Annotated in this window: 49 protein-coding genes, 2 rRNA genes and 1 pseudogene (2 of these 52 cut by a window edge); 34 read left to right on the top strand and 18 right to left on the bottom strand. The window is 65.2% G+C overall.

Going from position 1 to position 57,671, the window contains the following annotated elements; all coding sequences use genetic code 11:
• The 3 genes in view from L1080_RS12430 to L1080_RS12420 are tightly spaced (at most 4 nt apart) and all read right to left on the bottom strand, a layout consistent with a single transcriptional unit that may run on beyond the window.
• Nucleotides 1–357 carry the 5' portion of an ABC transporter ATP-binding protein gene (locus L1080_RS12430; RefSeq protein ID WP_250774341.1) on the bottom strand. 663 nt of this gene lie to the left of the window's left edge, so 357 of the gene's 1,020 nt are visible here — the first part of the coding sequence; the start codon lies at nt 355–357; its stop codon lies beyond the left edge, outside the window.
• On the bottom strand, nt 350–1,339 hold the full coding sequence (locus L1080_RS12425) for a branched-chain amino acid ABC transporter permease (RefSeq protein ID WP_159921853.1): 990 nt from the start codon (nt 1,337–1,339) through the stop codon (nt 350–352). The genes L1080_RS12430 and L1080_RS12425 overlap by 8 nt, the downstream gene beginning before the upstream one ends.
• A gap of 4 nt (nt 1,340–1,343) precedes the next feature.
• The gene (locus tag L1080_RS12420; RefSeq protein ID WP_250774343.1) at nt 1,344–2,714 is read right to left on the bottom strand and encodes a branched-chain amino acid ABC transporter permease; all 1,371 of its coding nucleotides are present in this window, start codon (nt 2,712–2,714) and stop codon (nt 1,344–1,346) included.
• A gap of 226 nt (nt 2,715–2,940) precedes the next feature.
• Between L1080_RS12420 and polA the strand changes: the two genes are divergently transcribed.
• Nucleotides 2,941–5,685, top strand: coding sequence for a DNA polymerase I (gene polA, locus L1080_RS12415; RefSeq protein ID WP_201453565.1), 2,745 nt, complete (start codon nt 2,941–2,943; stop codon nt 5,683–5,685).
• Between the two features lie 87 nt (nt 5,686–5,772).
• Here polA and trxA read toward each other — a convergent pair whose 3' ends face one another.
• The 3 genes from trxA to L1080_RS12400 all read right to left on the bottom strand — a co-directional run bounded on the left by trxA (nt 5,773) and on the right by L1080_RS12400 (nt 7,946).
• The gene (gene trxA, locus L1080_RS12410; protein ID WP_109329403.1) at nt 5,773–6,141 is read right to left on the bottom strand and encodes a thioredoxin; all 369 of its coding nucleotides are present in this window, start codon (nt 6,139–6,141) and stop codon (nt 5,773–5,775) included.
• A gap of 74 nt (nt 6,142–6,215) precedes the next feature.
• The gene (locus tag L1080_RS12405) at nt 6,216–7,214 is read right to left on the bottom strand and encodes a helix-turn-helix domain-containing protein (RefSeq protein ID WP_308202184.1); all 999 of its coding nucleotides are present in this window, start codon (nt 7,212–7,214) and stop codon (nt 6,216–6,218) included.
• Between the two features lie 210 nt (nt 7,215–7,424).
• Nucleotides 7,425–7,946, bottom strand: a complete 522-nt coding sequence (locus L1080_RS12400) for a 2'-5' RNA ligase family protein (RefSeq protein ID WP_159921855.1) — start codon at nt 7,944–7,946, stop codon at nt 7,425–7,427.
• A gap of 19 nt (nt 7,947–7,965) precedes the next feature.
• On the opposite strand from L1080_RS12400, the gene L1080_RS12395 reads away from it, so the two are divergent.
• From L1080_RS12395 to L1080_RS12370, 6 genes are all read left to right on the top strand, one after another.
• Complete coding sequence (locus L1080_RS12395; RefSeq protein ID WP_250774404.1) at nt 7,966–9,063, top strand: isocitrate/isopropylmalate dehydrogenase family protein; 1,098 nt, start codon at nt 7,966–7,968, stop codon at nt 9,061–9,063.
• A 165-nt stretch (nt 9,064–9,228) separates the two neighbouring features.
• Nucleotides 9,229–10,158 carry an ABC transporter substrate-binding protein gene (locus L1080_RS12390; RefSeq protein ID WP_159921857.1) on the top strand — a complete coding sequence of 310 codons (930 nt, stop codon included), beginning with the start codon at nt 9,229–9,231 and terminating at the stop codon, nt 10,156–10,158.
• A gap of 20 nt (nt 10,159–10,178) precedes the next feature.
• Nucleotides 10,179–11,162, top strand: coding sequence for an amino acid ABC transporter permease (locus L1080_RS12385; RefSeq protein WP_284708525.1), 984 nt, complete (start codon nt 10,179–10,181; stop codon nt 11,160–11,162).
• Complete coding sequence (locus tag L1080_RS12380; RefSeq protein ID WP_109329408.1) at nt 11,159–11,920, top strand: amino acid ABC transporter ATP-binding protein; 762 nt, start codon at nt 11,159–11,161, stop codon at nt 11,918–11,920. Before L1080_RS12385 ends, L1080_RS12380 begins: the two co-directional genes overlap by 4 nt.
• Nucleotides 11,917–12,609 (top strand): ABC transporter ATP-binding protein, encoded by a 693-nt coding sequence (locus L1080_RS12375; protein ID WP_159921859.1) that lies wholly within the window; start codon nt 11,917–11,919, stop codon nt 12,607–12,609. The genes L1080_RS12380 and L1080_RS12375 overlap by 4 nt, the downstream gene beginning before the upstream one ends.
• On the top strand, nt 12,606–13,385 hold the full coding sequence (locus tag L1080_RS12370; protein ID WP_250774346.1) for an ABC transporter permease: 780 nt from the start codon (nt 12,606–12,608) through the stop codon (nt 13,383–13,385). Before L1080_RS12375 ends, L1080_RS12370 begins: the two co-directional genes overlap by 4 nt.
• 28 nt (nt 13,386–13,413) lie before the next feature.
• Here L1080_RS12370 and L1080_RS12365 read toward each other — a convergent pair whose 3' ends face one another.
• Nucleotides 13,414–14,310, bottom strand: coding sequence for a class I SAM-dependent methyltransferase (locus L1080_RS12365; RefSeq protein ID WP_250774348.1), 897 nt, complete (start codon nt 14,308–14,310; stop codon nt 13,414–13,416).
• A gap of 214 nt (nt 14,311–14,524) precedes the next feature.
• Here L1080_RS12365 and rpsA point away from each other — a divergent pair, with 214 nt between their 5' ends.
• Nucleotides 14,525–16,012 (top strand): 30S ribosomal protein S1, encoded by a 1,488-nt coding sequence (gene rpsA, locus L1080_RS12360; protein ID WP_109329412.1) that lies wholly within the window; start codon nt 14,525–14,527, stop codon nt 16,010–16,012.
• 150 nt (nt 16,013–16,162) lie between these two features.
• On the opposite strand, the gene L1080_RS12355 is transcribed toward rpsA, so the two are convergent.
• Nucleotides 16,163–16,384 (bottom strand): hypothetical protein, encoded by a 222-nt coding sequence (locus L1080_RS12355; RefSeq protein WP_109329413.1) that lies wholly within the window; start codon nt 16,382–16,384, stop codon nt 16,163–16,165.
• Nucleotides 16,385–16,553: 169 nt separating this feature from the next.
• Between L1080_RS12355 and coaE the strand changes: the two genes are divergently transcribed.
• The gene (gene coaE, locus L1080_RS12350) at nt 16,554–17,768 is read left to right on the top strand and encodes a dephospho-CoA kinase (protein WP_250774406.1); all 1,215 of its coding nucleotides are present in this window, start codon (nt 16,554–16,556) and stop codon (nt 17,766–17,768) included.
• A 2-nt stretch (nt 17,769–17,770) separates the two neighbouring features.
• Here coaE and L1080_RS12345 read toward each other — a convergent pair whose 3' ends face one another.
• Nucleotides 17,771–18,286, bottom strand: a complete 516-nt coding sequence (locus tag L1080_RS12345) for a ribonuclease FAU-1 family protein (RefSeq protein WP_250774350.1) — start codon at nt 18,284–18,286, stop codon at nt 17,771–17,773.
• A 76-nt stretch (nt 18,287–18,362) separates the two neighbouring features.
• On the opposite strand from L1080_RS12345, the gene uvrB reads away from it, so the two are divergent.
• From uvrB to L1080_RS12330, 3 genes are all read left to right on the top strand, one after another.
• The gene (uvrB, locus tag L1080_RS12340) at nt 18,363–20,525 is read left to right on the top strand and encodes an excinuclease ABC subunit UvrB (RefSeq protein WP_109329415.1); all 2,163 of its coding nucleotides are present in this window, start codon (nt 18,363–18,365) and stop codon (nt 20,523–20,525) included.
• Nucleotides 20,526–20,547: 22 nt separating this feature from the next.
• Nucleotides 20,548–21,420 (top strand): SCO6745 family protein, encoded by an 873-nt coding sequence (locus tag L1080_RS12335; RefSeq protein WP_250774352.1) that lies wholly within the window; start codon nt 20,548–20,550, stop codon nt 21,418–21,420.
• 198 nt (nt 21,421–21,618) lie between these two features.
• Entirely contained in the window at nt 21,619–22,071 is a 453-nt protein-coding gene (locus tag L1080_RS12330; protein ID WP_109329417.1) for a universal stress protein, read from the top strand.
• A gap of 15 nt (nt 22,072–22,086) precedes the next feature.
• Here L1080_RS12330 and L1080_RS12325 read toward each other — a convergent pair whose 3' ends face one another.
• The 4 genes from L1080_RS12325 to L1080_RS12310 all read right to left on the bottom strand — a co-directional run bounded on the left by L1080_RS12325 (nt 22,087) and on the right by L1080_RS12310 (nt 26,665).
• Nucleotides 22,087–22,419 carry a DUF732 domain-containing protein gene (locus tag L1080_RS12325; protein ID WP_236603451.1) on the bottom strand — a complete coding sequence of 111 codons (333 nt, stop codon included), beginning with the start codon at nt 22,417–22,419 and terminating at the stop codon, nt 22,087–22,089.
• Nucleotides 22,420–22,469: 50 nt separating this feature from the next.
• Nucleotides 22,470–24,752, bottom strand: coding sequence for a HelD family protein (locus L1080_RS12320; RefSeq protein WP_159921873.1), 2,283 nt, complete (start codon nt 24,750–24,752; stop codon nt 22,470–22,472).
• Between the two features lie 159 nt (nt 24,753–24,911).
• Complete coding sequence (locus tag L1080_RS12315) at nt 24,912–25,850, bottom strand: DoxX family protein (protein ID WP_159921875.1); 939 nt, start codon at nt 25,848–25,850, stop codon at nt 24,912–24,914.
• A gap of 125 nt (nt 25,851–25,975) precedes the next feature.
• The gene (locus tag L1080_RS12310) at nt 25,976–26,665 is read right to left on the bottom strand and encodes an MBL fold metallo-hydrolase (protein WP_159921877.1); all 690 of its coding nucleotides are present in this window, start codon (nt 26,663–26,665) and stop codon (nt 25,976–25,978) included.
• Between the two features lie 152 nt (nt 26,666–26,817).
• Here L1080_RS12310 and uvrA point away from each other — a divergent pair, with 152 nt between their 5' ends.
• Nucleotides 26,818–29,838 (top strand): excinuclease ABC subunit UvrA, encoded by a 3,021-nt coding sequence (gene uvrA, locus L1080_RS12305; RefSeq protein ID WP_250774360.1) that lies wholly within the window; start codon nt 26,818–26,820, stop codon nt 29,836–29,838.
• Nucleotides 29,839–29,844: 6 nt separating this feature from the next.
• Here uvrA and L1080_RS12300 read toward each other — a convergent pair whose 3' ends face one another.
• Nucleotides 29,845–30,579 (bottom strand): alpha/beta fold hydrolase, encoded by a 735-nt coding sequence (locus L1080_RS12300; protein WP_159921879.1) that lies wholly within the window; start codon nt 30,577–30,579, stop codon nt 29,845–29,847.
• 11 nt (nt 30,580–30,590) lie between these two features.
• Nucleotides 30,591–30,977 (bottom strand): DUF1844 domain-containing protein, encoded by a 387-nt coding sequence (locus L1080_RS12295; RefSeq protein WP_230990166.1) that lies wholly within the window; start codon nt 30,975–30,977, stop codon nt 30,591–30,593.
• 276 nt (nt 30,978–31,253) lie between these two features.
• Here L1080_RS12295 and infC point away from each other — a divergent pair, with 276 nt between their 5' ends.
• The 17 genes from infC to L1080_RS12210 all read left to right on the top strand — a co-directional run bounded on the left by infC (nt 31,254) and on the right by L1080_RS12210 (nt 49,654).
• Nucleotides 31,254–31,994 carry a translation initiation factor IF-3 gene (gene infC, locus L1080_RS12290; RefSeq protein WP_374434866.1) on the top strand — a complete coding sequence of 247 codons (741 nt, stop codon included), beginning with the start codon at nt 31,254–31,256 and terminating at the stop codon, nt 31,992–31,994.
• A gap of 59 nt (nt 31,995–32,053) precedes the next feature.
• Nucleotides 32,054–32,248 carry a 50S ribosomal protein L35 gene (rpmI, locus tag L1080_RS12285; RefSeq protein WP_109329424.1) on the top strand — a complete coding sequence of 65 codons (195 nt, stop codon included), beginning with the start codon at nt 32,054–32,056 and terminating at the stop codon, nt 32,246–32,248.
• A 64-nt stretch (nt 32,249–32,312) separates the two neighbouring features.
• Nucleotides 32,313–32,702: a 50S ribosomal protein L20 gene (rplT, locus tag L1080_RS12280; RefSeq protein WP_005247385.1), complete on the top strand. Its 390-nt coding sequence runs from the start codon at nt 32,313–32,315 to the stop codon at nt 32,700–32,702.
• Between the two features lie 38 nt (nt 32,703–32,740).
• The gene (locus L1080_RS12275; protein ID WP_159921881.1) at nt 32,741–33,550 is read left to right on the top strand and encodes a TrmH family RNA methyltransferase; all 810 of its coding nucleotides are present in this window, start codon (nt 32,741–32,743) and stop codon (nt 33,548–33,550) included.
• Nucleotides 33,551–33,642: 92 nt separating this feature from the next.
• Nucleotides 33,643–34,713 carry a phenylalanine--tRNA ligase subunit alpha gene (pheS, locus tag L1080_RS12270; protein ID WP_250774362.1) on the top strand — a complete coding sequence of 357 codons (1,071 nt, stop codon included), beginning with the start codon at nt 33,643–33,645 and terminating at the stop codon, nt 34,711–34,713.
• Between the two features lie 62 nt (nt 34,714–34,775).
• A complete protein-coding gene (pheT, locus tag L1080_RS12265; protein WP_250774364.1) occupies nt 34,776–37,262 on the top strand; it encodes a phenylalanine--tRNA ligase subunit beta in 2,487 nt (828 codons plus the stop codon).
• Between the two features lie 44 nt (nt 37,263–37,306).
• Nucleotides 37,307–37,705, top strand: coding sequence for a hypothetical protein (locus L1080_RS12260; protein ID WP_213572332.1), 399 nt, complete (start codon nt 37,307–37,309; stop codon nt 37,703–37,705).
• A 63-nt stretch (nt 37,706–37,768) separates the two neighbouring features.
• Nucleotides 37,769–38,824: an N-acetyl-gamma-glutamyl-phosphate reductase gene (argC, locus tag L1080_RS12255; protein ID WP_159921889.1), complete on the top strand. Its 1,056-nt coding sequence runs from the start codon at nt 37,769–37,771 to the stop codon at nt 38,822–38,824.
• On the top strand, nt 38,821–40,062 hold the full coding sequence (gene argJ / locus L1080_RS12250) for a bifunctional glutamate N-acetyltransferase/amino-acid acetyltransferase ArgJ (protein WP_201453568.1): 1,242 nt from the start codon (nt 38,821–38,823) through the stop codon (nt 40,060–40,062). Before argC ends, argJ begins: the two co-directional genes overlap by 4 nt.
• Nucleotides 40,059–40,985: an acetylglutamate kinase gene (gene argB / locus L1080_RS12245; protein WP_250774366.1), complete on the top strand. Its 927-nt coding sequence runs from the start codon at nt 40,059–40,061 to the stop codon at nt 40,983–40,985. Before argJ ends, argB begins: the two co-directional genes overlap by 4 nt.
• Nucleotides 40,982–42,181, top strand: coding sequence for an acetylornithine transaminase (locus tag L1080_RS12240; protein ID WP_159921891.1), 1,200 nt, complete (start codon nt 40,982–40,984; stop codon nt 42,179–42,181). The genes argB and L1080_RS12240 overlap by 4 nt, the downstream gene beginning before the upstream one ends.
• Nucleotides 42,178–43,125, top strand: coding sequence for an ornithine carbamoyltransferase (argF, locus tag L1080_RS12235; RefSeq protein WP_250774368.1), 948 nt, complete (start codon nt 42,178–42,180; stop codon nt 43,123–43,125). The genes L1080_RS12240 and argF overlap by 4 nt, the downstream gene beginning before the upstream one ends.
• A complete protein-coding gene (locus L1080_RS12230; protein WP_230990167.1) occupies nt 43,122–43,640 on the top strand; it encodes an arginine repressor in 519 nt (172 codons plus the stop codon). Before argF ends, L1080_RS12230 begins: the two co-directional genes overlap by 4 nt.
• Before the next feature lie 47 nt (nt 43,641–43,687).
• Nucleotides 43,688–44,887 (top strand): argininosuccinate synthase, encoded by a 1,200-nt coding sequence (locus L1080_RS12225; protein WP_109329432.1) that lies wholly within the window; start codon nt 43,688–43,690, stop codon nt 44,885–44,887.
• 2 nt (nt 44,888–44,889) lie between these two features.
• On the top strand, nt 44,890–46,308 hold the full coding sequence (argH, locus tag L1080_RS12220) for an argininosuccinate lyase (protein ID WP_250774376.1): 1,419 nt from the start codon (nt 44,890–44,892) through the stop codon (nt 46,306–46,308).
• A 110-nt stretch (nt 46,309–46,418) separates the two neighbouring features.
• Nucleotides 46,419–49,403 carry an acyl-CoA synthetase gene (locus L1080_RS12215; protein ID WP_159921897.1) on the top strand — a complete coding sequence of 995 codons (2,985 nt, stop codon included), beginning with the start codon at nt 46,419–46,421 and terminating at the stop codon, nt 49,401–49,403.
• 38 nt (nt 49,404–49,441) lie between these two features.
• The gene (locus L1080_RS12210) at nt 49,442–49,654 is read left to right on the top strand and encodes a Trm112 family protein (protein ID WP_109329435.1); all 213 of its coding nucleotides are present in this window, start codon (nt 49,442–49,444) and stop codon (nt 49,652–49,654) included.
• Between the two features lie 15 nt (nt 49,655–49,669).
• On the opposite strand, the gene L1080_RS12205 is transcribed toward L1080_RS12210, so the two are convergent.
• From L1080_RS12205 to L1080_RS12195, 3 genes and pseudogenes are all read right to left on the bottom strand, one after another.
• The gene (locus L1080_RS12205) at nt 49,670–50,278 is read right to left on the bottom strand and encodes a TetR/AcrR family transcriptional regulator (RefSeq protein ID WP_109329436.1); all 609 of its coding nucleotides are present in this window, start codon (nt 50,276–50,278) and stop codon (nt 49,670–49,672) included.
• Nucleotides 50,275–51,030, bottom strand: coding sequence for an ABC transporter permease (locus tag L1080_RS12200; protein WP_250774378.1), 756 nt, complete (start codon nt 51,028–51,030; stop codon nt 50,275–50,277). The genes L1080_RS12205 and L1080_RS12200 overlap by 4 nt, the downstream gene beginning before the upstream one ends.
• Nucleotides 51,030–51,762: pseudogene (locus L1080_RS12195) on the bottom strand (ABC transporter ATP-binding protein). Before L1080_RS12195 ends, L1080_RS12200 begins: the two are co-directional and overlap by 1 nt.
• A 39-nt stretch (nt 51,763–51,801) precedes the next feature.
• On the opposite strand from L1080_RS12195, the gene L1080_RS12190 reads away from it, so the two are divergent.
• The 4 genes from L1080_RS12190 to L1080_RS12175 all read left to right on the top strand — a co-directional run.
• Complete coding sequence (locus tag L1080_RS12190) at nt 51,802–52,473, top strand: DNA-3-methyladenine glycosylase (RefSeq protein ID WP_213572326.1); 672 nt, start codon at nt 51,802–51,804, stop codon at nt 52,471–52,473.
• Nucleotides 52,474–52,481: 8 nt separating this feature from the next.
• Nucleotides 52,482–53,759 carry a tyrosine--tRNA ligase gene (gene tyrS / locus L1080_RS12185; RefSeq protein ID WP_159921905.1) on the top strand — a complete coding sequence of 426 codons (1,278 nt, stop codon included), beginning with the start codon at nt 52,482–52,484 and terminating at the stop codon, nt 53,757–53,759.
• Nucleotides 53,760–54,358: 599 nt separating this feature from the next.
• A 16S ribosomal RNA gene (locus tag L1080_RS12180) occupies nt 54,359–55,876 on the top strand.
• Nucleotides 55,877–56,213: 337 nt separating this feature from the next.
• A 23S ribosomal RNA gene (locus tag L1080_RS12175) occupies nt 56,214–57,671 on the top strand; it runs 1,677 nt beyond the window's last position.
• The 16S and 23S rRNA genes sit together here, the layout of an rRNA operon.

Here is a 57,671-nt window from a genome sequence, read left to right as displayed (position 1 = left end):
GCGTACCACCCCCCTGCGCGCCACCTGATGCGGATACATCCGGCCCAGGGACTGGCCGTCCATCGACCAGGTGCCACTGTCGGGCCGATCGAAACCGGTGAGGAGGTTGAACAGGGTGGTCTTGCCCGCACCGTTGGGGCCGATCAGCCCGGTGATGCACCCACGCTGGATCTCGAGGTGCGCCACGTCGACGGCCTTGAGTCCACCGAAGGTGCGGGACACGTTGTCCACCATCAGAATCGGGTCGGGTTTGGGCGCGCCGGGGACCTGGGGGACGTCGGCGAAGATCGCCTCCCGCTCCTCGGTCGTGAGGGTGGTGACGGTCTGCTGATCGTCGGGCAGTCTGTGGTCAGGCATTGAGCTGCACCTCCCGCTTGTTGCCCAGTATGCCCTGCGGACGGAACACCATCAGGACCGCGATCATGATTCCCAGCAGGACGAACCGCATCGCGCCGACCTGCTGTTCCGTCAGCGGCAACAGGGGGTCGGGGCCGGAGATGGCCTGCCGCAAGAGCGCGTCGGGGATGGCGAGCAGGAACCAGAACAGCATCGCGCCGATCACGGGTCCGAAGACGGTGGCCGCGCCACCGAGAATGAGGGCGCCGAATGCGAAGAAGGTCTGGGCGGTGGAATAGAAGTCGGGGTTGATCGATTTGGTCTGCAACGCGTTGAACACGCCACCGAGCCCGCCGATCATGCCGCCGAGAACGAGCGCCTGCATCTTGTAGACGAAGACGTTCTTGCCAAGCGAACGGGCGGCGTCCTCGTCCTCGCGAACCGCCTTGAGTACGCGACCCCACGGGCTGTGGGTGAGGAGGTACACGAACCCGCAGAGGACCAGCACGAGGGTCCAGCCGACCACCATGGACCACAGGTCGTCGCCGTAGAACTTCACGCCGAGAAAGTTGTACTGCTTACCGGAATCGAATGGGCTGAGAGAGGTGAACGGGTCGGCGAAGCCGAACAGCCCGTTGGTCGAACCGGTGATGGAATCTGATGCGGTGGAACGGAAGATCAGTCGCAGGATCTCGGACGCCGCGATGGTGACGATGGCGAGATAGTCGGCCCGCAACCGCAGAGTCGGAATACCGAGAACGAGAGCGAGGAGGCCGGCGGCGGCGAGACCGACCAGGATGCCGAGCCAGAGCGGTTGCTCGTAGGTGACGGTCATGATGCCCACGCCGTATCCGCCGAGGAGTGCGAAACCGATCTGGCCGAAGTTGAGCAGGCCGGCGTAGCCGAAGTGGAGGTTGAGACCGATTGCCAGCAGCGCGTAGAAGATCGCGGAGGGGCCGATCAGCTGGGCGAGTGAGACCTGGAGTGCTCCGGGAATGTCCATACGATCACCCGATCCTTTGGCGGCTGCCGAGAATGCCCTGAGGCCGGACGACGAGGATGACGATCAAGATGAGCAGTCCTCCGATGTACTTGAGGTCGGGGTTGATCACCAGGGTCGACAGCTGTACCAGCATGCCGACGATCACGCAGCCGAGCAGTGCGCCGTAGGCGGTGCCGAGTCCGCCGAGGGTGATACCTGCGAACATCAGCAACAGGAGTTTGAAACCCATCTCCCACTGCACGCGGCCACCGAGTTCCGAGATGCCGAACAGGACACCACCGAGCGCGGCGAGTCCGCCGCCGAGCCCCCAGACGAACCGGATGACTCGTTCGACGTCGATGCCGGAGGACGCAGCGAGGTCGCGGTTGTCGGCGACGGCACGCATGGCCTTGCCGATGCGGGTCTTCTGCAGCAGGAGGGCAACGCCGACCAGGACGACGAGGCTGATCCCGATGGACACGAGGTTGGCGTCGGTGATGGCGATCGGACCCCAATGCCTCTCCACCTGGGCTTGGTAGTCGACGAAGGGTTCGGCGCGGTCGGAGAAGAAGATGAGGATCAGGTACCGCAGGGCGATCGCGAGGCCGATCGACACCACGAGCTGGGGGATCAGTCCGGTCTTGCGCTTCCGCAGGGGTCGCCAGATCCCGGCGTCATTGGCGACGCCGATCAGGACACCGACGATGATCGCCAGGATCGTGGCCGGGATCAGCTGCACCCCGAACGACACGTTGATGACCCAGGCGGCGACGGCGCCGAGCGTGACGAGTTCACCGTGCGCGAAGTTGGTCAGGCCGGTGGTGCCGTAGATCAGGCTCAGCCCGACCCCGGCGATGGCGATCACGAGGCCGAACCTCAGGCCGTCGATGAGCTGGCGGATCAGCTTCTCGTAGAACGGAACCGCCGAACCTGTCCGGGCCTCACCGAAGGAGAAGATGACCGTGTTCGCGCGGCCGGCCACCACCTGACGATCTACGGTTCCCTGCACGCTGACGCCCTCGGGGAGCGACTCGGCGACGATCTCGAAGGTGTACCTGCCCGGCGCGACCTGGAGTTCCCAACGCCCGGTTTCCGCGGACTCCGTCGAGGCGACCTCTGTTCCGTCGGCGTCCAGCGCCCGCACCGTCACACCCGCGAGCCGCTCTCCGGCGTTGTTGAGATTGCCGCTGACCGGAACGGCATTCTCCGGGGGCGCAGGTTGGCCGGTGGCAGGCGGCGGCGCCGGTGTCGGGGTGGGTTGCTGTGCTGCCGCGGAACCGCCGAACGCGATCGCCGCGACGAACCCGAGCAGGAGGAGGACGAACGCACGGCGCAGTTGCCGGGTGACCGGCCCCCGTCTCGTGCGTTCCCTCACGGACATCGGTCGCGCACTCACTGCTGGGAGTCGCTTCCTCACGGTTGGGGCCACGCAGGTCCTCCGAGGACGTGTAGTTCGGTCAGGTCGTGCAGCGTCGGGCCCGTCTTTCAGCCCGGGCTGCGATTTCCGGACTCTAACGGGTCGAGTCGCGCGAAATCGGGTTCTACGATTTCCGGCGCGTTTCGGTTGAGTTTCGAACCGTCCGGCTGATCGGTGTCGGATCCGCTCCCTAGACTGGGCAACCGTGAGCCCCGCAACCACACCCCGGTCCACCACGTCCCTCGCGTCCGTCACGGCCGCGCCGGACGAGACTCGCCCTACCCTGATGCTGCTCGACGGCCATTCGCTGGCCTTCCGCGCGTTCTACGCCCTGCCCGCCGAAAACTTCAAGACTCACAGCGGGCAGGTCACCAACGCCGTCTACGGGTTCACGTCGATGCTGATCAATCTGCTGCGGGACGAACAGCCCACGCATGTCGGCGCCGCCTTCGATGTGTCGCGGCAGACGTTCCGGGCCGAGAAGTTCCCCGACTACAAAGCGAACCGCAGCAAGGCTCCCGACGAGTTCAAGGGGCAGGTCGAGATCACCAAGGACGTCCTGGGGGCTCTCGGTATCCCGGTGATGGCCGAGGAGGGGTTCGAGGCGGACGACATCATCGCCACCCTCACCACCCAGGCCGAGGCGCTCGGTTACCGCGTCCTCGTGGTGACCGGTGACCGCGATTCGCTCCAGTTGGTCAGCGACGGGGTCACCGTGCTGTACCCGAAGAAGGGTGTGTCGGATCTGACCCGGTTCACCCCGGCCGCGGTGGAGGAGAAGTACGGGCTCACTCCGGCGCAGTACCCCGACTTCGCTGCCCTCCGCGGCGACCCGAGTGACAATCTGCCGGGTATACCCGGAGTCGGCGAGAAGACCGCCACCAAGTGGATCCGCGAGTACGGGGATCTGGTGGGCCTCGTCGACAACGTCGATCAGGTGCGCGGCAAGGTCGGTGACGCGCTGCGCGCCAACCTCCCCAACGTCCTGCTCAACCGAGAACTCACCGAAATGGTGCGGGACGTGCCCCTGCCGTACACCCCGGACCAGCTGATTCTGGCCCAATGGGATCGCGAGAAGATCCACGCGCTGTTCGACGACCTCGAGTTCAAGGTGCTGCGGGATCGGCTGTTCGCCACGCTGGCGCCGGTGGAAGCAGAAGCAGAGGAGGGCTTCGAGGTCCGCGGCGGTGCGCTCGAACCGGGTGCCGTCGCAGACTGGCTGGCGGCACACGCGTCGAGCGGTGCGCGCTCCGGTGTGTCCGTCGTCGGCACCCGCACCCCGTACGGCGGTGACGTGACAGCCATCGCGATCGCCGCGGCGGACGGGGAAGGTGCCTACATCACCACGGTCGGCGCCACGCCGGAGGACGAAAAGGCACTCGGCTCCTGGCTCGCCGACGCGGAGCAGCCGAAAGCCCTGCACGAGGCGAAATGGGCAATGCATGCTCTGCGCGGACGCGGCTGGGTACTCGGCGGACTCACCAGCGACACCGCCCTGGCGGCCTACCTGGTCCGCCCGGGTCAACGCACCTTCAACCTGGACGACCTGTCTCTGCGGTACCTGCGCCGGGAACTGCGCGTGGAAGAGACCGGGCAGGAGCAGCTCTCACTGCTCGACGACGCCGACCAGGTAGATGCCGAGGCCGCGGAAGCGGAAATTCTCAGTGCCAGGGCCGTACTCGATCTGGCGGCGGCACTCGACACCGAACTCGCAGACATCGAATCGACCGCCCTGCTGTCCGAGATGGAACTGCCGCTGCTCGAAGTACTCGCAAACATCGAAGCCGCGGGCATCGCCGTCGATTGCGAGCACCTCAACGACCTGCAGAGCCGCTTCGCAGCCGAGGTGTCACAGGCGGCGGAGGCGGCCTACGGCGTCATCGGCAAGCAGATCAATCTGGGATCGCCGAAGCAGCTGCAGGTTGTGCTGTTCGACGAACTGGAGATGCCGAAAACGAAAAAGACCAAGACGGGATACACCACCGACGCCGAGGCGCTGCAGAGCCTTTTCGAGAAGACGTCGCATCCCTTCCTCGAACATCTGCTGGCTCACCGCGACGCCACCCGGCTGAAGGTCACGGTCGACGGGCTGCTCAAAACGGTGGCCGAGGACGGGCGCATCCACACCACCTTCAACCAGACCGTCGCGGCCACCGGCCGATTGTCGTCCACCGAGCCGAACCTGCAGAACATCCCTGTACGCAACGACGCCGGCCGACAGATCCGGGATGGGTTCGTGGTCGGTGAAGGGTTCGACACGCTGCTCACTGCCGACTACAGCCAGATCGAGATGCGCATCATGGCCCACGTCTCCGGCGACGAAGGACTGATCGAGGCATTCAACACGGGGGAGGACCTACACAGCTTCGTTGGGGCACGGGCCTTCGGCGTGCCCATCGAGGAGGTCACTCCCGAGCTGCGCAGGCGCGTCAAGGCGATGTCGTACGGCTTGGCATACGGGCTGAGCGCTTTCGGCCTCGCCGCTCAGCTGAAGATTTCGACCGAAGAGGCGAAGTCGCAGATGGAGGCATATTTCGCGCGATTCGGCGGGGTCCGCGACTACCTGCACGCGGTAGTCGAGCAGGCACGCAAGGACGGGTTCACGTCGACGCTGTACGGCCGTCGCCGCTACCTTCCCGACCTCACCAGCGACAACCGTCAACGGCGTGAGGTGGCGGAGCGGGCGGCGCTCAACGCCCCGATTCAGGGCACCGCAGCCGACATCATCAAGGTCGCGATGATCAATGTGCAGCGTTCACTGCGCGAGGCGGGACTGAAGTCGCGGATGCTGTTGCAAGTCCACGACGAACTGGTACTCGAGGTGGTCGAGACGGAGCGGGAGCAGGTGGAGCAACTGGTCCGCGACAACATGTCTTCGGCCATCGAGCTTTCGGTGCCGCTCGACGTGTCGGTGGGCACCGGACGCAGCTGGGACGCCGCCGCCCACTGAGCTGAGCCTCACAGAGATTCTGAGCTGAGCCTCCAAGAGACTCGGGGCCGGACCTCAGAGGGATTCGGGGCGACGACGTCCTTTGCGTTATTCGGCCGGTGTCTGCTCGGCGATCTGCTTGCGTACCTCGTCCATGTCAAGGGCCTTGACCTGCGTCACCAGATCTTCGAGCGCCGCCGGCGGGAGAGCTCCCGGCTGGTTGAAGACGAGAACGCCTTCCCGGAACGCCATGATGGTCGGGATCGAGCGGATGTTCGCTGCCGCCGCGATTCCCTGTTCGGCCTCGGTGTCGACCTTCGCGTGCACCACGTCCGGGTGTTGCTCCGAGGACTTCTCGAAGGTGGGCGCGAAGCTGCGGCACGGGCCGCACCAGGACGCCCAGAAGTCGACGAGGACCACATCGTTGCCGGTCACGGTCTCGTCGAAATTCTGTTGAGTCAGGGTCTTGGTGGCCACGAGGGTCCTTTCGTTCGGGAACGGTCGTGCCAGTACAACGCGGGAGTGTCGCCGATTCTTCCCCCGCAACCGCCTCAGCCGACGCGCTCGGTGTTCCGGAAGGTGCGCCGGTACGCCTGTGGGGTGGTGTGCCGTAGGCGGAGGAAGTGCTGACGCAGCACCGCACCACCGCCGAAGCCGACCCGTTCGGCGATGACGTCGACCGACAGATCGGAATTCTCGAGGAGCTGTTGGGCGGCCAGCACGCGCTGATCGCTGAGCCACCGCGCGGGGGTGGTGCCGGTCTCGGCCTGGAATCGCCGCGCGAACGTACGCGGCGACATATTGGCCTTCTGCGCGACCGCCGTCACCGAGAGGTCGAGGGCGAGGTGTTCGGTCATCCAGTCCAGCACCGGTCCGAGGGTGTCGATCGACGTCGACGGCAACGGCATCGCGACGTACTGGGCCTGACCGCCGTCTCGATGCGGCGGGACCACCATGCGGCGGGCGATACCGTTGGCCACTCTGCTGCCCTGTTCCTTGCGCACGATGTGCAGGCACAGATCGATGCCGGCCGCGGTGCCCGCGCTCGTCAGCACGGGGTCGTCGTCGACGTAGAGGACATTGGGATCGACGGTGGCGCCGGGATGCAGTGCGGCGAGCCGCTGGGCGTGCCGCCAGTGGGTGGTGCAGCGGCGGCCGTCGAGAAGTCCCGCGGCGCCGAGAACGAAAGCGCCGTTACACAGACTCGCGACCTTCGCTCCCCGCTCGACGGCGGCACGAAGTTTGTCCAGCAACGGGTCCATGCACGGGTCGGGATCCTTCGCGCAGACGTACGACCCGTCCGCTTCCGCGTAGGTTCCGCCCGCCGGGACGATGATGAGGTCTGCGTCGTCGAGCCGGTCGAGGTCATACGGGACGTCGATGCCGTAGCCGAATCGTGTGCGGATCGGTTGGGAGACGCCGGCGACGAGTGAGAAGTCGTAGGTGGGAAGTCCGTCGTCGGATCTGTCGAATCCGAACACCTCGCAGGCGACGCCGAGTTCGAAGGCTTCGGTAAGCGGCATAAGCGGTACTACGACCTTTTTCAACACCGCACCAGTATGGCAGAAATAATTCGAACTATGACGTTTCTGCCACTATTTCTCGGAAGCTGCCGGCGTAAGGCTTAGGGCATGACAATCCTGGTTGTGGTTCTGCTCGTGTTCCTGGCACTGGCTGCCTTGGCGCTCGCCGACCGCACGCCCGACACGCACAACGACGTCACCCAGCACGGCGATTTCCGGTTTTGAGGGCGAGTCCGGTCACGGCGGGGCCGTCACGGTCCACTCGCGTTTGGCATCTCCGTCCCATCGCCGTACCACCGAGGCGCGGCCGATGATGTCGCCGCCGTCGAGTAGTCGTACGGCGTCGGCGATCTGATCCGCTGGCAGGCGCCGCGCCAGAGTGACGTGGGGAGTCCATTCACCCGGACGGATGTGCGGCGTCACCTCGGTGGCGTGCTCGGCGAGATCGAACACCGACCGGTGTAACGACAACAGGGCCTTGGACGGCACCACCAGACGCGACAACGTGACGTGCCTGCCGCCGAACATGACCAGTCCTCCCAGACGGACATGGAACGACGGGGTGGGGATACGGCGCCCCAGGAGCTCGTCGATCTCGGGCGGGATATGGCGCGCGACGAACAGTGTGACGTGCGGCCGATTCGACAGTGCGCGAACGCGAGTTCTGCTCGGCAGACCGGCGTCCCAGAGGAGTTTCCACTCGTTGCGCACGGCGTCGTCGGTCGCCTCGTCGAACAGCAGTTCCACCGACTGGACCATGGTAGGCAATGATGGCCTCATGGGTGGTCCTACGGCAAACAACTCGGATAAACGCATCGGCGTGGTCCTCGGTGACGGCATCGGTCACGAGATCGTTCCGGCAACGCAGCGCGTGGTGACCGCGGCCGTCACCGCCGCCGGTGGGGCCGACGTCGACTGGGTGACGTTGCCCCTCGGGCTCGATGCGATCGACTCCCACGGCACGCCGCTGCCGGACTCCACCCTGGCGGCCCTGGCGGAGCTCGACGCGTGGATCCTCGGTCCGCACGACAGCGCGGCCTATCCGGAACCGTTCCGCGGGCAGCTGACCCCTGGGGGAGTCATCCGCAAGGAATTCGACCTGTTCGCCAACATCCGCCCGGCCCGTTCGCTGGAGGGGGTCGCCTCGATGGTGCCGGACATGGATCTGGTGATCGTTCGCGAGAACACCGAAGGCCTGTATGCGGATCGAAATATGTTCGCCGGCAGTGGCGAGTTCATGCCCACCCCCGATGTGGCCCTCGCAGTCGGCGTCGTCACCAGGCGGGCCTGTGAACGCATCGCACACACAGCGTTCGCGCTCGCCCGGACCCGGCGGCGCCACGTGACGATCGTGCACAAGGCCAACGTCCTGTCGTTGACGACGGGACTGTTCCGTGACGTCTGCCGGGACGTGGGCGAGCGCCACTACCCGGATGTTCAGATCGATGACCAGCACGTCGACGCGATGACCGCCCACCTGGTGCGCCGCGGACGCGACTTCGATGTCGTGGTGGCGGAGAACATGTTCGGTGACATCCTGTCGGATCTCACGGGCGAGCTGTCCGGCTCACTCGGCACCGCGCCGTCGATCAACAGCTCCGACACCCAGGTCATGGCGCAGGCGGCACATGGTGCGGCCCCGGACATCGCAGGACACAACCGGGCCAATCCCACGGCGCTGATGCTGTCGGCCGCGATGATGCTCGACCTGCTCGGCGAGCGCCGAGCCGACCGGCACCTGGTCGGTGCGGCGACCCGGATCCGGGATGCCGTCCGGTCGACGATCGCGTCCGGAGTGGCCACTTCTGACCTGGGTGGACTCGCGTCGACCAGCGAATTCACCGAGACCGTCCTCGCCCGTACCCTGCGTCGGTGAAAGCGCGGTCACGGCACGGCACGGGCCGTTAATGTTCGGTAACGACGTCTGCAGATGTGGGTGCCGTAACCTACCGTTCGACTATTCGGAGTTCGCGAGTTCTCCGTCGCCGTAGCTCGTACGGTGCAACACGATTTTCGATGCATCACGATTTTTCTGGAGGACATGCCAGTGTCTGGTCGATCCGTCTTCACGCGTCGGCGCGTGGCCCGAACCATCTGTGCACTGGCGGGAAGCAGCGCGCTGCTCCTCGCCGGCTGTGCCAGCAATACCGAAGGTGGCGGTTCCCCTTCGGGTGACGCCGCCGCCACGGTGGAAGTTGAGAAGGTGGATGCCATCGCGGCCGAGTTGCCGGAGAAGATCGCGTCGTCGGGCAAGATCGTGGTCGGCGTGAACATCCCGTACTCGCCCAACGAGTTCAAGGATCCCAGCGGAAAGATCGTCGGCTTCGACGTGGATCTCGTCGACGCGGTCGGCAAGGTACTCGGGGTCACGCCGGAGTACACCGAAGCCGACTTCGACAAGATCATCCCGTCGATCCAGGCCGGCAGTTACGACATGGGCATGTCCTCGTTCACGGACACCAAGGAACGCGAGCAGTCCGTCGATTTCGTCACGTACTTCAGCGCGGGCGTGCAGTGGGCCCAGCCTGTCGGTAAGAATGTCGATCCCAACAACGCGTGCGGTCTGCGGGTCGGGGTGCAAACCACCACCATCGAGGACCTCGAGGAAGTACCCGCCAAGAGTGCCGCGTGTGTGGCGGCCGGTAAGCCGGCGATCGAGATCGTGAAGTTCGACAGTCAGGACGACGCCGCCAACGCGGTCGCCCTCGGCAAGGTCGATGCCATGTCCGCGGATTCGCCCGTCACCGCCTACGCGATCAAGCAGAGCGACGGCAGGATCGAGGCGGCGGGCGAGGTCTTCGACGCCGCGCCCTACGGCTGGCCCGTCGCCAAGGGATCGCCCCTCGGACCCGTTCTCCAGAAGGCCATGCAACACCTCATCGACGACGGCACATATCAGAAGATCGCGGAGAACTGGGGCGTCCAGGCCGGCGTCATCACGACTTCGCACATCAACGGCGCCACGAGCTGAGCGGTTGACGAGTGTCTGATCTGGAAAAGGTGCCGGGCGATGTCACGACCGCGACGGGTTCGGATCCCGAGCCGATCAAAGCGATCCCGCTGCGACGGCCCGGGCGCTGGATCGCTGCGATCGTCGTCGGGTTACTCCTCGCTCTGTTCGTCAACGGTGCCCGCACCAACGAGGCGTATCGCTGGGACATCTACATCCGCTACCTGTTCGACGCGCGAATTTCCGCAGCGGCCTGGAACACGATTCAGCTGACGATTCTGTCGATGGCGATTGCCATCGTGCTCGGCGTGCTGCTCGCTGTCATGCGGTTGTCGCCAAACCCGGTGCTCAAGGCGTCGTCCTGGGGTTATCTGTGGATCTTCCGCGGCACCCCGGTATACGTCCAGCTGGTGTTCTGGGGCCTGTTCCCGTCCATCTACAAGCAACTCGACCTCGGCATCCCCTTCGTGCACCAGTTCGTGCACATCGACCTGCAGGGCATCAACGCGGCGTTCCTGTTCGCGGTGATCGGCCTGGGCCTCAACGAGGCCGCGTACATGGCCGAAATCGTGCGGGCCGGCGTCAACTCGGTCGCCGAGGGGCAGACCGAGGCGTCGGTGGCGCTGGGCATGACGTGGTCGCAGACGATGCGGCGGACAGTGCTGCCACAGGCGATGCGGGTCATCATCCCGCCCACCGGCAATGAACTGATCAGCATGCTGAAAACCACCTCGCTGGTCACCGCGGTCCCGTACAGCCTCGAACTGTACGGCCGTGCCAGAGACATTTCGGGTGCCAACTTCCAGCCGATTCCGTTGCTGATGGTCGCGGCCACCTGGTACCTCGCCATTACGAGTCTCCTGATGATCGGGCAGTTCTACCTCGAGCGGTACTACTCGAAGGGCGCGACGCGCAAGCTCACCGCCCGGCAGTTGCAGGCGCTCGCCGACGCGCAGGGCAAGCCGCTGGTGATCGAACCCGGCCCCGAGACGCTGCCCGACACACCCGGAGGGGAACGAAAATGACGCCGATGGTCAAGGCGGACCAGGTGTGCAAGAACTTCGGTGCGCTGAAAGTACTCAAGGGCATCTCACTCGAAATCGGCCGCGGGCAGGTGCTGTGCCTGGTCGGCCCCTCGGGGTCCGGCAAGTCGACATTCCTGCGCTGCATCAACCACCTCGAGCAGGTCAATGCCGGGCGGCTCTACGTCGACGGTGAACTCGTGGGGTACTCGGAGCGGAACGGCAAGCTGTACGAACTGCATCCCCGTGCGGCGGCGAAGCAGCGGCGCGACATCGGCATGGTCTTCCAGCACTTCAATCTGTTCCCGCACCGGACCGCGCTCGAGAACATCATCGAGGCGCCCACCCAGGTCAAGCGGCTCAGCAAGAAGAAGGCCGTCGAGCGTGGACGTGAACTGCTGGCCCAGGTCGGGCTGAGCGAGAAGGCCGACGCCTACCCTGCCCAACTGTCGGGCGGTCAGCAGCAGCGGGTCGCCATCGCCCGGGCACTCGCGATGGACCCGAAGCTGATGTTGTTCGACGAGCCCACCTCGGCGCTCGACCCGGAACTCGTCGGTGAGGTCCTCACCGTCATGAAAGACCTTGCGGCAGGCGGCATGACCATGGTCGTGGTCACTCACGAGATGGGGTTCGCCCGCGAGGTGGCCGATCAACTGGTGTTCATGGACGCCGGCGTGGTGGTCGAATCGGGAGAGCCACGCGAACTGCTGGCCAATCCGCAGCACGACCGCACCAAGGCGTTCCTGTCGAAGTTGCTGTGAGCGAGCCGGCGCTCTTCGACTTCGTCGGTGTCGACGTCGAGCAGGGCGGGACCCGTGTGCTGCGCGACATCGACGTGACCATTCCGGAAGCGGGAATCACGGTGCTGGTGGGGCGTTCGGGAGCCGGGAAGTCGACGCTGTTGCGATGCTGCAACCGGCTGGAGGTCCCGACCACGGGAGTCGTTCGGTTTCGCGGACGGTCGCTGGCCGACGTGGACGTGCTGGCGCACCGGCGGACGGTGGGCATGGTGTTCCAGCAGCCCACCGCATTTCCGGGAACGGTGCTGGACAACGTCCGTGCCGCCGACCCCGGTGTCGACGAGGCGCGCGGAGGTGAGTTACTTCGCCACGTCGGGCTCGACCCCGCAATGCTCGGGCAGGTGGCCGACACCCTGTCGGGAGGCGAGATGCAGCGCATGGTCCTGGCCAGGGCGCTCGCGACCCGGCCGTCGGTTCTGCTCGCAGACGAACCGACCGCGGCCCTCGACACGGAATCTTCGGCGCAGCTCGAGTCGCTCGTGCTGCGACTGGCGAAGGAGGGGATGCCCATTCTCTGGGTCACCCATGATCTCGGACAGATGCGCCGGCTGGCAGATCACCTGGTGGCCCTCGATTCGGGGCACATCGTTTATACCGGTGCCCCCGGCGACTATTCGGACCGTCCGATGGCGGGGGAGTCGGAGACGTGAGCTCGACGATCATCGGATGGGCCGGTCTTCTCGCATCGCTGATCTTCGTCGCTGTCGCTATCGGACTCTCAGCGCAGCAACGGCTTTCGCTGACGACGCCGATCGTCGTCTCCGTGGCGCGTTCCCTCGTGCAGATGATGATCGTCGGGGTGGCGCTGGTTCCACTCGTGCGGCCACAGACCCCGCTGTGGTGGTCGTGGCTGTGGGTCATCGGCATCGTATTCTTCGCCGCGTACACGATCACGCGCCGGGCACCGACGGTCCCCGCGTTGTATGTCATCGCGCTGGCCGCCATGGCGGCGGTGGCCGTGGTGGGCCTGGCCGTGATCTTCGGCGCTCGGATCTTCGAGCTGAACGGGCGGACGCTCGTGCCCGTCGCCGGCATGATCGTCGGGAACTCGATGAAGTCCGCCGTCATCGCCGCCACGCGGGTCAGTGAGTCGGTGGCCGACCATCGCGCCGAGATCGAGGCCGGACTCGCTCTCGGGATGACACCTCGCCGCGCCTTCGATCGGCAGCTACGGTCGGCTCTGCGAACGGCTATTTCGTCCCAGATCGAGCAGACGGCAGCTCTGGGCATCGTGTTCCTGCCCGGCGCGATGACCGGTCTGATTCTCGCGGGCGTCGACCCCATGGAAGCGGTGTTCGCTCAGCTCGCACTGATGTACGTCATTCTGGCCGGCGTCGTCATCGCTGTGGTGGTGACGGGTCTCGGCACGCTGCGGAGGCTCACCACGGCCGATCAACGACTGGTACCCGTCGCCCGCGCCCGCTGACCTCTCGGGTGTCTGTGGCTGCCCCGGGCTACGGGCTGTCGGCGACAGGTTTGCGGCAACTGAAGATCGCCGTGCCGGGGAAGAGCTGGCCCCGTAGCGGGCTCCATTGACCCCACTCCCGATCGAGCCATTCGGGCCACTCGGGCTCGATGATGTCGCGCACTTCGAGTCCGGCGGCGACGATCTCGCGAACGCGGTCACCGATGGTGCGGTGGTGCTCCACGTAGGTCGGCACGCCGGCCGAGTCCACCTCCACGTAGGGCGTGCGATCGAAGTAGGGGAGCGTGACGGTGAGTCCACGCGGCCCGGGATCGTCGGGGAAGATCCAGCGGATCGGATGGTTGACGGCGAACACCCACAGACCGCCGGGCCTCAGGACCCGGGCCACCTCGCGCATGACCCCCGCGGAATCGGCAACGAACGGAACTGCCCCAAAAGCCGAACATGCGAGGTCGAAGCTTCCGTCCGCGAAAGGGAGGTGCTCGGCTCCTGCTTGAATCAGCGGCACCACCGGTCCTCCCGCACGCATGGCGTCGACGCCGCGGTCGAGCATCGCCCGCGAAATGTCGAGTCCCACCGCCCGCGCCCCCTGGCCGGCAAGCCACCGTGCGCAGGGAGCCGAGCCGCAGCCGACTTCGAGGACGTCCTTGCCGGCGACGTCGCCCAGCAGGTGGTGATCGCCCTCGTGAAGCCCCTCCGGGCACCACACGAACTCGCCGTCCGCCGCGTCCACCCCGAGGAACTCGCCATGGGTGCGGTGGTAGTCGTCGGCGTCGGCGTCCCACCATGCTCGGCTCGCGCGTTCGCTGGCCTCCGAGTCGACCCGGATGCGGCTGACTCCGGCGGTTCCGAGGACACTGTTGGCGGTGCCGTGGCGGTCGTCTTCGGGGGAGTGGGCGGGATCTGTCGCACGAGAGTCGGGCATGCGCAACAGACTAGAGCGTGGGAACGGACCCGGGTTTGCCCAGCTTGCCCAGGGGCGCGTAGCCTATTGCACGCGAGTGTCTACGTGCGCGACATCCGATTGGGTACGGTTCGAGTTTTCGTTCGGTTCCGGTCAGGTGTCGTTGCACTGTTCTCGTGCTTTGTCCGACAGAACACCATCAACCGACCACAACCCGTCCGGAGCAACTCAACATATGCCCTCCACCACCGTCACCTCGCCGCAGGTAGCCGTCAACGACATCGGCTCCGCCGAGGACTTCCTCGCCGCCATCGACGCAACGATCAAGTACTTCAACGATGGTGACATCGTCGAAGGCACCATCGTCAAGGTCGATCGCGACGAGGTTCTGCTCGACATCGGTTACAAGACCGAAGGCGTCATCCCTTCCCGTGAGCTCTCCATCAAGCACGACGTCGACCCCAACGAGGTCGTCTCCGTGGGCGATGAGGTCGAAGCTCTCGTCCTCACCAAGGAGGACAAGGAAGGCCGACTGATCCTGTCGAAGAAGCGCGCTCAGTACGAGCGTGCCTGGGGCACCATCGAGGAGCTCAAGGAGAAGGACGAGGCCGTCAAGGGCACCGTCATCGAGGTCGTCAAGGGCGGCTTGATCCTCGACATCGGCCTGCGTGGCTTCCTTCCCGCCTCGCTCGTCGAGATGCGCCGTGTCCGCGACCTCCAGCCGTACGTCGGCAAGGAGATCGAGGCCAAGATCATCGAGCTCGACAAGAACCGCAACAACGTCGTCCTCTCGCGCCGCGCATGGCTCGAGCAGACGCAGTCCGAGGTTCGCAGCGAGTTCCTGCACCAGCTCCAGAAGGGCCAGGTCCGCAAGGGCGTCGTGTCCTCCATCGTCAACTTCGGTGCCTTCGTGGACCTGGGCGGCGTCGACGGCCTGGTGCACGTGTCCGAGCTGTCCTGGAAGCACATCGACCACCCCTCCGAGGTTGTCGAGGTCGGCACCGAGGTCACCGTCGAGGTTCTCGACGTCGATCTCGACCGCGAGCGCGTGTCCCTGTCGCTCAAGGCCACCCAGGAAGATCCGTGGCGTCAGTTCGCCCGCACGCACGCCATCGGCCAGATCGTGCCCGGTAAGGTCACCAAGCTGGTTCCGTTCGGTGCCTTCGTGCGCGTCGAAGAGGGAATCGAAGGCCTCGTCCACATCTCGGAGCTGGCCGAGCGCCACGTCGAGGTCCCGGACCAGGTTGTCGGCGTCGGCGACGATGCGCTGGTCAAGGTCATCGACATCGACCTCGAGCGTCGTCGTATCTCGCTGTCGCTGAAGCAGGCCAACGAGGACTACAACGCCGAGTTCGATCCGTCCAAGTACGGCATGGCGGACAGCTACGACGAGCAGGGCAACTACATCTTCCCTGAGGGCTTCGATCCCGAGACCAACGAATGGCTCGAGGGCTTCGACAAGCAGCGTGAAGAGTGGGAGAACCGCTACGCCGAGGCTGAGCGTCGCCACAAGATGCACACCGCTCAGATGGAGAAGACCGCTGCAGACGAGGCCGCCGAGGCTGCCACCGCTGCTGCCGGCTACTCCTCGGAGTCGGGCGCAGGCGATGCCGACACCGCGTCGTCGTCCGCATCTGCTCCGGCGTCCGAATCTGCTGGTGGATCGCTTGCGAGCGATGCACAGCTCGCCGCTCTGCGCGAGAAGCTGTCGGGCAACGCCTAGTAGGCCCGCCTGACCCAGTCAGGCACAGAAAACGAGACCCCGCTCCTGCCCCGGCAGGAGCGGGGTTTTTGTCGGTGCTGCCGCCCAAAACGACTGTGGCCCGGCCTTTGGTGAAGGCCGGGCCACAGTCGCGTGGAAGGACGCTGGGGTTCAGTTCGCGGTGACGGGAATCCAGTAACTCGACGACGACGCCTGGCCCTCCGAGCGTTTACGCATCGACGCGAAGCTGTGCTTGCCCTGGCTGATCATCGCGGTGAGCCACGTCCGACGATGCTCGGCGAGTGCCGAAGCGACCGCGGGTATCTCGAGGCAATGCACGCCACCCGCGGTGCCGAGGCGGTGCCGACCGGGCTGAAGGCGTTGCTCGCGCATGGCGTTCCTCTTCTTCGAGAAGGTGCAGGTCGGGCCGTTCGCTAGAACATAACCGACCGTGCTGCCCATCGGTGGTATTTGGGATCGGTGAGTCTGCCGGTAACGGTGGGGGAGATGATGTCGGTGGGGTCGCGCAGGCGAGGGCAGGGTGGATGCCACACTGGGTGACGTGTTGAGAATCGGCCTCACCGGAGGCATTGGAGCCGGCAAGTCCACCGTGTCGAAGATCCTGGCGGAACTGGGAGCCGTGATCGTCGACGCAGACCTGATCGCCCGTGAGGTCGTCGAGCCGGGCACCCCCGGCTTGACCGCTCTCGTGGAGCGATTCGGCAACGACATCCTTACGGAGGCCGGGGCGCTCGACCGGGCGGCCCTGGCGGCACGTGCCTTCGCGGACGAGGAATCGAGGTTGGCGCTGAACTCGATCGTGCATCCACTCGTCGGTGCGCGCACGGCGGAACTCATCGATTCAGCAGCGGCCGACGCGGTGCTGGTGCAGGACATTCCGTTGCTGGTCGAGGGCGGTATGGGCGCCGCGTTCCATCTGGTCCTGATCGTGTTCGTCGACGCGGAGGAACGGGTACGCAGACTCGTCGGGTCCCGAGGCATGCCGGAAGCGGACGCGCGGGCGAGGATCGCCGCGCAGGCGGACGACGAGCAGCGGCGGGCAGCCGCGGACGTCCTACTCGACAACAGTGGGGAGCCCGGGGCGCTCGAACCCGTGGTCAGGGCCCTGTGGTCGGAGCGGATCGCTCCCTTCGCGTCCAATATCCGTACCCGCACCGTCGTGCGGCCGTTGCCTGCACTCGTGGCGCCGGATCCGCGGTGGGCGGGAGAGGCCGCGCGGTTGATCGCCCGACTGCAGTTGGTGTGCGGGGACCGCGCGGTGCGGGTCGATCACATCGGGTCTACCGCGGTCGAGGGTATGCCGGCAAAGGATGTCATCGATCTGCAGGTCACCGTTGCCGACCTCGCGACGGCGGACGACCTCGCCGAACCGCTTGCCGAGGCGGGGTTTCCTCGTATCGAGCACATCACGGCGGACGATCCCAAGCCATCCTATCTCGGTGGCGAGACCGACCCAGCGTTGTGGGACAAGAGAATTCACGGGGGAGCCGACCCGGGCCGGCCGGTCAACATTCATCTTCGGGTCGATGGATGGCCCGGACAGCAGTTCGCACTGGTGTTTCGCGACTGGCTCCGAGCCCATCCCGATGTCCGGGCCGAGTACACCGATATCAAGGAGGGCGCGGCAGACAAGGCCGCCGGCCACAGCTCGTACGAGGATGCGGTCACCGCCTACATCGACGCGAAGACTCCCTGGTTCGACACGGCCTACTCCCGGGCGTGGGAATGGGCCGATCGCGCGGGCTGGAAGGCCTGACATCACCGCCAGTCGATCGGCATTCCGAGCGAGGCCAACCACCGCCCGAGGTCGTGGCCGTGTGTGGCCAGGCCCTCGATGGCGGCGACGGCGGTACTGATCGCCTTCTCGGCGGTGGCCGTATCGAGCAGACCGGCGCTGTGCGCATCCATCAGCTCGTCCACATCCAGTAATTCGGTGCTCCGCCCGGTTCGCACGACCAGATCGAGGTAGTGGTCCTCCGACGTCCAGATGTCGTCGCCTCGGGTGAACACGCCGATGTCGACGTAGTGGTCCTGGTCCCGCCGATGCTCCGGCCGGAAATGGAAAATGGAGGCCCGGAGTCCCAGGTCGGGAAGCAGCCACGACTCGAGGTAGTCGAACTGCCGATGGTCGGCCGTCCGCGCCATGTAGAGCCCCCACGGCTCGACGCGGAATTGCTCCACCGGACGGACGAATCCTTTCGGATCCGTGTTGGTGCTGTTGCGGAGATCGAAATATTCGATCTTGGGTGGGTGCGGATGAGCAACGCCTTCCATGAGGCAGAACCTACGGCACTGCGCTGCCACCGGCGCAGGTCGGGACCTTGTCGGTCCCTGCGCTTACCCTGGTGACATGGCGTTTGCATCCGAGCACCCGGTGGTAGCACATTCCGAGTTCCGACCCATCGGTGAGATCGAGCGGTCGGAGGCGCGGTTCGAGGTCGTCAGCGATCACAAACCCGCGGGTGACCAGCCGGCGGCAATCGCGGAACTCGAGAAGCGGATCAACGCGGGCGAGAAGGATGTGGTCCTGCTCGGCGCCACCGGTACCGGCAAGTCCGCCACCACGGCGTGGCTCATCGAGAAAGTGCAGCGCCCCACGCTGGTCATGGCGCCCAACAAGACTCTAGCGGCGCAGCTCGCCAACGAACTGCGCGACATGCTTCCTCACAACGCAGTCGAGTACTTCGTGTCGTACTACGACTACTACCAGCCCGAGGCGTACATCGCTCAGACCGACACCTATATCGAGAAGGACTCGTCGGTCAACGACGACGTCGAGCGCCTTCGCCACTCCGCGACGTCGAGCCTGCTCTCCCGTCGAGACGTGGTGGTCGTGGCTTCGGTGTCGTGCATCTACGGCCTGGGCACTCCGCAGTCGTACCTCGACCGGTCGGTGCAACTCGAAGTAGGTGTCGAGGTTCCGCGCGACGCGCTTCTCCGGCTTCTCGTCGATGTTCAGTACACGCGTAACGACCTGGCGTTCACCCGTGGTTCCTTCCGGGTCCGGGGCGACACCGTCGAGATCATTCCGTCGTACGAGGAGTTGGCCGTCCGCATCGAATTCTTCGGTGACGAGATCGAAGCGCTGTACTACCTGCATCCGCTGACCGGCGACGTCGTCCGGCAGGTCGACTCCGTGCGCATCTTCCCGGCAACCCACTACGTGGCGGGTCCCGAACGGATGGAGCGGGCGGTCAAAGACATCGAAGCCGAACTCGAGGAACGCCTCGCCGACCTCGAGAACCGGGGAAAGTTGCTCGAGGCGCAACGGCTGCGGATGCGCACCCAGTACGACCTCGAGATGATCAAGCAGGTCGGATTCTGCTCCGGAATCGAGAACTACTCGCGGCACATCGACGGACGCGGCCCCGGCACTGCTCCCGCCACGCTCATCGACTATTTTCCCGAGGACTTCCTGCTCGTCATCGACGAGTCGCACGTCACCGTGCCGCAGATCGGAGCGATGTACGAGGGTGACATGTCCCGGAAACGGAATCTCGTCGAGTTCGGATTCCGGCTCCCCTCGGCCACCGACAACCGACCGCTCACGTGGGAAGAATTCACGCAGCGCATCGGGCAGACGGTGTACCTGTCGGCGACACCCGGCAAGTACGAGCTGGGCCAGGCCGGCGGGGAGTTCGTCGAGCAGGTGATCCGTCCCACCGGTCTGGTCGACCCGGAGGTGGTGGTGAAGCCCACCAAGGGGCAGATCGACGACCTCGTTCACGAGATCCGGGAGCGGGCCGACCGCGACGAGCGGGTGCTCGTCACGACATTGACGAAGAAGATGTCGGAAGACCTCACCGACTACCTACTCGAGCTCGGTATCCGGGTCCGGTATCTGCACTCGGACATCGACACGCTGCGTCGCGTCGAACTCCTCCGCCAGTTACGGCTCGGTGAGTATGACGTGCTCGTCGGTATCAACCTTCTGCGTGAGGGACTCGACCTGCCGGAGGTGTCCTTGGTGGCGATCCTCGATGCCGACAAGGAGGGCTTCCTGCGCAGCTCGACGAGTCTGATCCAGACGATCGGTCGCGCAGCTCGTAACGTGTCCGGTCAGGTCCACATGTATGCCGACAAGATCACCGACTCGATGCAGCACGCCATCGAGGAGACCGAGCGGCGCCGCGAGAAGCAGATTGCCTACAACAAGAAGATGGGCGTCGATCCGCAGCCGCTGCGCAAGAAGATCGCAGACATCCTCGATCAGGTGTACGAGGAGGCCGAGGACACCGCTGCCGGCGTCGACGTGGGTGGTTCCGGACGCAACGCCTCGCGCGGTCGCCGCGCCCAGGGTGAAGCCGGCCGCGCGGTCAGTGCGGGCGTCTACGAAGGCCGCGACACCAAGTCGATGCCGAGGGCCGAGCTGGCCGACCTGGTCAAGCAGTTGACGGATCAGATGATGAACGCTGCACGCGACCTCCAATTCGAGCTTGCCGGACGTTTACGCGACGAGATCGCGGACTTGAAGAAGGAGTTGCGTGGGATGGACGCCGCGGGCCTGAAGTAGCCGAGGCAGTACCGTCTGACTCATGGATGCACAGAGCGCCGGTCGAGCCGCTCGATCGTTGGAGTTGCTTCATTCCCTGAGCTACTTCGTACCCGAGGTCGGGGTACGACTGGCCGAGGTGGGGTTGGAGCCGGGCCGGATGGGCTACTTCGCCGGTCGGGCGGCTCCCATGGGTGCGGTGAACGCAGGGGTCGTCACCGCCGCTTTCTTCAATTTCAGCCCCGACGCCGTCGCCGCGGTGATCCCGCGGGCGTGGGATCTGGCTGCGCCGCACGTGATCGTCGAGGCTCGCTACCGTGCGGTCGGTGAGGCGTATGTCCGCCTGCTGGGGGAGTCTGTCATCGCGTCACCGGAGATGGCGGAGGCGGCCGACCTGCTGTCGACCGCGGCGCGAGGCATCCCCGGGGTCGAAGGCAGGCCGCTCTACGCCGGTTACGCGGCGTTGGAGTGGCCGTCGGCGCCGCATCTCAGCTTTTGGCATGCCCTGACAGTGTTGCGCGAGTACCGCGGCGACGGGCATACCGCGGCGTTGCAGACCGCCGGTCTGAGCGGGCTCGAGGCGCTGATCACCCATACCGCGACGGGCCGCGGGTTCCAGAAAAAGTTCGCGCTGACCCGTCGCGGGTGGAGCGAGGCCCAGTGGAACGCCGGCTGCGACAGCCTTCGTGATCGGGAGTTGCTGGACGCTCGGGGTGAACTCACCGCGGACGGCAGCGACCTGCGCAATCTGATCGAGGATCTCACCGACGATATTGCGCTCACACCGTGGGCGGCGCTCGGTGAAGATGGGGTGGCACGCGTGGTCGAGCTCGCGACGCCGTGGCGCGACACCGTCGTGGCCGCCGGGGTATTCCCCGCAGGAGTGTTCGGTCCGAAGGTCCGCACCGCGAGCTGATTTCTCTCGGGGGAGGTCACAGACGCGGACAGCGCGGCAATGTGACTGATCACGCAGGGGGGCGGTGCGTTGTGGCTTGTGCTGCAAATACCCCTATGTACGCACCGATACCGCTAGGGTCAGCGCAGTGGCCGCTGGGTCCGGACACGACGTGTGCGGGGCCCCGGCCAAGTGACCACCCCAGACATGGAGGAATGAATGAGCGCCTACCGGACCGTTGTCGTCGGAACCGATGGCTCCGAGTCGTCATTTCGGGCCGTCGAGAAGGCCGCTGCCATTGCGGGGGACGCCGGCGCCAAGCTGATCATCGCGTGTGCGTACTACCCGGCTGATCCCAAGGACGTCGGCCATGCGGCTGATGCGCTGGGCGACGAGGCCTACCAGATCACCGGTTCCGCGCCCACATACGAGATCCTGCGTACCGCGAAGGAGCGCGCCCACGCCACCGGGGCCAAGGATGTCGTGGAACGCGCAGTCGTGGGTGCGCCCGTCGAGTCCCTTCTCGCGTTGGTCGACGAGGTCGACGGCGGGCTTCTGGTGATCGGAAACCGCGGCCTCAACACGTTGACCGGACGACTGCTCGGCTCCGTTCCCTCGGATGCGGCCCGCAAGTCCACGTCCGACGTTCTGATCGTCCACACGGTCCGCTGAGCGGCGCCTGATCAGTCAGCAGTAATTCGCCTCGGCCGCATCGAGGAATACCCGCGCCACCTGCTCGGTGGTCAGGTGCGTATCCGATGCGGCCGAGGCGAACTGCGCCATCGGCGTCAAGTGCTCCATGATGGTCGCCTCATCGGTTCCCCGGGACAGCTGCCCGCAGACGCCGTTGGCGATGGCCATGACGGTGTCCGCCGGCATGGCGGGGAGTCCAGCATCGACCAATGTCTGCTGATACCGCAATCCACGGGCGTCGAGGCTGCTGGACGCAGTTGTCGTCGCTGCCGGGCTTGCCGACGTGTCGTCGGCGGCAGTGGCCTGGGAGCAGGCGCTGAATGCCACAGTTCCGAGGGCACAGGCGCACCAGATCAGCAAGCTCCGCCCGAACGACGTCACGACGGGTTCGCCGCCGTTGCGGGTGTCAGATCGGACAACGCCGCGGGCAGGGGCCGCGCGTGGACCACCCCGAGACGCTGAGTGGCGCGGGTGAGCGCGACGTAGAGGTCGTTCATTCCCCGCGGCGACTCGTCGACGATGCTCTGCGGTTCGACGATCAGCACCGAGTCGAACTCCAGGCCCTTGGCATCCTTCACGGTCAGGACGCTCACCGAATCGGAGCGAAGATCCGCGAGGGCCGACACGAGGCCGTGATCCCCGATCACGGCCGTGGTGCCAGGGCCGGTTTCCTCTGCCACACAAGCGCGGACCGTGTCCGTCACATCCGACGTGGCCACGTTTCGGGACCACGGCACGAAGCCGGATTCCCGGACCGAGCGCGGTACCGTCTGCTCGGTATCGATCTCGGCGAGCACCCGGCGCGCCGTTGTCATGATCTCTGCCGGGGTGCGGTAATTGACTGTCAGCTCCGTCAGCTTCCAGCGTTGGGCAACGTACGGTTCCAATATCCGCTGCCAAGAGGATGTTCCGGCGGGGTCACCTGTTTGGGCGGTGTCACCGACCAGGGTCATCCATCGATTCGGGATGCGACGCATCAGCATGCGCCAGGCCATCTCGGACAGCTCCTGCGCCTCGTCGACGATCACGTGTCCGTAGGTCCAGGTGCGGTCACCGGCCGCACGCTCGGCCGTCGTCTGGTGTGCTCCTACGTCGTGTCTCTCGGCGAGCTGGCTCGCGTCGATGAGGTCGTAGGCCATGAGGATTTCCGGATCCAACTCGTCTTCGAGATCCTGGGGCGCAGAACCGGTGAGAATGTCGAGTGCGCCCTGCGCATCGGCGATCTGAGCCCGCCACTGCCGCCGCGCCCGTTCCCGTTCGGCGGCGTCGTCCACTCCGAGGAGTTCGGCGAGTTCGTCCAGTAGCGGTGCGTCGGCCGCACTGAACCCTCCGGACTCGGTGCGGTGCAATGCGGCGCGTTGAGTCTCGGTCAACTGTGGCGCGGCGTCGGCCAGTCGCTTCGGCGAGGCGAACAGCTCTGCGAGGACCCGCTGCGGAGTCAGCTCCGGCCACAGAGCGCTGATCGCGCTCATGATGTCCGGGTCTTCACGCATTTCATCGCGCATGTCGGCGATGTCCTCCCGGCTGAGGAGGTTGCCGCCGTCGACGACGTTGGCGCCGAGCGTGTCGGCGAGTTGCTGGGCGAGGGCGTCGATCACCGCCGACACGAAGATCGGCCGGGCCAGGTTGTGGGGACGCCGCGACGACCGCGCCCGGCCACGGGCACGCGTGACCACCTTGCGATCCAACGTGATTCGGTAGGTGTCGAAGGTCAGCTCGATCGGCCGCGCCGGCACCTCCTGCCTGTCCCGGACCGCCTTCTTCAGCACATCGAGAATGTCGAGGGAGCCCTTGATCGTTCCGGCCTCGAGACTGTCCTCGCGCGTGGCACGGACACCGGGGTAGAGGTCGCCGATAGTGGAGAGCAGCACGCCCGTCTCACCGAGCGACGGCAGGACCTGGCCGATGTAGTCGAGGAACGTGGCGTTCGGGCCGATGATGAGGACACCGGCTTTCGCGAGCTGCTGACGGTAGGTGTACAGAAGGTAGGCGGCGCGATGTAGGGCCACAGCGGTCTTTCCCGTACCGGGACCGCCCTGCACCACGAGCACGCTCTTGTGCTCGGACCTGATGATGGCGTCCTGCTCACCCTGGATGGTCTCGACGATGTCGTTCATCTGCCCGGTGCGGGCAGCGTTCAATGCGGCCAGCAGGGCGCTCTCACCCGCGACACCGTCGGAACCGGTGACGGTCCCGGCGGCCTCCGCGGCCGCGAGATCCAAGTACTCGTCGTTGACCGCCGTCACGCGTCTGCTTCGCGTACGGATGTGGCGGCGTCGCGTCACACCATCGGGTGCGGCGGGGGTCGCGAGGTAGAACGGGCGCGCCAGAGGCGCACGCCAATCGAGCAGCATGGTCTCGTAGTCGTTTTCCTCGTCCAGGATGCCGAGACGCCCGATGTAACGGTGCTCTCCATCCAGATCGATCTTTCCGAAGCAGAGGCCGTTTTCGGCGGCGTCATACTTGGCGAGGTCCTCGGTGTAGAGCTGGTTGAACGATTCGCGCTCACTGCGTGCCTGGGGGGTACCGCCGGTCTCGAGCAGAACACGGCTCAACCGGGTGGCCGCATAGTCGCGAAGCCCGTCCAGTCGGTGGTAGAGCATCGTCACGTACTGCTGCTCGAGCTCGCGCTCGTCGCGTGACGTGTCCTGGTCGGGCAAGAGGTCTCCTTGACTGGTTCGGCTGCAGATCCGGCGCGGCTGCAAAAGTGCCTGGACAGTCTAGTCGGCCCCGGAGTGCTCCCGCCGATGTCGCAGGTCAGGGCATTCTCCGGGGCCGATCAGATGGTCTGCGGCGGGCGTCGACGCCGCAGAATGACGTCAGTGCGTCAGATCGATCTTCTTGGCGCGCGCCTTCTCCAACGCGAGCTCCGCCTTCTCGCGGGCGATTTCGGCCTGCTTACGGGCGATTTCCGCCTGCTTGCGGGCGGCCTTGCCCGCAACCTCGCTTCGTTCTACGGCCACCGTTGCCAAGTCGGCACCCTTCTCCCGAGCGAGTTCGGCCAGCACAGGGCCGCGGTCCTTGGCGACATCCACCCACTCCGCGCCGCGGTCCTTGGCGACGTCGACCCACTCCGCGCCGCGGTCCTTGGCAACGTCCACCCACTCCGCGCCGCGGTCCGCCGCGACCTTCGCGATGGGCGTCACACGTTCCTTGGCGATCTCCAGCAGGTCGGAACCGCGCTCCGCGGCTTCACCGGAAAGCACCCTGGCCCGCTCCGCCGCCGCGGCCAGAGCCTCGGCGATCTCAGGTCCGTGATGATCGTCGCTCGATCCGAGTGGAAGCGCAGCCGCCACACTGGCCTGGGCTGCTCGTGCGGCGCGGCGCCCACGCCACCCCAGCGACGGCTTGCCTTCCGTGTCGACTGCGGCGATCAGCAGACCACCGAGCAAACTGACGTTCTTGAGGAACTGGGTGCGCTGGGCAGCTTTCGCGGCCGGATCGGTCTCGTTCCAGAAGGCGTGGCCCGCCACCGTCGTGGGAATCAGGCTTCCGGCCAGCGCCAGGGACGCGAGACGAGGCGCCTTGCCCGTGGCGAGCAGAACACCACCGCCGATCTGCACGGCTGCGTTGATCTTGATCAGCGTCTCCGGGTCGGACGGGATCTTCTGTGTGACGGACTCAGGAAGCGTTTCGGTCGACTTGTCGATCAGCGGACCTGCGGCCTGGGCCCTCGGTGCCGGATTTCGGAGTGCATCGATCCCTCCGCTGATGAACACGGCCGACAGCAGTGGGCGAGCGATACGACGGACAAGCATTCCTAGCCTCCCAATCATCGAGTTTCTCCCGTCTCACACTAACGAGAGTTCGAGGCAGCCGTCCCGAGTACGACAGTCTTGTACTTCCGACCGGCTGCCCCTTCCCCAGTACCCAGTCGGGCGGTTCACCAACCGCGGTCGCGCCACTCGCCGAGGTGCGGACGCTCGGTACCGAGGGTGGTGTCGTCGCCGTGACCGGGGTAGACGACGGTGTCGTCGGGATAGCGAGCGAACAACTTCTGCTCCACATCGTTCAGCAACGACGCGAACATGTCCGCATCAGCGGTTTTGCCGACTCCGCCGGGGAAGAGTGAGTCGCCGGTGAACAGGTGAGTGCGTCCATTGCCCGCCTCCGCGAACGCCAGTGCGATCGAACCGGGGGTGTGACCCGCGAGGTGGATCACGTCGAAGGTGACCTCACCGATGGACAGGGTGTCGCCGTCGTCGAGGAGACGGTCGGGCCGGACCGGCAGTGCTTCCGCATCGAGGGGATGGGCGGCCGTGGGTACTCCGGTCGCGGTAGTGACCGCTTCGAGGGCGAGCCAGTGGTCACCGTGCTGGTGGGTCGTCACGATCAGTTCGAGGGAGGGTGCGTGTTCGCGGATCAACTGTTCGAGCCGTTCGGCCTCGTTGGCGGCGTCGATCAGGACCGATTTTCCGGTCGCGGAACAGACGACCAGGTACACGTTGTTGTCCATGGGGCCGACGGACATCTTCGTGATCGTGGCTCCGGGAACGGTCCGGCGTCGAGGCGCCGAGCCGGGGGAGACGTGGCCGGTATACGAGTCTTCTATCACCATGGGCTGCTCGGTCATGGTGGGGAGGCTACCGTCGAATACAGGCAGGTGAGTGGCAGGCGGCCATCCGTCCGGCAGAAACGTGTCGGTGGCCGCGCTTACCATGACACGGCTGGAGGACCCGACGAACGCGCAGCGTCCTCGGCCGTCGAACAATGAAGGGAATTGGAGTGGCGGATCGCCTTATCGTGCGGGGTGCCCGTGAGCACAATCTGCGAGGGGTCGATCTCGATCTACCCCGCGACAGCCTGATCGTGTTCACCGGCTTGTCGGGCTCTGGTAAGTCGAGCCTGGCGTTCGACACGATCTTCGCCGAGGGTCAGCGACGCTATGTCGAGTCGCTGTCGGCATACGCACGCCAGTTCCTCGGTCAGATGGACAAGCCGGACGTCGACTTCATCGAGGGCTTGTCGCCCGCGGTGTCCATCGACCAGAAGTCGACCAACCGGAACCCGCGTTCCACCGTGGGCACGATCACCGAGGTCTACGACTACCTTCGACTCCTCTACGCGCGGGCAGGCACGGCTCACTGCCCGGTGTGTGGTGAGCAGATCGCCCGGCAGACGCCGCAGCAGATCGTCGACCAGGTGCTCGACATGGAAGAGGGCATCCGCTTTCAGGTACTCGCTCCGGTGGTCCGCACCCGCAAGGGTGAGTTCGTCGACCTCTTCGATCAACTGAACGTCCAGGGTTATTCGCGTGTGCGGGTAGACGGGGTGGTGTATCCGCTCACCGATCCGCCGAAGCTGAAGAAGCAGGAAAAGCACGATATCGAGGTGGTCGTCGACCGTCTCACCGTCAAGGCCAGTTCCAAGCAGCGCCTCACCGATTCCGTCGAGACGGCACTGCGGCTCGCCGAAGGCATCGTCGTGCTCGACTTCGTCGATCGCGAAGAAAATGCCGCCGATCGTGAACGCCGTTTTTCGGAGAAGCTCGCATGCCCCAACGGCCATGCCCTGTCCATCGACGACCTCGAGCCGCGTTCCTTCTCGTTCAACTCCCCGTACGGTGCCTGCCCGGAATGCACCGGTCTCGGCATCCGCAAGGAAGTCGACCCCGACCTTGTCGTGCCGGACCCCGAGTTGTCTCTCGAGGACGGCGCCATCGCACCCTGGTCGATGGGGCAGAGTTCCGAGTACTTCGGACGGCTGTTGTCCGGCTTGGGAGACATCCTCGGCTTCGATATGAAGACGCCGTGGAACAAGCTTCCGGCGAAGGCGCGCCGAGCCATCCTCGAGGGTAGCGAGGAGCAGGTGCACGTCCGGTACAAGAACCGGTACGGGCGTACCCGTTCGTACTACGCCGAGTTCGAAGGGGTCATGCCCTTCCTGCACCGCCGCCTCGACCAGACCGAGTCGGATCAGATGAAGGAGCGGTACGACGGCTATATGCGCGACACACCGTGTCCCGCGTGTGCCGGCGCACGCCTGCGTCCGGAAATTCTCTCCGTCACCATTGCGAGCGAGAAGTTCGGCAAGAAGTCGATCGCTGAAGTGTGTGAGCTGTCGATCTCCGATTGTGCCGATTTCCTCAACAGCCTGACATTGGGCAGTCGTGAGGAAGCAATCGCCGGTCAGGTGCTGAAGGAAGTTCAGGCCCGTCTCGGATTCCTCCTCGACGTCGGACTCGAATACCTGTCCCTCGCGCGTGCCGCAGGCACGCTGTCCGGTGGTGAAGCGCAGCGCATCCGGCTAGCGACGCAGATCGGCTCCGGCCTGGTGGGTGTGCTGTACGTGCTGGACGAGCCGTCCATCGGCCTGCATCAGCGCGACAACCGTCGACTCATCGAGACCCTTACGCGTCTGCGGGACCTCGGCAACACTCTCATCGTGGTCGAGCACGACGAGGACACCATCCGGACCTCGGACTGGGTCGTCGACATCGGCCCGCTCGCCGGTGAACACGGAGGCAAGGTCGTCCACAGTGGCCCGTACGAGGAACTGCTCGAGTGCGAGGAGTCGCTGACCGGCGCCTACCTGTCGGGCCGCAGCCACATAGAGGTTCCGGCCATTCGGCGTCCCGTGGACCGCAAACGCCAGGTCACCGTCATCGGCGCGCGGGAACACAACCTCGGCGGTATCGATGTGAGCTTCCCGCTGGGTGTGCTCACGGCGGTCACCGGTGTCTCCGGCTCCGGCAAGTCGACACTCGTCAACGACATTCTTGCCACCGTCATGGCCAACAAACTCAACGGTGCGCGGCAGGTGCCCGGTCGTCACACCCGCATCAACGGGCTCGATCAGCTCGACAAGCTGGTGCAGGTCGACCAGTCGCCGATCGGACGCACACCGCGATCGAACGCGGCCACGTACACCGGCGTGTTCGACAAGATCCGCACTCTGTTCGCGTCCACGACCGAAGCGAAAGTGCGCGGATACCAGCCCGGCAGATTCTCGTTCAACGTCAAGGGCGGTCGGTGCGAGGCATGCTCCGGCGACGGCACCCTGAAGATCGAAATGAACTTCCTGCCCGACGTCTACGTTCCGTGCGAGGTGTGCCACGGCGCGCGGTACAACCGGGAGACCCTCGAAGTGCACTACAAGGGCAAGACCATCGCCGAAGTGCTCGACATGCCCATCGAGGAAGCCGCGGACTTCTTCCAGCCGATCACCTCGATCCATCGCTACTTGAAGACGCTTGTGGAGGTCGGACTCGGGTATGTGCGCCTCGGTCAGCCGGCACCCACGTTGTCCGGGGGTGAGGCGCAGCGCGTGAAGCTCGCCGCGGAACTGCAGAAGCGGTCGACGGGGCGCACGGTGTACATCCTCGACGAGCCCACGACTGGTCTGCACTTCGAGGACATCCGCAAGCTGCTCGGGGTCGTCAACGGGTTGGTCGACAAGGGCAACACCGTCATCGTCATCGAGCACAATCTCGACGTGATCAAGACGTCCGACTGGGTGGTCGACATGGGACCGGAAGGTGGATCCGGCGGGGGAACGGTGGTGGCCCAGGGCACCCCGGAAGAGGTGGCTCAGGTCCCCGAGAGCTACACCGGAAAGTTCCTCGACAGCGTTCTCGCGGTGACACCTGCGCAGAAGAAGAAGCCGGCCAGAGAGGGCAAGTCGGCGAAAGCTGCTTCGGCGAAATCCCCGGCCTCGCCGAAGGCCGGTTCCGCGAAAGCCACCACTGCGGTGAAGTCGGTGACGTCGCGGAAGCGGGCACCGAAGAACACCGCGGCAGTGGGCTGACGTCGACTATCGAGCGGCGGCCGCGTCGATCTCCTCGGCGAGGTCGGCCGGCCGCGACCACATCGGCCAGTGGCCGGTGGGAAGGTCGACGTAGTCGACGTTTGTGATCCGGCCCAGTTCGGCGGCCATTGGGTGGCCCACGCCGGCCAGCTGCCGGATGGCCTCGGACGGGAAGCTGGTGCAGATCACTGTGGTGGGCACCTCCAGGCGGCGGCTGTTTCTCAGTGCGAACGTGGCCCTGGCGGGCCCTGCGGGTTCGGGCACGGCTCGACTGCGGAATGTCTCGAGCATGGCCTCGTCCAGTCCCTCCAGACTGTTGCCCTCGACTTCCAGCTCCGACCAGCCGGGCAGCGGAAGCTCCGTGGCTGACGGATCGAGGTCGTTCCGCAGGGCTGCGCCGTCCTGAAGAGGACCTGAGTCGACGTAGATGACTCGCGCCAGCGCGTCCGGGATGCGATCAGTCACGGCGTAGGCCACCGGACCTGCACCGCTGTGGGCGACGAGGACTGCCCGCTCCGACGCTGGTGTGGCTGCGACCGCGCCGGCTACCGCTGAGATGTGATCATCGAGGCCTATGCCGCTGCGATCCGTATCGACCGAGTCGAGTCCCGGCAGTGTCACGGCCGTCACATGATGGCCGCGGTCCCGCAGGTCGGCCGCGACCGACTCCCAGGCCCACGCGCCGAGCCAGAAACCGGGAACAAGGACGATGTGCGCCTGCGTGGGAGCGGAAGTTGTCATCGCCTCGCCCCTCAGTACACCGGGCCGGTGTACTTCTCGCCGGGACCCTTGCCGGGTTCGTCGGGATGCGACGAAGCCTCACGGAATGCGCGCTGCAGTGCCTGCAATCCCTCGCGGATGGGTCCGGCGTGCGGTCCGAGGTATTCGATCGAGGCAGTGACCAGGCCGGCGAGTGCGGTGATGACGCGCCGCGCCTCGTCGAGGTCGAGGTGCGGACTGGACTCGGGGTCCGGATCCGACAGGCCGAGCTTTTCGGCCGCCGAACTCATCAGCATGACTGCTGCGCGGCTGATCACCTCGACTGCGGGCACTTCGGCCAGCTCACGCACTTCGGTATTCTGGTCCCCGTTGTCATTCAGGCCACCGCCGGTAAGGGCGTCGTCGGAGTTCTGCGTCATGCGGAAGAGCTTTCCATCTCGGCGTTCACCCGCAACGCACCGGTGTCGATTAGCCGACGAGGTGCGCAAATGTTACCCTTGACCCAACGACCGCCTTCGGATTTTGTCGGGGGCAGCAAGTGGAGTCCGACTCCCACCTCTGCGCGGCAGTGAAACTGCAGTTCAGTGGTCCGGTCACCTGCTTCGAGGCGTGCCTCGATTCAGGTTCCTCACGCGAGGAGATGGTGGAGCGGCGCAAGCCGTGAGATTGTCTGATCGGTCGACATCGGGCCCCGCATGGTGAATTCTCACCGCAGCGGGGCTTTTTTTGTTGGGAATCCGGGCGTACGGGCTGCTGGCGGTCTCGAGACCAGACCGTTCAACCTAGGAGGCCCCATCAGCACTGAGACCCGCATCAACGATCGCATCCGAGTTCCCGAGGTCCGCCTCGTCGGACCCGGAGGTGAACAGGTTGGCATCGTGCGTGTTGAAGATGCACTCCGCTTGGCCCTCGAGGCCGATCTCGACCTGGTCGAGGTGGCCCCCGACGCTCGCCCGCCGGTCTGCAAGATCATGGACTACGGCAAGTTCAAGTACGAGGCAGCGCAGAAGGCGCGTGAGTCGCGGAAGAACCAGCAGCTCACGGTCATCAAGGAGCAGAAGCTCCGTCCGAAGATCGACGATCACGACTACGAGACCAAGAAGCGGAATGTCGTTCGCTTCCTCGAGGCCGGGTCCAAGGTCAAGGTCACCATCATGTTCCGTGGACGTGAGCAGTCGCGGCCGGAACTCGGCTTCCGGTTGCTGCAGCGTCTCGGTGCAGACGTTGCCGATCTCGGGTTCGTCGAGACGTCCGCCAAGCAGGACGGCCGGAACATGACGATGGTGCTCGCTCCGCACAAGGGCGCGAAGACACGCGTCAAGGCGCAGGAAAGCGCAGCAGCGCCTCCGGCTCAGCGTGCAGTTCCGGCGCCGGCCGAACAGGCGCCGTCGGAGCCGGCGGGCGGAAGTGCGCCCGGCGAAGCGCCCACCAGCTAGTCCGACTCCACCAGCACGATCCGGATGTTCAGATCCGGAAACACAGAACTGAGGACTCCATGCCCAAGTCGAAGACCCACAGCGGCACCGCGAAGCGATTCAAGGTGTCCGGCACCGGAAAGATCCTGCGCCAGAAGGCCGGTCGCCGCCACTTGCTCGAGCACAAGCCCACCAAGGTGACTCGTCGCCTCGATGGCACGGCTGTCGTCAGCAAGGCTGACACCCCGCGCATCAAGCGCCTGCTCGACATCTGAGTCGACACCCCTTTTACTGACCACCCGGGGCAGCTAGCCGCCCCAAGATTGACAGGATTTTTCAGTGGCACGCGTAAAGAGGGCGGTAAACGCCCAGAAGAAGCGTCGTTCGATTCTCGAAGCCTCCAGCGGCTACCGCGGACAGCGCTCACGTCTGTACCGCAAGGCCAAGGAACAGCAGCTCCACTCGCTGACCTACGCCTACCGTGACCGTCGTGCGCGCAAGGGCGACTTCCGCAAGCTGTGGATCACGCGTATCAACGCTGCTGCACGTGCGAACGACATCACGTACAACCGTCTGATCCAGGGTCTGCGTCTTGCCGAGATCGAGGTGGACCGTAAGAACCTGGCCGAGCTCGCCGTGTCGGACGCCGCTGCGTTCGCCGGTCTCGTGGCTCTCGCCAAGGCAGCGCTCCCGGCTGATGTGAACGCTCCGGCCGGAGAAGCAGCCTGAGTCTCGCACCCCGCAGTTCAGCAGACCGGAAACGACCCGTGGACCCGCTCACCGAGCGCACCCCGCGGGTCGTTTCTGCTGTGAAGCTCCTGCGTACGGCGGAACGGCGCAAGGCAGGGCGCTTCCTCGTGGAGGGGGAGAACGCGGTGGGGGAGGCGCTGGGTACCCGCGCCGTGCACGATCTGTTCTACACCGAGGACGCGCTGCAGCGGTACGCCGAGTTGATCGGCCGGGCCGAAACCATCGGAGTTCGGACGTCGCTGGTGACGGACCGGGCGGTGCGTGGTCTCAGCGATACGGTCACTCCACCCGGACTGGTCGCCGTCTGTGACCTCCTCGACGTTCCGCTGTCGGAGGCGGTGGGTCCAGGCACGCGGCTACTCGCGGTCCCGGTCGCGGTGGCAGAACCGGGCAATGCAGGGACAGTTATCCGGGTAGCCGATGCGGTGGGTGCAGACGCTGCCATTCTGGCGGGCGACAGCGTCGACCCGCACAACGGGAAGTGCGTTCGCGCGTCCGCGGGCAGCTTGTTCCATCTTCCGCTGGTGCGTGAACGGAATACGGCTCTTGTTCTGGACGCGATCAGCGCGGCAGGCATTCAGTTGCTGGCCACCGCGGCGGACGGTGAAGTAGACCTCGACGACGCCGACGACCTGTTGTCGCGCCCGACGGCGTGGTTGTTCGGGAACGAGGCCCACGGCCTCGACGTGCACGTGGCGGCGAGGGCGGATCACCGGGTGCGCATCCCGATCCACGGCCGTGCCGAGAGCCTGAATCTGGCGACCGCGGCAGCTATCTGCCTGTACTCGAGTGCGCGGGTCCAGAACCGCACGCGAACCGACAGCTGAAACCGAAATTTTCGATCGCATAGGATTCTCCCGAGGAGCCGTTTCGGCTCGTCGAGAGTCTGCCGAGAAGAACTGAAGGAGTGGCACCGGTCGTGGCTAAAAAAGAGGGCGCTGCGTCACCCGAGGTCGATGCGAGTGCGCTCACCGAAGAGGCCTTGACTGCGGCAGCGGAAAACGCCGAGAAAGCATTCTCCGCCGCCGCGAACCTGGACGACCTCGCCAAGGCGAAAGTCGACCACATGGGTGACAAGTCGCCCATCGCCCTCGCTCGCCGTGGACTCGGAGCCCTTCCGGGCAAGGAGAAGGCCGACGCAGGGAAGCGCGTCAACGTCGCCCGCACCCGGATCAGCGCGGCCTTCGACGATCGGCGCGCCGTGCTGCTGGCCGAACGTGATGCCGCAGTGCTCGTCGCCGAGGCCATCGACGTCACGCTGCCGTCGCAGCGTCAGCCGGTAGGGGCCCGGCACCCGATCAGCATCATCTCCGAACAGGTCGCGGACGTGTTCGTGGGTATGGGCTGGGAGGTCGCCGAAGGCCCGGAAGTAGAAACCGAGCACTTCAACTTCGACGCGCTCAACTTCCTTCCCGACCACCCCGCGCGGACGATGCAGGACACGTTCCACATCGCCCCGGAGGGGTCGCGTCAGGTACTGCGCACGCATACGTCGCCGGTTCAGGTGCGCACGATGCTCTCCCGGGAACTTCCCATCTATGTGGTCTGCCCCGGACGAACCTTCCGCACCGACGAACTCGACGCCACGCACACCCCTGTCTTCAATCAGGTTGAGGGCCTCGCCGTCGACAAGGGCCTCACGATGGCCCACCTGCGGGGCACGCTCGACGCCTTCGCCCGGGCGCTGTTCGGCTCGGACACCCGAACCCGGATGCGTCCCAACTACTTCCCCTTCACGGAACCCTCCGCGGAGGTGGATGTCTGGTTCCCGAACAAGAAGGGCGGCGCCGGTTGGGTCGAGTGGGGTGGCTGCGGGATGGTCAACCCGAACGTGTTGCGCGCCTGCGGGATCGACCCCGACGTGTACAGCGGCTTCGCGTTCGGTATGGGTCTCGAACGCACGCTGCAGTTCCGGAACGGCATCCCGGACATGCGCGACATCGTCGAGGGTGACGTGCGGTTCACGCTGCCCTTCGGCGTCCAGGGCTGAGCGCGATCGCGCCGCATCCGTCCACAGTCACGACATTTCACGAACGAGAGAGCTGAGCAGACGTGCGAGTAGCGCAATCCTGGCTGACCGAGATCCTGCAGCGTGCCACCCCGGGGTGGGGCGTCACCGCGGAGGAGTTGGACGCGGGCTTCGTCCGCGTCGGTCTCGAGGTGGAGGAGGTCGATCGCCTCGAGGCCGTCGACGGCCCGCTCGTCGTCGGCAAGGTTGTCGAGATCACCGAGCTCACCGAGTTCAAGAAGCCCATCCGCTTCTGCAAAGTCGACGTCGGTCGGCCGGAACCGCAGGGCATCGTGTGCGGTGCCCGTAACTTCGCGGAGGGCGATCTGGTGATCGTCGCACTTCCCGGCGCAGTGCTTCCGGGCGGCTTCGCGATTGCGTCCCGCAAGACGTACGGCCAGGTTTCCGACGGAATGATCTGCTCGGTCGCCGAACTCGGCATCGGCAAGGACCACTCGGGAATTCTGGTACTCGAGCCGGGGGCCGCGGCTCCGGGTGCCGACGCGAATGCTCTGCTGGGTCTGGACGACACCATCATCGAGCTGAACATCACGCCGGACCGTGGTTACTGCTTCTCGGTGCGCGGGCTGACCCGTGAACTCGCGTGTGGGTTCGATCTCGAGTACCTCGACCCTGCGGTGGTGCCGGCACATCCCGCCGAGGGCGAGGCATGGCCCGTGCGCGTCGACCCCGACACGCAGGCCACCCGGTTCGCCGCACGGCGGGTCACGGGTATCGATCCGACGGCGGCCAGCCCGTGGTGGCTGCAGCGACGCCTGTTGCTGTCGGGGGTCCGGCCTATTTCGCCGGCCGTCGACGTCACCAACTACGTGTTGCTCGAGTTGGGTCAGCCACTACACGCATTCGATGCCGCAAAGATCAGCGGCGACCTCGTGGTGCGCCGAGCGGTGGACGGCGAGAAATTGACCACCCTGGACGAGGTCGAGCGGGTCCTCGACCCCGAGGACGTCGTCATCGCCGACGACTCCGGCGTCATCTCGCTCGCCGGTGTCATGGGTGGAGCGACCACCGAGGTCAACTCCGCGAGCACCGACATCCTCCTCGAAGCGGCCACCTGGAATCCGCTTGCGGTGTTCAAGACGGCACGTCGGCACAAGTTGTCCAGCGAGGCGAGCAAGCGATTCGAGCGCGTGGTCGACCCTCGGATCCCTGTGGCCGCCCTCGACCGCGCGGCGTCGTTACTGATCGAGATCGCCGGCGGACGTATCGAGCCGGTCCTCACCGATGTCGGTGGGGTCACCGGCACAGCGCCGATCCGGATGGACATCGACCTGCCGGACCGCGTCGCCGGGGTGACCTACCCGAACGGCACGGCGGCACGCAGGCTGACGCAGATCGGTTGCGACGTAGAAGTCGGCGTCAGCGACGGTGGGCACGGGCAGTTGGTGGCCACCCCGCCCTCGTGGCGGCCCGACCTCGTCCAGCCCGCCGACCTCGTCGAGGAGGTACTGCGTCTCGAGGGGCTCGAGCAGATCCCGTCGGTGCTTCCCGCGGCGCCTGCCGGCCGCGGATTGACACCCGCCCAGCGCCGCAAGCGCGCCGTCGGCCGGGCGCTCGCCTTCTCCGGATACGTCGAGGTGCTTCCGCCGGTATTCCTTCCCGCTGCCGTCTTCGACTCGTGGGGACTGGACCCGAAAGATCCGCGCCGAAACACCGTCAGGGTGCTCAACCCGCTCGAGTCGGACCGCCCGGAGTTGGCGACGACCCTGTTGCCCGGGCTCCTCGAGGTTCTTGCTCGCAACGTCTCCCGCGGCCAGCGCGACCTGTCGCTGTTCGGTATCGCCCAGGTCGTGTTGCCCGGTCCCGACACGAAGCCGGTCGGTGTCCTCCCGGTCGATCGCCGGCCGACGGACGACGAGATCGCCGAGTTGCTGCAGTCGCTGCCGGCGCAGCCGGTACACGTCGGAGCCGTGCTCACCGGGATGCGCGAACCGAGCGGACCCTGGGGTCCGGGTCGCCCCGCCGAAGCGAGTGATGCATTCGCTGCCGCTCGCGCAGTCGCGTCCGCAGCAGGAGTCGAACTCGAGTTCCGCGCAACGCAGTATTTACCGTGGCACCCGGGACGCGGCGCGGAGTTGGTGCTCGACGGGGTCGTCGTCGGGCATGCCGGTGAGCTTCACCCCGCTGTCCTCGAGCGGGCGGGGTTGCCGCCGCGCACGTGCGCTGTCGAAATCGACCTCGACGCCCTTCCGCTCGTGGAGAATCTCCCCGCCCCGAAGGTGTCGCCGTTCCCTGCTGTGCTTCAGGACGTCGCGGTCGTCGTCGATGCCGCCGTGCCCGCGGCCACCGTGCAAGAGGCTCTGCGTTCGGGTGGCGGTGAACTTCTCGAGGACATCCGTCTGTTCGATGTCTTCGAGGGGGACCAGGTCGGGCCCGGACGGAAGTCGCTCGCCTTCGCGCTCCGGTTCCGCGGAGCGGACCGCACGCTGACCGAGGACGAGGCGAGTGCAGCCCGCGACGCTGCGGTCGCGGCCGCCGCAGCCTCGGTGGGTGCCGAATTGCGCAGCTGACCCGTAGCCTGGGAACCACAGCGGGGGCGTGAGGAGCGGGACAGATGGCCGAAGTGCGCGACGTCGTAGCAGCGGCGAGTGAGCTGACCGACGCCGAGTTCCTCGCGGTGGTGCGGGCAGTCGCCGCCGGTCGCCCCGGCCTCGGGGCACTCCTCGCCGCCGTCGACGTCGGAAGCGCGGTCCCGACGGAAGACCCCGTCACCGCGGAGATCGTCCCGGACACCACTCCGCGGTTGCCCGAGCCCGACTACACCGCGGGGGGCGTCCCGACGTTCGATCGTGTGCGGGATCGGATCGAGGAGCGGGTCGGTACGGCGATCGGGTCGGCGGAATTGGCGCACGAAAGCCCGTCCGGCCGATCGGTGGACGAACAGTGGGAAGCGCGGAAGAAAGCCGGCAAGGCCAAACTGGATGAGATCAGGCGGTCACTCGGCAAGCAGTGACCGACCACGGCTCGGGGTGACCCAGACGTGAATTAGCTTGCATGATGATGCATAATCAATCGTATGACTGAGCACGCGGGAAAACCGATCAGGATTGCCGTCGCCGGCGCGAGCGGATACGCCGGAGGCGAGGTGTTGCGTCTGCTGCTGGGGCACCCGTCCTACGCCGACGGGTCCCTCCTCATCGGCGCGCTCACCGCCGGCGGTAGCGCCGGATCGAGTCTCGGCTCACATCACCCGCATCTCCTCCCGCTCGCCGACCGCATTCTCGAGGACACCACAGTCGAGACTCTCAGCGGCCACGATGTCGTCTTCCTCGGTTTGCCCCACGGCAATTCGGCGCAATACGCGAAGGCCCTGCCCGAATCCACCGTGATCATCGACTGCGGCGCCGACTTCCGGCTCTCCGACGCCGACGACTGGGAGCGGTACTACAAGAGCCCACATGCCGGCAGCTGGCCCTACGGACTTCCCGAGCTACCCGGTGCGCGCGAAAAGCTTACGGGCGCGACACGGATCGCCGTTCCGGGCTGCTTCCCGACGGTGTCGAGCCTGGCGCTTGCCCCCGCCGTCGCGGCCGGTGTCGTGGAACCACGTGTCACGATCGTCGCGGTCACCGGGGCGTCCGGTGCGGGCCGCGCACCCAAGGCGGATCTACTCGGCTCCGAGGTGATGGGCTCGGTGCGCGCCTATGGAGTCGGCGGCGTACACCGGCACACTCCGGAGATCATTCAGAACCTGTCCGCACTCGCAGGTGAACGGGTCACCGTGTCGTTCACCCCCGTGCTGGCGCCGATGCCCCGCGGCATCCTCGCCACCTGCACCGCAGTGACCACCGCATCCGAGGACGAAATTCGGGCGATCTACGAAAAGGCCTACGCCGACGAACCTTTCGTGCACGTGCTTCCGGCGGGAATGCTGCCGCAGACGGGCGCGGTCACCGGGTCCAACGCCGTTCAGATCGCTGTCGCAGTCGATGCGGACGCCGGTCAGCTCGTCGTTGTCGCCGTGATCGACAATTTGACCAAGGGCACCGCCGGAGGGGCCGTGCAATCGATGAATCTCGCGCTCGGGTTACCCGAGACCGCCGGGCTTTCGACAGTGGGAGTCGCACCGTGAGCAACGACAGAATCGACACCGCCTACACCCGCGACATCGCGGGCGGCAAACTCGTCCGCACCCAAGGGGTGTCCGGTCCGGCCGGGTTCCGGGCGTCGGGGATCAAAGCGGGCATCAAGGCCAACGGAAACGCCGATCTCGCGCTCGTGCTCAACGAAGGTCCCGAGCTCGCAGCTGCGGGGGTGTTCACCACCAACAAGGTCAAGGCTGCCCCGGTGCTGTGGTCACAGCAAGTCCTGACGACGGGCCGGCTGCGCGCAGTCGTACTCAACTCCGGTGGGGCCAACGCTTGTACTGGCGCCGGCGGATTCCAGGACACGCACAGGACGGCCGAGGAAGTCGCGTCCGCGCTCAGTAACTGGGGAACCGAGACCGGCGCGGTCGAGGTCGCGGTGTGCTCGACGGGTCTGATCGGCGACCGGCTGCCCATGGACAAGCTTCTTCCCGGCGTCACCGAGGCGGTGCACGAACTGGCCGGCGGCATCTCGGGTGGCACGGACGCGGCATACGCCATCATGACCACCGACACCGTTCCGAAACAGTCAGCCCTGCACCACGCTGACAAGTGGAATGTCGGCGGGATGGCGAAGGGCGCCGGCATGCTCGCCCCCGCGCTGGCCACCATGCTCTGCGTCATCACCACCGATGCGGTGGCCACCGCCGCCCAGCTCGATGCGGCTCTGCGCGCGGCCACCCGCGTGACTTTCGACCGCCTCGATGTCGACGGTGCGACGTCGACCAACGACACTGTGCTGCTCTTGGCGTCGGGTGCGAGCAACGTCGCCCCCAGCCAGGCGGAACTCGATGCCGCGGTCACCGCGGTGTGTGACGACCTCGCAGACCAGATGATGGCCGACGCGGAGGGAGTCACCAAACGGGTGCGCGTCACCGTCCGTGGAGCCGCAAGCGAGAACGACGCCCTGATCGGTGCCCGAACCGTGGCCCGCGACAGCCTTGTCAAGACGGCAATCTTCGGCTCCGACCCCAACTGGGGGCGTGTGCTCGCCGCCATCGGTATCGCACCGATCGAGTTGGACCCGGACAAGATCGCGGTCTCGTTCAACGGGTCCCCGGTCTGTATCGACGGGGTCGGTGCGCCCGGCGCCCGTGACGTGGACCTGAGCGGTGTCGACATCGCCCTCGACATCGACTTGGGTGTCGGCGCGCATGCCGTGACCATCCGGACCACGGACCTCTCACACGCCTACGTCGAAGAGAACTCGGCGTACTCGTCATGACCCCGGGCAGCGAAACACTGGTCGGAATCACCGATCACCAGAAGGCACACGTGCTCGCCGAGGCCCTGCCGTGGCTGCAGCAGTTCCGTGGCAAGGTCGTGGTCGTGAAGTACGGCGGCAACGCCATGATCGACGACGCACTGAAGACGGCGTTCGCGGCCGACATGGCGTTTCTCCGCACGGTGGGAATCCACCCGGTCGTCGTGCACGGCGGCGGACCCCAGATCAATGCCATGCTTGCCAAGCTCGGAATGACCGGCGAATTCAAGGGTGGATTCCGGGTCACCACGCCCGAGGTGATGGACGTGGTACGGATGGTGTTGTTCGGCCAGGTCGGCCGCGAACTCGTGGGGCTGATCAATGCGCACGGGCCCTACGCGGTCGGCATTTCCGGCGAGGACGCCCACCTGTTCACTGCGACCAAGCGCACCGTGATGGTCGACGGGAATCCCACCGACATCGGCCTCGTCGGTGACGTCACGACGGTCAGTCCGGACGCGGTGCTCGACCTGATCCATGCCGGCCGGATACCGGTGGTCTCCACCATCGCGCCCGATTCGGACGGCGTGGTGCACAACATCAACGCCGACACGGCGGCAGCGGCGCTCGCCGAGGCGATCGGTGCCGAGAAGCTGGTCGTCCTCACCGATGTCGAGGGGTTGTACACCAACTGGCCGGATCGGGATTCGCTGGCCACGCAGATCGACGCTGCGGCGCTGGCCCAGCTCTTGCCGAGTCTCGACGCCGGAATGGTGCCGAAGATGGAGGCCTGCCTCCGGGCTGTCCGCGGCGGTGTACCCACCGCGCACGTGGTCGACGGGCGCATCCCACATTCGGTGCTGCTCGAACTCTTCACCGGTGAGGGCATCGGAACCATGGTGACCCCGACACCGTCGTCATCTACCGAGGGAGTTGTGTCATGACCGGAACTCCGGAACTTCAGCAGCGGTGGTCGGGCGCGCTGATGAACACGTACGGCGTCCCCCGGGTCGCGCTGACGGGCGGCCGCGGTGCCGTGCTGACGGACGCGGAAGGTAAGCAGTACGTCGACCTTCTCGCCGGCATCGCTGTCAACATCCTCGGACACGCGCATCCGGCGATCATCGAGGCGGTCACCCACCAGCTGTCGACGCTGGGACATGTGTCCAACCTCTATGCCAGCGAACCCGCGATCGCCCTGGCGGAGGAATTGCTCTCGCACCTGGGCGCACCCGGCCGGGTCTTCCTGTGCAATTCGGGGACCGAGGCCAACGAGGCGGCTTTCAAGCTCGCCCGCGCGACAGGTCGCTCCAAGATCATCGCCGCGGAGAACTCCTTCCACGGCCGCACCATGGGCGCGCTGGCGCTCACCGGGCAGGCAGCCAAGCGTGCCCCGTTCGAACCGATGCCGCCCGGTGTCGAGCACGTGCCGTACGGCGATCTCGATGCGCTGGACCGCGCCGTCGACGAAGACACCGCGGCGGTCTTCCTCGAACCCATGATGGGTGAGGGCGGCGTCGTCGTTCCTCCGGAGGGGTATCTGGTCGGTGCAAGGAAGATCACCGCGGACCGCGGTGCGCTGCTGGTGCTCGACGAGGTGCAGACCGGGATCGGCCGGACGGGTTGGTTCTATGCCCATCAGTCCGTCGGCATCATTCCCGACGTCATGACGCTGGCAAAGGGACTCGGTGGGGGAATGCCGATCGGCGCCTGTATCGCCACGGGCGCGACCGCAGATCTGTTCGGTCCCGGTAAACACGGCACCACCTTCGGCGGGAATCCGGTGTGCGCGTCCGCGGCGCTCGCCGTGCTCCGCACGATCGCCGAGGAAGACCTCGTCTCCCGCGCCGACGCACTCGGGAAGTCGCTGTCTGCGGGTATCGAGGGGCTCGGACACCCCTTGGTCGACCACGTCCGCGGCGCTGGGTTGCTGCTCGGCATCGTCCTCACCCGGGACGTCGCACCCGCAGTGGAGAACGCGGCGCGCGAGGCCGGTTACCTGCTCAATGCTGCACAGCCCGGTGTCATCCGGTTGGCTCCACCGCTGGTGCTGACCGACGATCAGGCCGAAGGCTTCGTTGCGGCACTGCCCGCAATCCTCGACAACGCGCAATCGGCCGCTCAGCCGGGAAAGCAGTGACGATCGTGGTGAAACACTTCCTACGGGACGACGACCTGACCCCTGCCCAGCAGGCCGAGGTTCTCGACCTCGCAGCCCGGCTCAAGAAGGATCCCTTCGCGGAGCGCCCGCTCGAAGGCCCGCGCGGTGTCGGCGTCATCTTCGAAAAGAACTCCACCCGTACCCGGTTTTCGTTCGAGATGGGCATCACCCAACTGGGCGGCCACGCAGTGGTGGTCGACGGACGCAGCACCCAGCTCGGCCGCGAGGAGACACTCCAGGACACCGGCCGGGTGCTGTCGAGGTACGTCGACGCAGTCGTCTGGCGGACGTTCGGGCAGAAGCGCCTGGAGTCGATGGCCTCCGGGGCGAGCATTCCGATCGTGAACGCCCTGTCCGACGAGTTCCATCCCTGTCAGGTCTTGGCCGACCTCCAGACACTGGCCGAGCGGAAGGGATCGTTGAAGGGTCTGAAACTGACCTACCTCGGGGACGGCGCCAACAACATGGCCCACTCCCTCATGCTCGGCGGAGTCACCGCGGGCGTCGACGTCACGATCGCCAGCCCGGACGGATTCGCGCCGTTGCCGTGGGTAGTCGAGGTGGCGCGGGCACGCGCGGCCGAGACCGGTGCCACGATCACGCTTACGGGCGATGCGCACTCGGCGGTCGCGGGCGCGGACGCACTCGTGACCGACACGTGGACGTCGATGGGACAGGAGAACGACGGGCTCGACAGAGTCGGACCGTTCCGCCCTTTCCAGGTCGACGAGGCACTGCTCGCGCGAGCCGATTCCGAAGCTGTGGTTCTGCACTGCCTTCCCGCCCACCGCGGGGAGGAGATCACCGACGCTGTGCTCGACGGACCGCAGAGCGTGGTGTGGGACGAGGCCGAGAACCGGCTTCACGCGCAGAAGGCGCTTCTGGTGTGGCTTCTCGCACAACGATCCGGGGATCGTCCGTGAGTCCGGTTCCGCCACATCGAGTGGGTGCCACCAACGCGGCGACCGCGCCGACGCGGGCAGGGCGTCAGGCCCGGATCGTGGCGATCCTCTCGACCAACCCGGTCCGCAGCCAGACCGAGCTCGCGTCCCTGCTGGCCGCCGAAGGGATCGACGCCACCCAGGCCACGCTCTCCCGTGACCTCGAAGAACTCGGGGCCGTCAAGCTGCGCGCGGCCGACGGTGGCGCCGGCGTGTACGTGGTACCCGAGGACGGGAACCCGGTGCGCGGAGTCTCGGGCGGAACGGACAGATTGGCGCGATTGCTGGGGGAGTTGCTGGTGTCCACGGACTCGAGTGGCAACCTGGCGGTGCTGCGAACGCCTCCCGGGGCGGCGCACTATCTGGCGAGTGCACTCGATCGGGCATCATTACCTGACGTCGTGGGAACCGTAGCCGGCGACGACACCCTTCTCGTGGTGGCCCGTGAGCCGCTGACCGGGGCGGAACTCGCGGCGAAGATCGAATCCCTCGCCTGACAACTGAATCATCTCTACAGATCTTCAACCTAAGGAGCACAAGGACCATGGCCGATCGCGTCGTACTCGCCTACTCGGGCGGGCTGGACACCTCAGTCGCCATCAGCTGGATCGGCAAGGAGACGGGCAAGGAAGTTGTTGCTGTCGCCATCGATCTCGGCCAGGGCGGCGAGGACATGGAGGTCGTGCGCCAGCGTGCGCTCGACTGCGGCGCGGTCGAGTCGGTCGTGGTGGATGCACGGGACGAATTCGCCGACGAGTACTGCCTCCCGACCATCCAGGCCAACGCCCTGTACATGGATCGTTACCCCCTGGTGTCGGCGATCAGCCGCCCGTTGATCGTCAAGCATCTCGTCGACGCGGCCCGCGCCTACGGCGGCACCACCGTCGCACACGGCTGCACCGGCAAGGGCAACGACCAGGTCCGCTTCGAGGTCGGGTTCGGTTCGCTGGCCCCGGACCTCGACGTGATCGCGCCCGTTCGCGACTATGCCTGGACCCGTGAGAAGGCCATCGCGTTCGCCGAGGAGAACGAGATCCCGATCAATGTCTCGAAGAAGTCCCCGTTCTCGATCGATCAGAACGTGTGGGGCCGCGCGGTCGAGACCGGCTTCCTCGAGGATCTGTGGAATGCACCGACCAAGGACGTCTACGACTACACCCAGGACCCGACCGTCAACTGGCAGGCCCCGGACGAACTGATCATCAGCTTCGAGGAAGGCCGCCCCGTCGCGATCGACGGCAAGCCGGTGTCGGTCCTCGAAGCGATCCAGGAACTGAACCGTCGCGCCGGCGCTCAGGGGGTCGGTCGCCTCGACGTCGTGGAAGACCGGCTGGTGGGCATCAAGAGCCGCGAAATCTACGAGGCTCCGGGCGCCATGGTGCTGATCAATGCGCACCAGGAACTCGAGCACGTCACGCAGGAACGCGAACTCGGCCGCTACAAGCGGCAGACGGAACAGCGCTGGAGCGAGCTGGTCTACGACGGCCTGTGGTTCTCGCCGCTGAAGGTGGCACTGGACACTTTCATCGCGAAGACCCAGGAGCGCGTCTCGGGTGACATCCGCCTGGTTCTGCACGGCGGCGCGATCATCGTCAACGGCCGCCGGAGCAACCAGTCGCTCTACGACTTCAACCTGGCCACCTACGACGAGGGCGACACCTTCGACCAGTCGTTCGCCAAGGGGTTCGTGCAGATCCACGGTCTGTCCTCGAAGGTCGCCGCGAAGCGCGATCTGGGCCTGTAGGCATGACGGCGCACGGCACCAACGAAGGTGCGTTGTGGGGCGGTCGGTTCGAGTCCGGACCCGCCGCCGCCATGGCGGCCCTGAGCAAGTCGACCCACTTCGATTGGGTTCTCGCACCCTATGACGTGCGGGCGTCGCAGGCGCACGCCCGGGTCCTGCACAACGCGGGACTGCTCAGTGTGGAGGACCTCTCGACGATGCTGGGTGGGCTGGACAGCCTGGCAGCCGATGTGGCGAGCGGAACATTCGGTCCGAGTGAATCCGACGAGGACGTGCACGGCGCCCTCGAACGGGGCCTGATCGATCGGGTCGGCCCGGAAGTCGGGGGCCGCCTGCGGGCGGGTCGCTCACGGAATGATCAAGTGGCGACGCTGTTTCGCATGTGGTTGCGGGATGCGGTCCGCCGGGTCGCGGCCGGGGTGTTGGACGTCGTGGATGCGCTCGCGACGCAGGCGGCCGCGCATCCGTCCGCGGTGATGCCCGGCAAGACGCACCTGCAGGCCGCGCAGCCGGTTCTGCTGGCACATCATCTGCTGGCGCACACGCACCCCTTGCTGCGAGACGTGCAGCGCCTGCGGGACTTCGACGTGCGAGCCGCGGTGTCCCCGTACGGATCGGGGGCGCTCGCCGGGTCCTCACTCGGACTCGACCCCGAGGCGATCGCCGCGGAACTCGCGTTCGACTCTTCGGCCGAGAACTCGATCGACGCGACGTCGTCGCGGGACTTTGCGGCCGAGGCCGCGTTCGTGCTCGCGATGATCGGCGTGGATCTGTCGCGGATGGCGGAGGAGGTCATCCTCTGGAGCACCCCGGAATTCGGCTACATCACGCTGGCCGATGCCTGGTCGACGGGTTCGTCGATCATGCCGCAGAAAAAGAATCCGGACGTGTCCGAGCTGACTCGCGGAAAGTCGGGCAGGCTGATCGGCAACCTGACGGGTCTGCTGGCCACGTTGAAGGCGCAGCCGCTCGCTTACAACAGGGACCTGCAGGAAGACAAGGAACCGGTTTTCGATTCGGTGGCACAACTCGAAATGCTGCTGCCTGCGATCACCGGGCTGATTTCGACTCTCGAGTTCCACACCGACCGGATGGCGGAATTGGCGCCCGCCGGTTTCACGCTGGCCACGGATATCGCCGAGTGGCTGGTACGCCAGGGCGTACCGTTCCGCGTCGCCCATGAGGCGGCGGGTGCCTGCGTGCGTGTCGCCGAGGCACGAGGTGTCGGCCTCGAGGATCTCACCGAGGAGGAACTGGCAGCAGTCGATCCTTCCCTGACGCCGGACGTTCGGGAGGTGCTCACGGTCGAGGGCTCGATTGCGTCGCGCAACGCCCGCGGTGGCACCGCCGGTATCCGGGTAGCCGAGCAGTTGGGTGGTGTTCGCCAACTCTCCGAGTCCATGCGGGAATGGTGCCGGTGATGCCTCCGTCGTCGACCCTCCAATAGGGCAGTGTGACGCGTCGGGAGCAGTAGGGTGAGGGCGGCGGCAGTGAGACGTACGTCGCGGTTCGAGAGTCTGGGAGAGTATTCGTGGGTTTTTCTACCGAAACGGTAAAGGGCCCGATCCGTCGGGTAGTGGCGACGGCGCAGAACGGTTTGGAGGTAGTCCGCCTCGGCGGACTCGAGACAGATCTGACCACCTCGCCGTTCGAGGTGGTCGAACGGCGGCCTATGTATCGACTCCGGCGATACTTCCCCGACACCGACCCGGCGGAGGTCGGCCCTCCCATCGTGCTGGTGCCGCCGATGATGATGTCGGCCGACGTCTACGACGTGACCCGCGATCAGGGCGCCGTGGGCATCCTGCACGAAATGGGGATCGATCCCTGGGTTGTCGACTTCGGGTCGCCGGACACCGAAGAGGGGGGATGGGACAGAAATCTCGCCGATCACATCGTCGCGATCAGCGAGATCATCGACAAGGTCCGTGCCCACACCGGCCGCGACGTCCATCTCTCGGGGTATTCGCAGGGTGGCATGTTCGCCTACCAGGCGGCTGCTTACCGCCGCAGTCGCAACATTGCGAGTCTGATCACCTTCGGCAGCCCCGTGGACACTCTGGCCGGTCTGCCGTTCGGAATTCCCGCCGGATTTGCCAGCGACGCAGCCGCTTTCCTCGCGGACCATGTGTTCAACCGTCTCGCGGTGTCCGGGTGGATGGCGCGCACCGGTTTTCAGCTCCTCGACCCGGTGAAGACCCTCAAGTCCCGTCTCGAATTTCTTCGGCAGCTGCACGACCGGGAGGCGCTCCTCCCACGGGAACAACAGCGCCGGTTTCTCGCGACCGAGGGATGGGTTGCCTGGTCGGGTCCCGCAGTGGCGGAGCTGCTCAAGCAGTTCATCGTCCACAACCGGATGATGACCGGCGGTTTCGTCATCAAGGACCGCGTCGTGTCACTCGCCGAGCTGACTTGCCCGATCATGGCGTTCGTCGGTGAAGTAGACGACATCGGGCAGCCGCTCGCGGTCCGCGGGATTCGCCGGGCCGCACCGCGTGCCAATGTGTACGAATCTACTTTGAGGGTAGGGCATTTCGGGCTCGTGGTCGGTTCAGCGGCGGCCGCGCACACATGGCCGACCACCGGTGAATGGGTGCGGTGGAACGAGGGTATGGGGCCAAAACCGTCCACTGTGGATCTCATGCGGTACGACGAACACTTCGGCAGCGAGACCGGAGTGTCGATCAGCGATCGCATCATCCACACGGTGGCCTCGGTCGCGGAAGTCGGTGTGGGGGTCGGCAAAGGGATCACAGGATTCGCCTCGGGAGCAGTTCGCGGCACGGTGGAACTGTCCGGTGAGGCCACGCGCGCTCTTCCGCGTCTCGCGCGTCTCGGCCAGATGCAACCGCACACTCAGATCTCCCTCAGCCGGCTTCTGGCGGAGCAGCGTCGGAAGGCGCCGAACGGTGAGTGCTTCCTCTTCGACAACCGGGTACATACCTACGAGGCGGTGAACCAGCGGATCGACAATGTCGTTCGCGGATTGATCTCCGCCGGCGTGCGGCCCGCTGCACACGTCGGTGTGGTCATGGAAACCCGGCCGAGCGCGCTGGCTGTCATCGCGGCGCTGTCCCGGCTCGGCGCCGTGGCAGTTCTCCTTCCTCCGGGCCGCGAAATCCACACCGCAATCCGGATCGACGGGGTCGAACGCATCGTCACCGATCCTGAGAATCTCGACGCCGCCCTCGCCACCGGAATGCAGGTTCTCGTCCTCGGTGGGGGAGACCTCCGCAGTCTCGATGTCGAGCCCGGGTCGAACGTCGTCGATCTCGAGCAGATCGACCCGGAGTCCGTCGCTCTGCCAGGCTGGTACCGGCCCGACCCCGGGCTGGCACGAGAGCTGGCCTTCATTATCTGCAGTGAATCCAACGGGCACTGGGAGACCAAGCAGATCACCAACTACCGTTGGGCGCTGTCTGCCTTCGGTACCGCCTCGGCCGCTGATCTCGATCGCGGCGACACGGTGTATTGCATTGCTCCCCTGCATCATTCATCCAGTCTCCTCGCGGCAGTGGGGGGAGCGGTGGCGGGCGGCTCACGTATCGCCCTGTCGAAGGGCCTCGACGCCGAGCGCTTCACCGAGGAGGTCCAGCGTTACGGCGTGACCGTCGTCAGCTACACGTGGACGATGATGCGTGAAATCCTCGATGCGGAAAGCCTCGATCTGCTCGGTAACTACCCGATCCGCCTGTTCCTCGGTTCCGGTATGCCACAGGGGTTGTGGCGGCGCACCACCGAGTGCTTCGCGCCCGCGAAGGTGCTGGAGTTCTACGCGTCGACCGAAGGTGATGTCGTTCTCGCGAACGTCGCAGGCGCCAAGATCGGGTGCAAAGGCAGGCCGTTGCCGGGTAGCGCCGAGGTGCGACTGGCCGCATACGACCCGATCTCCGGACGTCTGCTCGAAGACGACCGGGGCTTCGTCCGCGAATGTGCGGACAACGAGGTCGGTCTACTCCTCGGCAAGGCGGGCGTGCACGGTGAAATGTCCGGTGTGGCCATGCGGGGCATCTTCGCTGCCGGCGACGCGTGGATCGCGACGGAAAACCTCTTTCGCCGCGATGCAGACGGTGACTACTGGCTGGTCGATCACAAGAAGACCGTCATCACCACCGCCCGAGGACCTGTGTTCACGCAACCGATCGTGGACGCCCTGGCGGCCGTCGACAGGATCGACCTGGCCGTGGCCTACGGTATCGAGGTCGGCGGCAGCACGTTGGCGGTTGCGGCCTTCACCCTCCGCGACGGACGCCCGCCACGGCTGGCCGATGTGGCGGAGGCCATTGAAGCACTCCCGTTCGGGTGGCGTCCCGACATCGTCCATGCGGTGGACACCATTCCGCTGGGCTCGTCGTTCCGCCCCAATGCCGACGGTCTGAGTGCGGCAGGTTTGCCGAAGCCGGGCACCCGCGTCTGGTATCTCGACGCGACCTCACAGGAGTACAAACGGCTGACGAAAGCAGTAGCAGCGCAGTTCCACGACGGCTCGGCCGGCATGCCCGCTGGTGCGCGGTAACCTGAGGCTGCTCACCCGAACGGTTGGAGAGGACATCCGTGGTTATTGATCCGACACTGCTCAGCATTCTGGCGTGCCCGCAGGACAAGGGCCCGCTCCTGCTGGTCGGAGACGAGTTGCTCTACAACCCTCGACTTCGGCGCGCTTATCCCATCGAGAACGGGATCCCGGTCCTCCTCATCGACGAGGCGCGGGACGTGGACGCCGAGGAGCACGAGCAGCTGGTCGCCCGGGCATCTGCGCAGTCGTGATCGCGGCGCGTTGAATCAGCCCGGCACGGGTCCGGTGAGATAGCGCTGGAGCGTCGGCGCTATCACGTCGACCAGATCCTCGATCGGGAGAGAAGCGAGGGGTTCGAACTCGAGGATGTACCGGGTCACCAGAATCCCTACCATCTGCGACGCCACCAGCTGCATACGCAGGATCCCGGTTCCGGGTGGCTCGTCGACTCTCGGGCCGAGGTCACGAAATACCACTTCCACGAGGAAGGTTCGGATCAGGGTCGGTTCGTTGCCCGCCATCGCGGAACGGAACGCCGCGACAACTGCCGGTCGGTGCGGTGACTCCCAGACCGAGAAGACAGCTTCCGCGAGATGGCGCCCGACCTCGTCGGTCGGGATGTCGAGGACCGGTGCAATCACCTGGGTGGGGTCGACGGGAATGTCGACGGAGTCGAGGAACAACTGGCGTTTGGTCCCGAAGTAGTGATGCACGAGCGCCGCATCGACGCCTGCACTCAGGGCGACTGCACGCACACTCGTTTTGTCGAACCCATTCTGTGCGAACAGCTTTCGTGCGACTGCCAGTATCCGAGATCGAGTGTCCTGATTTCCGGGTCTGCGGCCCGAACGCGTTCGTGCGCGTGGTGCCGTCATGGTGTGCGACGCCTCAGTGTGGCGGCTCCGAGCGACAGCGCGAGTAGTGCGAAGGCGGCGACCACGGTGAGATCGCGCCACATGATTCCGGTGGTACCCGGGTGGGTCGCGACCTGTTGGAGCGCTTCGACGGCGTAGCTCAGTGGCAGGACGTTGCTGATCCATTCGAGCCAGGTGGGGAGCTGATCGCGGGGGACGAGCAGCCCGCACAGGAACAGTTGGGGAACCACGATGACGGGCATGAACTGCACGGCCTGGAACTCGGTGCGGGCGAAGGCGCTGCACAGGAGACCGAGCGCAACACCGAGAATCGCGTTCAGTACCGCGATCAGCAGAACCCAGCTCACGCTGCCTTCGGTGTCGAGACCGAGTAAGCCGAATGCGACGGCGCAGGCCAGTGCGGCTTGTGCGGCGGCTGCCGTGGAAAAGGCTGCCGCGTAGCCGCCGAGAAGGTCCAGTTTGCCCAGTGGTGTCGTGAGGAGGCGTTCCAGGGTTCCCGACGTGCGTTCGCGTTGCATCGCAATCGACGTGACGAGGAACATCACCACGAAGGGAAGGATGCCGAGCATCGTGATCGCGACCCGCTCGAAAAGCGATTGTTGGCCGGGGGCCGCCGGCACGTTCTGGTACAGGAAATACAGCAGCACCATCAGCAGGCTCGGTACTACGAGGATCATGGCGACCGTGCGATGGTCGGCCCGCAACTGCGCGAGTATCCGACCTGCCGTTGCGAGGAAGATTCTGGCATTCATCAGTTTTCACTTCCCACCTGTGATGTGCGGATCAAGGTCAAGAAGGCGTCTTCGAGGCTCGACTCACCGGTCTGGCGGCGCAGGCCGGTGGGAGATTCCTGCGCGAGTACGTGCCCGTCGCGCATCAGGAGCTAGCGAATCGCAGTGTTCGGCCTCGTCCATCACATGGCTGGACACCAGGAGGGTCGTTCCTCCGGCAGCGAGGGCCTCGAACCGCTCCCACAGTTCGACACGAAGCAACGGATCGAGGCCGACGGTGGGCTCGTCGAGTACGAGGATCTCCGGGTCCGCGACCAGTGCGCAGGCGAGTGAAGCTCGTCCGAGTTGGCCCCCGGAGAGGTCCGCTGCTTTCTGGCCGGCGAACCGGGTGAGTCCGACAGCGTCGATCGCGTCGGTGACCGCACCTGCCGGCCGGCCGTAGAGCGCGGCGTAGTACGCGACGTTCTTCTTGACGGTGAGGTCGGTGTACACGCTCGGTGTTTGGGTGACGTACCCCACTCGGCTCCGTAGCGAGACCGAACCAGCGGGCGATCCCAGGACGGTGACGGAACCGGACTCCACGATTTGAGTACCGACCACGCACCGCATCAGTGTCGTTTTGCCGCACCCGGAAGGACCGAGAAGTCCGGTGATGGACCCGCCCGGTACTTGCACGTCGACGCCGTGCAAGACCTCGTTCTTTCCTCGCCGTACGCGGAGATCCCGGATGTCGATCGCAGGGCTGCCGTTCATGGCGTGCCTCAATTCATCACTGGGTGAATTCACTGCCTGATGAATTATGCGTCCACGGAGAGCTGTGCGTCAACGGTTGGGCACAATCGGAGGGTGACTGTCGATCGACTTGCCGAGGCCCACCCCACCGAAGCCGCAAGAATCGTGCTGGGGTCCACCTTGATCGTCGCGGACGTACGCCTTCGCATCGTCGAGGTCGAGGCGTACGGCGGAGAAGCCGAGGGACCATGGCCGGACCCGGCATCGCACTCGTATCGGGGGAAGACGCCGCGGAACGCGGTGATGTTCGGCCCTGCCGGACACCTGTACGTGTACCGCAGCTACGGAATGCACTTCTGCATGAATGTGTCGTACGGGCCGGTCGGGACGGCCGGCGGAGTGCTTCTGCGCGCAGGTGAAATCCTCGACGGTGCGGAGACTGTCCGTGCACGACGATCGCGGGTCACCCGGCCCGCTGATTTCGCGCGCGGTCCCGGGAACTTGGGGTCGGCCACCGGCGTCACCCTCGCCGACAATGGTGCGCCGCTGTTCGCGGCTGATTCACCGATCCGGCTCGAGATCACCGAGTCGGAAGGATGGGTGAGTGGTCCCCGGGTGGGGGTCAGCGCGGCCGCTGACCGGCCGTGGCGTTTCTGGATTCCCGAGTCCGCTGCCGTGTCGGCCTATCGGAGAAGCCCGCGTGCGATGCCCGTCGACGAGCGGATGGGATGATCGATCACGTGACTGAGAACATCATCGATGAACTGACCTGGCGCGGGCTGATCGCTCAATCAACCGATCTGGACGCATTGCGTCGTGATCTCGACGCCGGACCGGTCACGCTGTATGCGGGGTTCGACCCGACGGGACCCAGTCTGCACGCCGGGCACCTGGTACCTCTGCTCGCGCTCAAACGGTTCCAGCGCGCAGGGCACCGGCCAGTGGTCCTGGCAGGTGGCGCGACGGGACTCATCGGTGACCCGCGTGATGTCGGTGAACGGACAATGAACTCCTCCGACACGGTGGCCGCGTGGGCCGATCGCATCCGCGGCCAACTCGAACGGTTCGTCGACTTCGACGATTCCCCCAGCGGCGCCGTCGTCGAGAACAATATGAACTGGACCGGGAAGCTGTCGGCGATCGACTTCCTCCGAGATGTCGGCAAGCACTTCTCGGTCAACGTCATGCTGGCGCGGGACACGGTGAAACGCAGGCTCGAATCCGACGGCATGTCCTACACGGAGTTCAGCTACATGCTGCTCCAGGCCAACGACTACCTCCATCTGCGCCGTAGCCACGGGTGCACGTTGCAGGTGGGCGGGTCGGATCAGTGGGGCAACATCATCGCCGGTGTCGACCTGAACCGCCGTATCGACGCCGCGACGGTGCACGGACTCACCGTTCCGTTGGTGACCTCCGCCGACGGTAAGAAGTTCGGCAAGTCGACCGGTGGTGGGAGCCTGTGGCTCGATCCCGAGATGACGAGCCCCTACGCCTGGTACCAGTACTTCGTGAACACGAGCGACGCCGATGTCGTGAAATACCTGCGATGGTTCACCTTCCTTTCGCCGGAGGAGCTTGCGGAGCTCGAGGCGGCGACAGTTGAACGTCCGCATGCTCGCGAGGCCCAGCGGAGGCTGGCAGCGGAAATGACAACTCTGGTCCACGGAGAAGCGAACACCCACGCCGTGGAGCTGGCTAGCAAGGCACTGTTCGGCAGGGGTGAATTGCGGGATCTCGACGAACCGACGCTGGCTGCGGCGCTCCGCGAAGCGGCGGTCGCAGAGTTGGCGCCCGGGGCACCTGCCAGCATCGTGGATCTGCTCGTGCTCAGTGGGCTGTGCGAGAGCAAGGGCGCTGCCCGCCGTGCGGTGAAGGAAGGCGGCGCGTCGGTGAACAACCGCAAGATCAGCAGCGAGGAGTGGACCCCCTCGGGCGACGATCTTCTCCATGGAACCTGGCTCGTGATTCGGCGCGGTAAACGGCACTTCGCCGGCATCCAGGTGGTTGCGGGCTAGGGTGCCCGGCATCACACCGTTGTAAGTTCGGGACGTGATCCGCAGGTGGCTGACGCTGTGCGCGTTCCACCTGCGGATTTAACGCGCCGGACTTCTCCGAACTGGGGATTTGACGCTCCGTTATCCGTCGCGTAACTTATTCCAAGTCAGAGCGACACGGACACCGACCCCGGCCGGAAGGCGGGGGACACGAGGTTGGACGAAGGCGCCTGAACTTCCCGAAGATGCTGATTTCGATTGGTGTGTTCGAGATGTCCTGGAGGTTCCCGTTTGCATCGGGGGTTGGCAGGAGTTAGGCTGGAGCGGTTGCCCCGGAGCGGCTAGCGAGTGTGCTGGTGGTGATGGTGTGTGCGTGTTCTTTGAGAACTCAACAGTGTGTCGATGAATGTCAGTGCCAAATGTTTTTGGTACTCCGCATCACGGGTGATCGGCTGGGCCTTTTGGGGTTTGGTTGTGAGTGGTGTGGGTATTTGCTGGCTCTTTCTCCTTCTTCCGTCGGAGAGGGGGTCGGTGTTTGATTGAGCTAGTTTGAGTTTTTGATCGCTAGTGATTTGACTCGATGTCTATGACTGATTGGGGTTCGCCTCTTTCTAGAGTCTTCAACGGAGAGTTTGATCCTGGCTCAGGACGAACGCTGGCGGCGTGCTTAACACATGCAAGTCGAGCGGTAAGGCCCTTCGGGGTACACGAGCGGCGAACGGGTGAGTAACACGTGGGTGATCTGCCCTGCACTTCGGGATAAGCCCGGGAAACTGGGTCTAATACCGGATACGACCTTCGGCTGCATGGCTGGGGGTGGAAAGGTTTACTGGTGCAGGATGGGCCCGCGGCCTATCAGCTTGTTGGTGGGGTAATGGCCTACCAAGGCGACGACGGGTAGCCGACCTGAGAGGGTGACCGGCCACACTGGGACTGAGACACGGCCCAGACTCCTACGGGAGGCAGCAGTGGGGAATATTGCACAATGGGCGAAAGCCTGATGCAGCGACGCCGCGTGAGGGATGAAGGCCTTCGGGTTGTAAACCTCTTTCAGCAGGGACGAAGCGCAAGTGACGGTACCTGCAGAAGAAGCACCGGCTAACTACGTGCCAGCAGCCGCGGTAATACGTAGGGTGCAAGCGTTGTCCGGAATTACTGGGCGTAAAGAGTTCGTAGGCGGTTTGTCGCGTCGTTTGTGAAAACTCACAGCTCAACTGTGAGCTTGCAGGCGATACGGGCAGACTTGAGTACTGCAGGGGAGACTGGAATTCCTGGTGTAGCGGTGAAATGCGCAGATATCAGGAGGAACACCGGTGGCGAAGGCGGGTCTCTGGGCAGTAACTGACGCTGAGGAACGAAAGCGTGGGTAGCGAACAGGATTAGATACCCTGGTAGTCCACGCCGTAAACGGTGGGCGCTAGGTGTGGGTTCCTTCCACGGAATCTGTGCCGTAGCTAACGCATTAAGCGCCCCGCCTGGGGAGTACGGCCGCAAGGCTAAAACTCAAAGGAATTGACGGGGGCCCGCACAAGCGGCGGAGCATGTGGATTAATTCGATGCAACGCGAAGAACCTTACCTGGGTTTGACATATACCGGAAAGCCGTAGAGATACGGCCCCCCTTGTGGTCGGTATACAGGTGGTGCATGGCTGTCGTCAGCTCGTGTCGTGAGATGTTGGGTTAAGTCCCGCAACGAGCGCAACCCTTGTCTTATGTTGCCAGCACGTAATGGTGGGGACTCGTAAGAGACTGCCGGGGTCAACTCGGAGGAAGGTGGGGACGACGTCAAGTCATCATGCCCCTTATGTCCAGGGCTTCACACATGCTACAATGGCCAGTACAGAGGGCTGCGAGACCGTGAGGTGGAGCGAATCCCTTAAAGCTGGTCTCAGTTCGGATCGGGGTCTGCAACTCGACCCCGTGAAGTCGGAGTCGCTAGTAATCGCAGATCAGCAACGCTGCGGTGAATACGTTCCCGGGCCTTGTACACACCGCCCGTCACGTCATGAAAGTCGGTAACACCCGAAGCCGGTGGCCTAACCCCTTGTGGGAGGGAGCCGTCGAAGGTGGGATCGGCGATTGGGACGAAGTCGTAACAAGGTAGCCGTACCGGAAGGTGCGGCTGGATCACCTCCTTTCTAAGGAGCATCTCCAGTCATGTACCGCTGAACAGTCAGTGGATGATGGTCTGGCAGAGGCCATTTCGGATGCGTATGTTATCCGGTGGTTGCTCATGGGTGGATCGCTGACAAGTATTGGTTCTCAACTGCCGGCCTGTGTGCTGGTGGGAGGGCGAATTATATCGACATACTGTTGGGTCCTGAGGGAACACGTGAGTGTTTTTTCTTTCAGGAAAGTGACGATCCGGTTCGGATGTCAGGCAGACCGCATCACTTTTGGTGGTGGGCATGGTGCTGGCGGAGTTCGAGGCGGGTGTGTTGTTTGAGAACTGCACAGTGGACGCGAGCATCTTTGTTGTAAGTAATGAAGAGCGTACGGTGGATGCCTTGGCACCAGGAGCCGATGAAGGACGTAGGAGGCTGCGATAAGCCTCGGGGAGCTGTCAACCGAGCTGAGATCCGAGGATGTCCGAATGGGGAAACCCAGCACGAGTGATGTCGTGTTACCCGCATCTGAATATATAGGGTGTGTGGAGGGAACGTGGGGAAGTGAAACATCTCAGTACCCACAGGAAGAGAAAACAATAGTGATTCCGTGAGTAGTGGCGAGCGAAAGCGGAAGAGGCTAAACCATGGATGTGTGATAGCCGGCAGGCGTTGCATTCGTGGGGTTGTGGGGTTCATCTTGTCAATGCTGCCGTGTTGGCCGACAGTAAGAAATCATGGTGTTAGTGGAAGTGGTCTGGAACGGCCTGTCGTAGAGGGTGAGAATCCCGTACACGAAAACATTGTGACTGTCGTGATGGAAACCCAAGTAGCACCGGGCCCGTGAAATCTGGTGTGAATCTGTCGGGACCACCCGATAAGCCTGAATACTCCCTGGTGACCGATAGCGGACTAGTACCGTGAGGGAAAGGTGAAAAGTACCCCGGGAGGGGAGTGAAATAGTACCTGAAACCGTGCGCTTACAATCCGTCAAAGCCTTCGAACACTTCGGTGTTGGGGGTGATGGCGTGCCTTTTGAAGAATGAGCCTGCGAGTTAGTGGCATGTCGCGAGGTTAACCCGTGTGGGGTAGCCGTAGCGAAAGCGAGTCCGAATAGGGCGTTCATAGTGGCATGTTCTAGACCCGAAGCGGAGTGATCTACCCATGGCCAGGTTGAAGCGACGGTAAGACGTCGTGGAGGACCGAACCCACTTAGGTTGAAAACTGAGGGGATGAGTTGTGGGTAGGGGTGAAAGGCCAATCAAACTCCGTGATAGCTGGTTCTCCCCGAAATGCATTTAGGTGCAGCGTCGCGTGTTTCTCATCGGAGGTAGAGCTACTGGATGGTCTAGGGGGCCCACAAGCTTACCGAAATCAGCCAAACTCCGAATGCCGGTGAGTGAGAGCGCGGCAGTGAGACTGCGGGCGATAAGGTTCGTAGTCGAGAGGGAAACAGCCCAGATCGCCAGCTAAGGTCCCTAAGCGTGTACTAAGTGGAAAAGGATGTGGGGTCGCGAAGACAACCAGGAGGTTGGCTTAGAAGCAGCCACCCTTGAAAGAGTGCGTAATAGCTCACTGGTCAAGTGATCCTGCGCCGACAATGTAGCGGGGCTCAAGTACACCACCGAAGCTGCGGCATTCACACAATGCACCCCCATTTTCCTGCGGGAGGGTGGGCAGTGGTGTGGATGGGTAGGGGAGCGTCGTGTGGCCATGGAAGCGGCGGGGTGACCCAGCCGTGGAGGCCACACGAGTGAGAATGCAGGCATGAGTAGCGAAAGACGAGTGAGAAACTCGTCCGCCGAATGACCAAGGGTTCCTGGGCCAG

Origin of the sequence: Rhodococcus sp. MSC1_016, assembly GCF_023667485.2 — a bacterium.
GTDB lineage: Bacteria > Actinomycetota > Actinomycetes > Mycobacteriales > Mycobacteriaceae > Rhodococcus_F > Rhodococcus_F oxybenzonivorans.
Note: the sequence above shows the minus strand (reverse complement) of the source record. Positions and strands in the feature narration are given on the sequence as shown.

What these genes read in the sequence shown, in the direction of transcription:
- L1080_RS12425 (WP_159921853.1), bottom strand. Translation starts at nt 1,339, where the DNA reads ATGGACATTCCCGGAGCACTCCAGGTCTCACTCGCCCAGCTGATCGGC.
- L1080_RS12400 (WP_159921855.1), bottom strand. Translation starts at nt 7,946, where the DNA reads ATGGTCCAGTCGGTGGAACTGCTGTTCGACGAGGCGACCGACGACGCC.
- L1080_RS12395 (WP_250774404.1), top strand. Translation starts at nt 7,966, where the DNA reads ATGGGTGGTCCTACGGCAAACAACTCGGATAAACGCATCGGCGTGGTC.
- L1080_RS12390 (WP_159921857.1), top strand. Translation starts at nt 9,229, where the DNA reads ATGCCAGTGTCTGGTCGATCCGTCTTCACGCGTCGGCGCGTGGCCCGA.
- L1080_RS12380 (WP_109329408.1), top strand. Translation starts at nt 11,159, where the DNA reads ATGACGCCGATGGTCAAGGCGGACCAGGTGTGCAAGAACTTCGGTGCG.
- L1080_RS12365 (WP_250774348.1), bottom strand. Translation starts at nt 14,310, where the DNA reads ATGCCCGACTCTCGTGCGACAGATCCCGCCCACTCCCCCGAAGACGAC.
- rpsA (WP_109329412.1), top strand. Translation starts at nt 14,525, where the DNA reads ATGCCCTCCACCACCGTCACCTCGCCGCAGGTAGCCGTCAACGACATC.
- L1080_RS12355 (WP_109329413.1), bottom strand. Translation starts at nt 16,384, where the DNA reads ATGCGCGAGCAACGCCTTCAGCCCGGTCGGCACCGCCTCGGCACCGCG.
- L1080_RS12345 (WP_250774350.1), bottom strand. Translation starts at nt 18,286, where the DNA reads ATGGAAGGCGTTGCTCATCCGCACCCACCCAAGATCGAATATTTCGAT.
- uvrB (WP_109329415.1), top strand. Translation starts at nt 18,363, where the DNA reads ATGGCGTTTGCATCCGAGCACCCGGTGGTAGCACATTCCGAGTTCCGA.
- L1080_RS12335 (WP_250774352.1), top strand. Translation starts at nt 20,548, where the DNA reads ATGGATGCACAGAGCGCCGGTCGAGCCGCTCGATCGTTGGAGTTGCTT.
- L1080_RS12330 (WP_109329417.1), top strand. Translation starts at nt 21,619, where the DNA reads ATGAGCGCCTACCGGACCGTTGTCGTCGGAACCGATGGCTCCGAGTCG.
- L1080_RS12315 (WP_159921875.1), bottom strand. Translation starts at nt 25,850, where the DNA reads ATGCTTGTCCGTCGTATCGCTCGCCCACTGCTGTCGGCCGTGTTCATC.
- L1080_RS12310 (WP_159921877.1), bottom strand. Translation starts at nt 26,665, where the DNA reads ATGACCGAGCAGCCCATGGTGATAGAAGACTCGTATACCGGCCACGTC.
- L1080_RS12300 (WP_159921879.1), bottom strand. Translation starts at nt 30,579, where the DNA reads ATGACAACTTCCGCTCCCACGCAGGCGCACATCGTCCTTGTTCCCGGT.
- L1080_RS12295 (WP_230990166.1), bottom strand. Translation starts at nt 30,977, where the DNA reads ATGACGCAGAACTCCGACGACGCCCTTACCGGCGGTGGCCTGAATGAC.
- infC (WP_374434866.1), top strand. Translation starts at nt 31,254, where the DNA reads ATGGTGAATTCTCACCGCAGCGGGGCTTTTTTTGTTGGGAATCCGGGC.
- rpmI (WP_109329424.1), top strand. Translation starts at nt 32,054, where the DNA reads ATGCCCAAGTCGAAGACCCACAGCGGCACCGCGAAGCGATTCAAGGTG.
- L1080_RS12260 (WP_213572332.1), top strand. Translation starts at nt 37,307, where the DNA reads ATGGCCGAAGTGCGCGACGTCGTAGCAGCGGCGAGTGAGCTGACCGAC.
- argC (WP_159921889.1), top strand. Translation starts at nt 37,769, where the DNA reads ATGACTGAGCACGCGGGAAAACCGATCAGGATTGCCGTCGCCGGCGCG.
- argB (WP_250774366.1), top strand. Translation starts at nt 40,059, where the DNA reads ATGACCCCGGGCAGCGAAACACTGGTCGGAATCACCGATCACCAGAAG.
- L1080_RS12240 (WP_159921891.1), top strand. Translation starts at nt 40,982, where the DNA reads ATGACCGGAACTCCGGAACTTCAGCAGCGGTGGTCGGGCGCGCTGATG.
- L1080_RS12225 (WP_109329432.1), top strand. Translation starts at nt 43,688, where the DNA reads ATGGCCGATCGCGTCGTACTCGCCTACTCGGGCGGGCTGGACACCTCA.
- argH (WP_250774376.1), top strand. Translation starts at nt 44,890, where the DNA reads ATGACGGCGCACGGCACCAACGAAGGTGCGTTGTGGGGCGGTCGGTTC.
- L1080_RS12205 (WP_109329436.1), bottom strand. Translation starts at nt 50,278, where the DNA reads ATGACGGCACCACGCGCACGAACGCGTTCGGGCCGCAGACCCGGAAAT.
- L1080_RS12200 (WP_250774378.1), bottom strand. Translation starts at nt 51,030, where the DNA reads ATGAATGCCAGAATCTTCCTCGCAACGGCAGGTCGGATACTCGCGCAG.
- L1080_RS12190 (WP_213572326.1), top strand. Translation starts at nt 51,802, where the DNA reads ATGAATTATGCGTCCACGGAGAGCTGTGCGTCAACGGTTGGGCACAAT.